This is a genomic window from Microvirga sp. GN3, from assembly GCF_055792825.1.
Genome location: NZ_JBVVAK010000009.1, coordinates 1 through 57040 on the forward strand (window position 1 = coordinate 1; position 57040 = coordinate 57040).

Consider the following 57040-nt stretch of genomic DNA (forward strand, 5'->3'; position numbering starts at 1 on the left):
ATGCTGTATTGCTCGACGGACTGCCTCTGTCGTTGTGGCGCTCCCATGGAGAACCTGGCCCATAGCGCATCCCTCCATTCCGGCGATAAGAATGCACCATCAAACCCCGGGATCAAACATCTCTCTCTCTAGTGCATCGTGCGGACCCAGAGGGTCGCGCCCAACCATGCTCTAACCGCCGACACTCCGCGGTTGTCAGACCGGGCTTCGCACCTATTTAATGATCGAATTGGCTTGAGCCCTCCACCGGTTTCCTCCCTCGACCCAACCCCATGGCAAGTTTGCAGATCATAGTGTTCGACGTGTGCGGCACCGCCTGTGCCCTGCACAGAAGCGCCGCACGCGAGTTTCTGCCGCTGCCGCGCCTGTGGCACCCTCCCGTCCTGCCTCGTCCGGTGGCAGGGTTCTTCAACCTCAGCGGCCACGCTGTTCCAGTTCTTCGGCTCGATGTGCTGTTCGGCCTTCTGCGTGTCGAGGATGATGCCGAGGCGGATCTCTATCGGCATCTGATCCTCATCGATCGGTTCAGCGCATCGGGACTATCTGCGCTCCTTGTCGACCGGGTACTGGACGTTGCGAGCGTGGACACGTCCCAGCTTTCGTCCGTCAGCGCAGCAGGCACTTTGAACGGCTGCGTCGAGGCGGAGGTTACATGGGATGGACGTCTCGTCCACCTGCTCTCAGCCGAGCGCATCCTCCTTGCTGAGGAGCAGCAGACTCTGGCAGAGCTTGGACGCCAGGCACAGGATCGGCTCCGCGAATGGGCGGTCCCGGCCTGATGGCCGCATGCGCCGCCGCCGTTCCGCTGATCGATGCCGGCTTTCCAGAACTGAAAAGCCGCATCATCGAGCGCACGGGACATTTCTACTACCAGGACAAGGACGACCTGCTCTGGGAGCGCGTGCGCAAGCGCCTGCGCGCTACGGCCCTTTCCGATTCGACGCAGTATCTGAACTTTCTGGACGACGCGATTTCGGGTCCTGCCGAATGGGGCAAGCTGGAAACCGAGATCACCATCGGCGAGACGTTCTTCTTCCGCTATGCGGAGCAGTTCGCGGCGCTGCGCGATACGATCCTGCCCGAGATCATCGAGAGAAAGACATCCACGCGGCGGCTGCGGATCTGGAGCGCAGGATGCTCGACGGGAGCCGAGCCTTATTCGGTTGCCATCCTCGTCAACGAGATCCTCGGCGAGGATCTCGGGACGTGGCGCGTGAACATTATCGGTACCGACATCAACGACAGCTTTCTCAACGTCGCCAAGCAGGCAAGATTCGGAAAATGGGCGCTCCGGTCCATGCTGCCGGCAGAATGGGAACGCTATTTCCTGAGCGCGGGAAAGGATCAGTGGCAGGTGCGTCCGGAATTCCGCTCGCTGGTCCGTTTCGAGAGGCATAACCTTCTGAGCCTTCTCGATGGCACGTCGCCGCTCGAATTCACCGATTTCGACCTGATCCTCTGCCGCAACGTCCTGATCTATTTTCATCCGGACACGGTGATCCGGATCGTCGAGGTGCTGCATGACCGCCTCGCGGAGGATGGGTGGATGCTGCTGGGCCATGCCGAGCCCAATCCTGCCTTCTCCGCCATGATGCAGACCCTGAATCTACCGGGAACGGTGGCCTATCGGTCAGGCCCGGGGGAGGCACCGCCTTTCGCACGGCCTGCGCTGCCTCTGAAGGATCTTGCCCCGTTACCGCCTATTCCGAAGCGCGTGGAACCGGCCAAGCGGCATGCGCTCCCACGTCCTGCGAAGGCGCCATCCAACGCTCCTGCCTCGCCCGCTGTCCCGCAGGCTCTGGACGTCTTGCTGGACGCGGTCAGGGCGCAAGCCAATATAGGCGACTTCGCCGCCGCCGATGTTCTCTGCCGGAAAGCCCTCGTCGATCAGCCGCTGAGCGCGGCCCTTCACTTTTACCATGGCCTCATCCTGCAGGCCCTCGGACAGGGTGATGGCGCTGAGAAAAGCTTCCTTAAAAGCATCTATCTCGATAAAAGCTTTGCCATGGCTCACTACCACCTTGGACTGCTGCTGCTCGCGGAAAGGCGATCCGGTCCTGGCCGGCGCGCGCTGACCAATGCGGCCCGCATTGCGGCGGCGATGCCTGACGACCGCCTCCTCGAGGAGGCGGACGGGCTCACCGCTGTGGATCTGCGCAATCTCGTCCGCATCCATCTCGAAGCGGCAACGTCGTCCAAGCGCAGGAGATGAGTGTGGCGAAATCGGTGCGCCGTAAGCTGAGACTGATGGAATGGACCCGCGTTCGCTCGGCCGAGGAGCGCGTGCAGCAGATCCTCGACGAGCGCACGGAACTTCTAGCAACCCGCAAGGATGCAGCGGCAGCGTCCGTAGAGGCCCTGCCTCGCGCCCTGGTCTGCGGCGCAGGCCGTGAGCGCTTCGGTCTTCCCATCAACGGGGTGGCGGAAGTTCTGCCGTCTCAGAAATGCATGCCCGTCCCGGATGGTCCGCCAGCTCTGATCGGCCTGTTCGGCCGGAGCGGACGACTGGTGAGCGTCATCGATCTCGCCCTCGCGCTGGGCCTTGAGCCATCCTCCACGGATAGCGAGGACCAGCACTTCGTCCTGCTGCGACGCGAGCAGCCGCAGGTAGCGCTGAGGGTCGAGCGCGCCTACAGCGTCGCGGACATCCTGCCTGTGTCTGGCGACGAAGCGGCCGGCTTCCGCAATGACGCCGTCACCGGATACGGCAAGGTTCAGGCGGGATCTGCCGACCAAGACGAAACGCTCTCTCTTCTCGATACCGAGCGCCTTCTGCGCCCCCTTTTATCCTCTTCATCTGTTCCTGGAGCCTGACGTGACGATCTCGATCGCCAACCGCATCCTTCTCGGCTTCGCCGTCATCGTCGCACTGATGGTCGGCCTTGGCGTCTATACCCTTAACCAGCTCGACGATGTCCGCCAATCGACGGAAACGATCGTCACGCGCGATCTGGCTCTGATGCGTCAGATCGAGGATGTCGGCGAGCAGCAGAATGCCATGCGCAGCGTGCGGGAGGAGGTCCTCTCCCGGTTCTTCCTGCGCTCGCTTGGCCAGCAGCAGGTGGCCAACGACGACCTGGCCCGGTCATGGCAACAGCAGGCCGATGCGACTGAAGCGTCCCTCGCGCAGGCGGTCGCAACGGTGAATGACTTTGCCACACGGTCGGTCACGTCACAGCGAGCGGATGCATGGCGGCGCATCATCGAGACACTCAACCGGGCCGGCGCGGACCTGCGTCAACTGCGCTCCACCACAGAACGGCAGTTTGCGGCTCTGCAGAACAATGACCTCGCGGCGGTTATCGGCACTCAAAGCGCCCTGAACACCAGCCGGGAATCCTGGAACAGGAATCTCACGCAGTCCCGCAGCATTCTGAGCGAAGCGATCACGATCGGGCAGCAGCGGGTCGCCGAGGTCTATGAGCAGAGCCGCATGTCGATCATCCTCGCGGTGGCCGGCGCGGGTCTCCTGAGCATCCTGATCACCTATGCTCTGCGATCTTCCATCACAGGTCCACTCAGCGCTTTCATGGGCTTCGTCGAGCGGGTCGGACGTGGCGAGCTCGGCGGTCAGATGGCCATGACGGGAAAGGACGAGATCGGCCATCTCGGTTCCACACTCAACACCATGGTCGACGGCCTGCGACAGCTCGCGCAGCAGAGCCGGGAGGCGACCGAGAACCTGCATGCAGCAGCCGCGGAAATCCGTGCTTCGACCCAGGAACAGGCGGCCTCTGTCGAAGAGCAATTGGCCGCCGTGCAGGAAACGGCCGCGACCGTGGACGAGATCACGCATTCAGGCACACAAATCGGCAAGCGCGCGCAGGAGGTCATCGCATCGGCACAGGCGGCGGCGCAAACCAGCATGTCGGGATTGCAGGCCGTCGAGGAAACCGCTCGTGCCATGGATGCCATTCGTGAACAGGCGGAAGCGGTGGCGGAAAACATCGTCGCCTTGAGCGAGAAGACGCAAGCCGTCGGCGAGATCATCGCATCGGTCAACGACATATCGGAGCGCACACATCTTCTCGCCCTCAACGCCGCCATCGAAGCTGCCGCAGCCGGCGAAAACGGGCGCAGCTTCGCGGTGGTGGCGTCAGAGATGAAGACGCTGGCCGATCAGGCAAAGGATGCGACGCTGCAGGTGCGCTCGATCCTCGGCGACATCCAGCGCGGCATCAATTCATCCGTGATGCTCACAGAGGAAGCCGTGAAGCGCGTCTCTGCCGGCAAGGAGCGCACGGACATCACGCAGCAGACCATCACGGGCATTTCGGGACAGATCCAGGAGAGCGTGCAGACCTTCCAGCAGATCATCGCTTCGACCAATCAGCAGCAGCTCGGCATCGAGCAAGTGATGGGAGCGCTTCAGAACATCCGCCAGGCAAGCCAGCAGACTGCCGCCGGCACGCGCCAGCTCGATACGGCGGCCGCCAACCTGTCCACTCTTGCGCAGCAATTGCTCGGCCTTGCCGAGCGCTATCGCCTGTAAGCGGTCGATGATGAGGACGCGCACATCGTGACGGATATCCGCAAGCAGCTTCTCGCGGCCTTCGACGCGGAGCACCGGGAACATCTCCAGGCGATCCGCTCCGCGCTCGATCATGCGGGTGCGGGCGAGATCGATCTGACGGATGTCTTTCGTCGTGCGCATAGCCTCAAAGGCGCCGCCCGCGCCGTCGATCTGCCGGCGGTCGAAGAGGTCGCGCACCAGCTCGAAGCGCTCTTCTCGCAAGTGCTCGAAGGGCAACAATCGCTGGACGAGCCCGCCATCGCAACGGTGCGGCACAATCTCGACCTCATCGAGGATCTCGTCGCGGATGTTCTGAGGCGGCCGGAACCGCAGACGTCTCCGGCGCCGGTGCCGAAACCTGCAGCGCTTGAACCTGAACCGGTTGCGCCGAAGACAGATGCACCTGCCGATACCGGCACGGGATCCTATCTCCGCGTTGCCGCCGAGCAGATGGAAGAACTGTCCGATTCCATGCACCAGCTTCTGGCAGAGCTGCAGGCGGATGAGGGAATTGACGACACGTTGCGGCAAATCGAACTGGAGGTTCGCGGCTTGAGGCGAAGCTGGGATCAGCTCCATGCGCAGGTCAATGCCTTGAATTCCACAGCGCCGCAGGGCCGCAGCAACGCATCCTTTTCCCCGCGCCTGCGCGATTTCGATCAAGGCCTGAAGGCGCTGTTTCGCAGATTGTCCGCCCTGTCCCGTGACAGGCGGCAGGCGAGCTGGACCATCGAGCAGGCGGCACGACAGGTCCGCGAGAACATCGACCGCGTCTCCCTCGTCTCGGCGGAGACAGTATTCGGCGGCTTCGGCCACATGGTGCGCGAGATCGCCCGCAAGGCGGGGCGGGACATAAACGTGCGCAGCATCGGCCTCGATATCCAGGTCGACCGGCAGGTGCTTCAGGCGCTCAAGGACCCTGTCATGCATCTCCTCCGCAACGCGGTGAGCCACGGTGTCGAGTCATCGGAGGAACGCGTCGCCAAAGGCAAGCCCGAACGGGCCGAGATAACCCTGGAATTGGCCTCTCGCGGCGGGCGTCTCGCCATCAGTGTTCGCGACGACGGACGCGGGCCCGATCTGGCGCGCATCGAGCAGGTCGCCATCGAACGCGGGCTGTTGCAGCCGCGGAGTACAGGCCATCCGCCACCGATGATGGATCAGTTGCTGTCCCTCGTCTTCGCACCCGGCTTCTCGACGGCGGGCGAGGTCGATCGCCTTGCGGGCCGGGGCATGGGCCTATCCGTCGTGGCGGAGGCCGTCCGCAAGCTGCAGGGCTCGGTTCTGCTACGGCCGCGCTATCCTCACGGGACTGAGGTCCTGCTGAATGTGCCCTTCACGGCGGCGCGCCAGCCGCTGCTGCTTCTGGAAGCGGAAGAGCGAATGTTCGGCCTGCCCTCCCATGCGGTGGAGCGGCTTCTGCGACTGCCGGCCCAAACGCTGGAAAGTGTGGAAGGCCGTCCCACGGCACGGATCGAGATCGGGGGGCAGGACGTTATCGTGCCAGTCGTCGCCCTTGCAGCCCTGACAGGATCCCCGAATGCCCCCCTCCCCACCGAGGCAGGACACGTGAAGGCCGTGATCGTCCGCCACGGTTCCCGCACCTGTGCGCTTGCCGTCAACACCTTCCATGACGTCCGCACGATGCTGGTCAGCGATGTCCAGGCGATCGGGCTGAACGAGCTGGTGTCGGGCACCATCCTGCTGGAAAACGAGATGCCGGCCCTCGTGTTGAGCCCGGACAAGCTGGTCGAGCATTGGGTCAAGAACGAGAGCAGGCTCGCCGCCGGCGGCCTGGGCCTTGCGCAATGGGCTCCCGAGGAGGAGCGGCGGTCGCGGACTATCCTCGTGGTCGACGATTCCATCACCACCCGGACCCTTGAGAAGAGCATTCTGGAGGCGCAGGGCTATGAGGTTCTCCTCAGTGTCGACGGCATCGATGCTCTTCACGTCCTGCGTTCGGGCGAGGCCATCGTGGACCTCGTCATCGCTGACGTGGAGATGCCGCGCATGGACGGCTTCGGCCTGCTGCAGGCGATCAAGACCGATCCGCGGTTGTCCACCCTTCCCGTGATCCTCATGACCTCGCGCGCCGACCCAGAGGATGTGCGCAAGGGTCTCGATCTCGGCGCGAGCGCCTATATTACCAAGCAGAAGTTCGATCAGCGCGAGCTCCTGGCAACGATCGGGCAGGTGTTGTGAGTTTCAGGCGATGAGTATGGCGTCCCAGCCACGGGTCCGGGTGATGGTCGTCGAGGATTCCCTCGTCGTCCGTCAGCTGCTCGTCCATATCATCGCCAGCGATCCGCGCCTCGTGGTCGCGGCGGCCGTCAGCTCGGCAGAGGAGGCGCTTCAGGAAATCGGCCGCGTGCAGCCGGACGTGGTGTCCATGGACATCCGCTTGCCCGGCATGGACGGGCTGGAGGCAACGCGCCGGATCATGTCGGAACATCCGACGCCCATCGTGGTCATTGCCGACAGCATCGAGGATTCCTCTCTCAAGATCTCCATGAATGCGCTCCGCGCCGGCGCACTCACAGTGGTGGAAAAGCCCGTCGGCCTTTCCAGCGTCAATTACGCCGGAATCGCCAGCACCATCTGCACTCAGCTCTACATCATGAGCCAAGTGCCGGTGGTCCGGCAGCGCTCCTTCGCGCCATGGCGCGACAAGAGTGCCACCCCAGCCCCCAGGCGAGAGACCGAATGGAAGGCGACGCGCCCGAGCATCATGGGCATTGCCGCCTCCACGGGCGGGCCGCCGGCGCTCGCCAAGGTTCTGGGCACCCTCCCGGAGGACTTTCCGCTTCCGATTCTCCTCGTCCAGCACATGGGCGCTCCCTTCATGGAAGGCTTCGCCTCCTGGCTGAATGGGCTGATGCCTCTGGACGTCCGCATCGCGCAGGATCAGGAGATCCCAGCACCCGGCCGTGTCTATGTCGCGCCCGGCAACCGGCACCTGCTCCTGTCTCCTGCAGGAACCTTGAAGGTGAGCAGCGAACCTCCCCTAAGCAATCAGCGGCCGTCGGCCACCATGCTGTTCCAGTCGATTGCGCGGTCTGCGGGGCACAGGGGGCTCGGCGTCATCCTCACCGGCATGGGCGAGGATGGAGCGCAGGGCCTCGTCGAATTGCGTCGGGCCGGAGGCTACGGGCTCGCGGAGGATGAAAGCAGCGCCGTCGTCTATGGCATGCCAGCGGCGGCGGCCCGCATGGGCGGCGTCAATGTCAGCCTGCCCCTTGACCTGATCGCGCCCCAGATCCTGAGGCTGGTGCGGGGAGAGGGCGAATGAGCGCGGGCACTGTTGCCCAGACCGCCGAGATTCTCCTGGTCGAGGATTCTGAGACCCAGGCGCTGCAGCTGCGCCATATGCTCGAGACGAACGGCTTCAGCGTCTCCTGGCGCTCCACGGCGGAAGCCGCTCTCGATAGTCTGAACGAAAGGCTGCCCGACCTTGTCATCGCCGATTATCATCTGCCCGGGATGAACGGGGACGAATTGACCCGCCAGATGCGCCTCAACGTGCGGACGCGGGCGATCCCGGTGATCATGCTGACGGAGGCGCGGGAGCGCGCCGTCGAGCGTCAGGGCCTTGAGAGCGGCGCGGACGCCTACATCTCCAAATCAGCCGAGCAGGAGCTGATCGTTCTGCGGATCAAGGCGCTGCTGCGCCGGCGCTCGTCCCCGCTTGGCGATTCCAGGGAGGATCGGCAATCCCCCAGCTTCGGTGCCTTCCGCCGGGCCTGCCTCCTCATCGTGGACGACAGCCCGACACGCCGCACCTATTTGCAGAATCTGCTGGCCCATGAAGGCTATGCGGTGACGCCGGTCCCAGGATCAGTCGAGGCACTCAGGCAGGTTCGCTTGCCGGATGCCAATTGGGACTGCATCCTGGTCAACCTGCTCAGCCCTGGCTTCGACGGCATCGAGCTGTGCCGTCAGCTGAACCTTTATCGCGGGCTCGCGCCCCTGCCGGGCACGGATGCTCCAAGCTTTGCCATCGTCGGCCTCGGCAACGAGGAAGGGGGCGACCTGCTCGGACGTGCCTTTGCCGCAGGGGTGGATGACATCGTCCCCTCCACGGTCGAAGCCGACGTGATGCGCGTGCGCATCCGCGCGCTCATTCGGCGTAAGCTGATGCAGGACGAGAACTGGCGCATCGAGGCGGAACTGCGCGAGCGGGAACTGGCCCTCGCCAAGGCCCAGGCGGAGGCCGCCTCCGCAGAGGCCCTGGCCAAGGCGAACAGTGAGCTGGAGGAAGCCAACGATCTCCTGAAGGGCACTCAGGCCCAGCTCGTCCAGGCGGCCAAGATGGCGTCTCTCGGCGAACTGGTGGCGGGCATTGCCCATGAGATCAACAATCCCCTTGCCTTCATCCAGGCGCATCAGGGCACGGTGGAGAAGCTGCTCACCGAAATCGCCTCGAAACTCCCATCCGAGGCAGGGCTTGAGCGGCAGGTGCAGAAATCCCGAGATCGCGTCGGCGCCATGAAGCTGGGGCTTGCCCGGATTCAGGATCTAGTTCTCAACCTGAGACGATTTTCTCGCCTCGACGAAGGTGACTTTCAGACGGTCAACGTGCCGGAATCCATTGAGACCGTACTGGCTCTCTTAGGCCATAAGCTCGGCACCCGGATCGACGTGCGGCGACGCTACAATGCGGTTTCCGACCTTTATTGCTCACCCGCCCTTCTGAACCAGGTGGTCATGAACATCATCGGCAACGCCGCCGACGCGATCAAGGGCACCGGCGGCATAGACATTGAAACTGAGAGTAACGAGACAACCTATACCATCAAGATCAGCGATACAGGTCCGGGAATTCCAGGGGAATTGCGGGAGCGCGTCTTCGAACCGTTCTTCACCACCAAGCCCGTCGGGTCTGGAACTGGACTTGGCCTGGCTATCGCTTATAGCGTCGTCCAGGCCCACAAAGGATCGATTGCGGTGGATTCAGGCTCCCGGGGGGGCGCCGGTTTCACCATCACGATCCCGAGGCATATTGTTTCATGACCTTGTCGAGCGAGATGAATTCAACCAATGGCACGATCCTGGTCGTCGATGACGAGCCGGATATCCTTATCGCGATCGAGGACCTGTTCGAGAACGATTACCGGGTGCTGACGGCTTCGTCGCCGGTCCAGGCGCTCGACATCATCCGGCAGGAACCCGACATCGCTATCATCATCTCGGATCAGCGCATGCCCGAGATGCAGGGCGACGAGTTTCTGGCCAGGGCCCGCCACGAAACCGACGCCGATGCGATTCTTCTCACCGGCTATGCGGATCTCAAGGCAGTGATCGGTGCGGTCAACAAGGGCCGCATCATGGCCTATGTCCCAAAACCCTGGGATCCGGCCGCCCTCTCCAATATAGTGGCCGCCGCCTACCAGCGACGCATGCTGGCCCGCAAGCTCGATACCGAGCGTGCGCTTCTGAGCGGGCTGATGGAGAGTACGGACGACCTGATCTCCTTCAAGGATCTCGACGGCCGTTTCGTCCGCCTGAACGCCAGCAAGGCGCAAAGCCTCGGTTGCAATTCCGAAGACTGCCTCGGCCATAAGGAGCGGGATTTCGTCTCGTCGGACCGAGCCAGGATGATCGAGGAGGCAGAGCGCCGGGCGATTGCAGCGCGTGCCCCCGACGAGATCGTCGAGCAGCGGACCTCGACCGACGGCACGACCCAGTGGTTCCTGATCAACCATATCCCGATCCTCGACGAGGCTGGAGCCGTCAAGCACCTTGCCACCATCGAGCGCGACATCACCGAGCGCAAGCTGATGGAGATGCGCCTGCGGCAGGCGGACAAGATGCAGGCTCTCGGGACCCTTGCCGGCGGCATCGCGCACGACTTCAACAACCTGCTGATGGCGGTCCTTGGCAGCCTCGATCTTGCCTCGCGCCGGGCGCCCGACGACCCCCGCCTGACGCGGCTGTTGCAGAACGCCACCTATGCGGCGGAGCGCGGCGCCTCCCTGACCCAGCGACTCCTGAGCTTCAGCCGCCAGCGCGACCTGCGGCTTCAGGCCGTGGACGTCAATCAGGTCATCACCAGCATGAACGACCTGCTGACGCGCACGCTTGGCGGGGTCATCCGGATCGAGCGCCATCTCACCGACGGCCTGTGGACAGCCATGGTCGACCCGGATCAGCTCGAACTTGCGATCCTCAACCTGTGCATCAACGCCCGCGACGCCATGGTCGAGAACGGGACCCTCGCTCTCTCGACCCGCAATGAGGCGGTGGACGAGGGACGGATTACCGATTTGAGCGGTGGCGAGTACGTGGTGATCTCTGTCACGGATTCGGGTAGCGGCATTCCACCGGAGGTTCTGGCCAGGGTGCTCGAACCCTTCTTCACCACCAAGGAGGTGGGCAAGGGAACAGGGCTTGGCTTGCCCATGGTCTACGGGCTGGCGCAGCAATCCGGCGGTACCGTCACGATCCAAAGTACGGTCGGAGTGGGCACGACCGTCGAGCTTTACCTGTCCCGCGCAGCCGTCGAACAGGAAGACAGCCCTCATGAGAAGGAGGCGACCGCACCCGATGCGCCCAAGGTGCGCATTCTGCTCGTTGATGACGATGCGGAAGTGAGAACCGTGACTGCCGCCTATCTTACCGAGATGGGGCATCGGGTCGTGGAGGCTGCAGATGGATCGTCAGCCCTCGATATCCTGAGGACCGATGATCAGCTCGATCTCCTCATTGCCGATTTTGCGATGCCCGGCATGACGGGAACCGACTTGGCCGACAAGGCACGAGAGATACGAACCGATCTCGGTATCCTGCTCGTCACCGGGTATGCCGATCCAAAGCGACTGCCGGACGGTTATCTGATGCTCCACAAGCCCTTCAGCCGCGACGATCTGGCCGCGAAGGTCACGGAAGCGGCTGAGCAGGATCGACGCTCGCCCCTCTGAAAAGTGTCGCCCCGCTTGGCCAATTGTGAACAAGGGCATTTTGAGCGACTTTGGCCGAAAACCGTCCAGAATCGCGGAGAATTGACCCCTCGAACCGCCGATTCCGACTGTCGCATGGGCAGAAAATGGTAAATTTCCCTTAAAAATTATCCATTGTTGCATGGACAGATTGACATTATCGGGGCTTCGCACCTTAACTCCGTCACAGAACGGCCACGAGTAGAGCCGTCTCAGAGGACCAAGGTAATGAAAAAATCAGCCCTTTTCGCAGCCATCTGCGTTCCGGCCTTCCTGGCCGCCGCTCCGTTGGCCGCTAAAACCCTCGTCTATTGCTCCGAGGGCAGCCCGGAGAACTTCTATCCCGGCGTCAACACCACCGGCACGTCCTTCGACGCGACCGAGCAGATCTATGACAACATCGTCGATTTCGAGCGCGGCGGCACGAAGGTCGTCCCCGGCCTCGCCGAGAAGTGGGACATCTCGGCTGACGGCACGGTCTACACCTTCCACCTGCGCAAGAACGCCAAGTGGCACTCCAACAAGAACTTCAAGCCCACCCGCAACCTGAATGCCGACGACGTCGTGTTCATGTTCGAGCGTCAGTGGAAGGAAGCGAACCCCTATTTCAAGGTGACGAGCCCGAACCACTCCTACTTCAACGACATGGGCATGCCCGCCCTGCTGAAGTCGGTCGAGAAGGTCGATGACTACACTGTCCGTGTCACCCTGAATAAGCCGGAAGCTCCGTTCCTGGCCAATCTCGCCATGCAGTGGGCAGGCGTCCAGTCGAAGGAATATGCCGACGCCATGCTGAAGGCCGGCACCCCGGAGAAGATTGACCAAGAGCCGGTCGGCACGGGCCCGTTCTATCTGGTCCAGTACCAGAAGGATGCGATCATCCGCTACAAGGCCTTCCCCGATTACTGGGACGGCAAGGCGAAGCTCGACGACCTCGTCTTCTCGATCACCCCGGACGCCTCCGTGCGTTGGGCCAAGGTCCAGAAGGGCGAATGCCACGTCATGCCGTATCCGAACCCGGCTGACCTCGACGCCATGAAGAAGGATCCGAACATCACGGTCATGGAGCAGGCCGGCCTGAACGTCGGCTACCTCGCCTACCAGACCACGAAGAAGCCCTTCGACGACGTGCGCGTCCGTAAGGCCTTCAACATGGCCATGAACAAGAAGGCGATCGTCGATGCCGTGTTCCTCGGCTCCGGCGTCCCTGCCATCAATCCGATCCCGCCGTCCATGTGGTCGTACAACAGCTCGATCAAGGACGACGAGTACAATCCGGAAGCGGCCAAGAAGCTGCTCGCGGAAGCCGGCTACCCGAACGGCCTCGAGACCGACCTGTGGGCGATGCCGGTTCAGCGTCCCTACAACCCGAATGCACGCCGCATCGCCGAGCTGATGCAGGCCGACCTCGCCAAGATCGGCGTGAAGGCCGAGATCAAGAGCTTCGAGTGGGGCGAGTACCGCAAGCGGGCCCAGGCCGGTGAGCACCAGATGGCTCAGCTCGGCTGGACGGGCGACAACGGCGACCCGGACAACTTCCTGCATACCCTGCTCGGCTGCGCCTCGGCTCAGTCCGCGTCGGGCTCGAACATCGCGAAGTTCTGCTACAAGCCCTTCGACGATCTCGTGACGAAGGCCAAGGTCACGACCAATCAGGCCGAGCGCACCAAGCTCTACGAAGAAGCTCAGAAGATCTTCAAGGAGCAGGCTCCGTGGTTCACGGTGGCTCACGCCGTGCAGCTGAAGCCGGTCCGCAAGGAAGTCGTGGATTTCAAGCTCTCGCCGTTCGGTCGCCACACGTTCTACGGCGTGGACATCAAGGGCAAGTAAGCTAATCCCTTCAACCTACGGCGGAGCGGCTCAAAAAAGCCGCTCCGCCTTTTTATGTTCAGACGATGCTCAGATTCATTTTGACCCGCGTCAGCCTGATCATCCCGACCTTCATCGGGATCACATTGCTGGCCTTCTTCCTGATCCGCCTCGTACCGGGCGATCCCATCGAAACGCTTGCCGGCGAGCGCGGCATTGATCCCGCCCGCCACGAACAGCTGCGCAAGGAATACGGCTTCGACCAGCCGATCTTCGTCCAATACGGGATTTACCTGTCGCGCGTGCTGCAGGGCGATCTCGGCAAGTCGATGATCACCCAGGAGCCGGTTCTCAACGAATTCTCGGCCCTGTTCCCGGCCACTATCGAGCTGGCGCTCTGCGCGATCATCTTCGCTCTCGTGCTCGGTCTTCCGGCAGGCATCATCGCGGCCATCCGACGAAATTCGATCTTCGACCACGGCGTGATGGGCATCTCGCTCACCGGCTATTCCATGCCGATCTTCTGGTGGGGCCTCATTCTCATCCTGCTCTTTTCGGTGCAGTTCGATCTCACGCCCGTGTCAGGCCGCATCGATGTGCTCTATTATATCGAGCCGATCACCGGCTTCCTCCTGATCGACACGCTTCTCTCCGACGAGCCGGGGGCGTTCTGGTCTGCCGTCAGACACCTGATCCTGCCCACCATCGTCCTCGGCACGGTGCCGCTCGCCGTCATCGCCCGCATGACCCGTTCGGCCATGCTGGAAGTGCTCGGCGAGGACTACATCCGCACGGCCAAGGCCAAGGGCCTGACCCGATTCCGGATCGTCGCCCTGCATGCCCTGCGCAATGCGCTCATCCCCGTCGTGACGGTGATCGGCCTGCAGGTGGGCGTGCTGTTCACCGGCGCGATCCTTACGGAAACCATCTTTTCCTGGCCGGGCGTCGGCAAATGGCTCATCGATGCCATCTTCCGCCGCGATTATCCGGTGCTGCAGGGCGGTGCCCTGCTGCTCGGCGTTGTCGTGATGAGCGTGAATCTTCTCGTCGACCTTGCCTACGGCCTCATCAATCCTCGCATCAGGCATACGCGATGACCACTGAAACCATGGAAGCTCCGGCCGTCGCAGCGCCGACGGCCACCCCGCCCCACCCCCTACGCGAGTTCTGGAGCTATTTCAGCGCCAACCACGGCGCCGTCGCCGGTCTCGTCGTGATCGTTGCCGTTGTGATCGTGGCGTTGCTGGCGGATGTGATCGCGCCTCATGATCCCAATGTCACAAACACCGCCATCGCGCTCAAGCCGCCGTTCTGGCAGGAGGGCGGCTTGCTGTCCTACCCGCTCGGCACCGATCCCATCGGGCGCGATATCCTGTCCCGTCTGATCTACGGTGCCCGACTGTCGCTCCTCATCGGCATCGTGGTGGTGACGATCTCGATCATCCTCGGCACCGTGCTCGGCCTCGTCGCAGGCTTCTTCCGCGGCCTGACCGAGATCTTCATCATGCGCCTGATGGACATCATCCTCACCCTGCCGAGCCTCCTGCTCGCCATCGTGATCGTAGCGGTGCTCGGCCCAGGTCTGATGAACGCCATGCTGGCGGTGGCCCTGGTGATCCTGCCGCATTACGTACGCCTTGCTCGCGCCGCGGTGATCACGGAAACCTCGAAGGACTACGTGACGGCTGCCCGCGTGAGCGGCGCCAGCACGATGCGCCTGATGTTCAAGGAAGTGCTGCCGAACTGCACCGCTCCCTTGATCGTGCAGGCCTCTCTCGGTATCTCGACCGCGATCCTGGATGCGGCTGCGCTCGGCTTCCTTGGCCTCGGCGCACAGCCTCCGTCGCCTGAATGGGGCACGATGCTGGCCGATGCCCGCGAGTTCGTGCTTCGCGCCTGGTGGGTCGTCACCTTCCCCGGTCTCGCCATCCTCATCACGGTGCTCGCGTTCAATCTTCTGGGTGACGGCCTTCGCGATGCCTTCGATCCGAAGCTGAAGAGGTCCTGATCATGGCGCTTCTTGAAATCGAGAATCTCGTCGTCGAGTTTCAGACCTCTGCCGGCATGTTCCGGGCAGTCGATGGCGTGTCGCTCAAGGTCGACGAGCGCGAGGTTCTGGCTATCGTCGGGGAATCCGGCTCGGGCAAGTCCGTGTCGATGCTCGCCGTGATGGGCCTTCTGCCGTGGACGGCAAAGGTGACGGCCGACAAGATGACGTTCAATGGCCGTGATCTTCTTAAGTTGTCCGATTCCGAGCGTCGCAAGATCGTCGGCAAGGACATTGCGATGATCTTCCAGGAGCCGGTGGCAAGCCTCAATCCGTGCTACACGGTCGGCTTCCAGATCGAGGAAGTGCTGCGCTTCCATCTCGGCCTTGGGCGGAAGGAGCGGCGCGCCCGCGCCATCGAGCTTCTGACTGCAGTCGGTATCCCCAGCCCCGCCGAGCGTCTGAACTCGTTCCCGCATCAGATGTCCGGCGGCCAGTGCCAGCGCGTGATGATCGCCATGGCCATCGCCTGCAATCCGAAGCTTCTGATCGCCGATGAGCCGACCACGGCACTCGACGTCACGATCCAGAAACAGATTCTCGACCTTCTCGTGAAGCTTCAGGCCGAGCACGGGATGGGCATGATCATGATCACCCACAATATGGGCGTGGTCGCAGAAACTGCCGATCGCGTCGTGGTTCAGTATAAGGGCCGCAAGATGGAAGAGGCGGACGTACTGACATTGTTCGAGAATCCGCGCAGCAACTACACGAAGGCTCTCCTGGCTGCGTTGCCTGACAACGCGACGGGCGACCGCCTGCCTACCATCGCGGATTATTTCAAGGACGGAAGCGAGATCGCCGGAGCGGCCGTATCATGAGTGTTGTTCTCGAAGCCCGGAATATCGTCCGGGATTATCATATGCCCGGAAGCCTTTTCTCCAAGGGCAGGACGGTCCATGCCGTGAAGGGCGTGAGCTTCACGGTCGAGAAAGGCAAGACCCTCGCCATCGTCGGCGAAAGCGGCTGCGGCAAGTCCACGCTTGCGCGCATCCTCACGCTGATCGACCCGGCAACGTCCGGCGATCTCCTCATTCAGGGAAAAAAGGTCGATATCGCGAAGGGAGACCTCACGAAGGATCTCCGGCGCGAAGTGCAGATCGTGTTCCAGAACCCCTATGGCTCGCTCAATCCGCGCCAGAAGATCGGCGACGTGCTGGGTGCGCCTCTGGTGATTCACGGCAACGTGCCGGCCGCCGAGCGGCGTGATCGCGCCATGGCGATGTTGAAGAAGGTCGGCCTCAGCGAAGAGCATTTCAACCGCTATCCGCACATGTTCTCCGGCGGTCAGCGGCAACGCATCGCGATTGCCCGTGCCCTGATGCTCAATCCGAGCCTGCTCGTTCTCGACGAGCCGGTTTCGGCGCTCGACCTCTCAGTGCAGGCGCAGGTGCTGAACCTGCTGGCCGATCTGCAGGACGAGTTCAACCTCACCTACGTCTTCATCAGTCACGATCTGTCGGTGGTTCGCTACATCGCCGACGAGGTGATGGTGATGTATTTCGGCGAGGCGGTCGAATACGGCACCCGTGACGAGGTGTTCTCCGATCCGAAGCACGATTACACCAAGACGCTTTTCGCGGCGACGCCACGCGCGGATCCTGCGAGCATCAAGGCGCGATTGGAACGGAAGAAGGCAGCCTGACGGAAGTCGCAGCTTAAAAGATCATCATGCAGGTAACGGCAGCCGCTTGGCTGCCGTTGTCTCTTCGACAGCCGGCGTATTGGCCGGCTCCGGCAGCTTCTCCTCGCCGGTCGCCACCTTCAGGCATTGCACCACCGCATCGCGCAGAGATGAAACGTAGTAGTTGGCGCCGAGCGTGGCGCGCATCGACTCATTCTTCAGAACGACATCCTCCGCAGGCCAGAGGCCGACGAGAGTCGGAGCCTTCGCCTTCTGCTTCAGCCGCCGCAGCAGATAGCGCAGATGCGCTGGTGTGCCGCTGATCTCCAGATAGCTGATGCACACCATCTGCACACCGGTCATGTCGAGATTGAAGATCTCACGGCGCGACACGGCGGAATGAGGAACGACACGGGTTCCGAATCCGTGTTTGCTCAGGAGTTGCGCCAGCATCTCCGATGCGGCTTCGTCCAGCGGGCCGCGACCAGCGATGCACAGGATCGCTCCTTCGGCTCGCCACGCCTCCGGAATATTGCGTTCCTGCGGCATCGGCTTGGTAACGGCAGGCTCCTTGTTGGCGGGCCTTTCGCTGACGGGAGAGGCAACGGGCTCGTCCTCGGTCTCGGTCGGGTGAGGTTCCACATCCTCATGACCGCCGAGATCCTGCACCAGAGCCCTGATCACGTCCTTGACCTGATCAAGCTGGCGCTGGGTGAGAACGCCGCGTGTCGCATCGTTGGCGGCGAGTTGCAGACCCTTTAGGGCAACCTCGTCATAATAGGATGTGAGTGAGCGCTCCTTCAGCAGAAGCTCCGCCGATTCCAAGGCCTCGTCCGGATCGCCTGCCAGCATGCGCTGATAGAGGTTCTCGGCCGGCGTCAGCGCGGGCCTGTCGCCGAGCAGCACATCCAAGAATTCGAGCCGCTCCACATGCCGGCCCAACACCACGAGGCAAAGTGTCAGGGGCGTGGCGATCAGAAGGCCGACGGGCCCCCAGAGCCAGGTCCAGAAGATAGCCGAAATGACGACCGAGAAGGGCGAGAGGCCAGTGCTCTGCCCATACACGACGGGTTCGACCACGTGGCCCATGAGGGGCTCGCCGACGAGGAACAAGGCCAGCGTCATGAGCGCCATGGACCAGCCGGGGTCGACAGCGGCCGCCAGCAGGATCGGCGGCACGGCGGCGAGGAACGAGCCGATATAGGGCACAAAGCGCATCAGCGCGGCGAACACGCCCCAGAGAACCGGGCTCGGTACGCCGATCAGCCAGAGACCGATGGCAGCAACAACCCCGAAAGAGGCATTCAATGCAAGCTGCATCAGAAAGTACCGGCTGAGGCGGCGTGCGGCATCGTCCATGGCCACCGTGGTGCGATGGAGATCGCTCGCCCCGAACAGGCGGATCATCCGGTCACGCAGATCTTCCCGCTGCATGAGGATGAAGACGAGCACTACGAAGACGATGCCCATGGTGGCCAGGGGCTCAAGCACGGGCAGCAAAACGTCCCGGACCATCTGCGCGGGAGTCGGCTCCGGCTCATGGACCTCGACCGGCAGCGGACCGGTCTCTTGCGGCGCCGGCGGGGCGGCGGGAGTGGGTGACGCAGGAGCCTGTTCCGGCGGAGGCTCCGCAACGGCCCGGTCGAAGCGGCGGCCGAAATCTTTCAGGAGGCTCGGCAGCTTTCCGAGCGTTCCCTCACGCAGGGAGCCGACCTTCGTCTCGATGGTGGTCTGATAGCGCGGCAGGTCGCTCGCCAGACCCGCCAGCTGGAAGCCGATGATGGCACCAAGAGACACGATGATCCCGAGAGCGACCAGGACGGCAATGATGACGGACGGCACCCGGCCGAGACGCCACCGGCGCAGCACTTCAACGAAGGGAGCCAACACGAAGGCCAGGAGAATCGCCAGCACCACCGGCAGGAAGACGTCCTGTCCCACATAGAGGGCGGCCAGCACCACGACCCCGACGGCCAGGGTCATGAGCCCTGAGAGACCCGGAACGCCGGGCGGCTCGATTTCCGTCTCCGAGGGAGGCATGGAAGGGGGACCAGGACGCATTCAACGGATCTCTTCTGGACCGCGAGACGCTCTCGCCGACCTGCAAACAACGTCCCTGGCGGTCAAACGATCCTTGAGCGTAGCAATAAGGTTTATCCGCCGAAGGGACGCTGGGACCTTTTGCCATCTGCAAGCGTGGGAATCCGCTTCTATTTCACAAAGATCTGGCCCTCAAAGTCTGACTCCATGTCCCTCACCAGACGCAATCTCCTGATCGGTGCAGCCCTTGCTGCTTCATCGACCGCTCATGGCCAACAGGATCAGCCGAACGCAATGCCCGTCACTGCCCAACGAAATAGCTTCAAGAGCGAGGGCAAGGCCATTGCCGTCGAGACTTTTCAGACGGCCGGATCCTCGGCTCGTCCCGCGGTTCTCATGCTGCATGGCGCCGATGGCTTGAGCACCAATACGCAATATCGACAGGGCGCCCGCAACGTGGCGGCCGCCGGCTATCAGGTTCACCTCGTCCACTATCTTGATCGCACCGGCGAGAAGCGGGCTTCCTTCAGCACCTTGTTCCAGAACTTCATGCCCTGGATGGGTACCGTACAGGATGCGCTCGCCTTCGCGTCGGATCATCCGGGTGTCGACCCGCACCGCATCGGCATTATCGGCATCTCGCTTGGCGCAGCGCTGGGGCTTGCCGTGGCGAGCACGGATCCTCGCGTAAAAGCACTGGTGAATTATTTCGGGCCGCTGCCGCAGGGCGCGATTGCCACGACCTCGAAACTGCCGCCGACCCTGGTCCTGCACGGCTCGGCTGACCCCATCGTGCCGGTGGCGAATGCCCATGCCGTCGAGGCTTTGCTGCGCCAGCAGAACGTGCCGTATGAGATCAAGGTCTATCCCGGCCAGGGCCATGGCTTCAGAGGCGAGGCCGAGGACGATGCATTGACCCGATCCCTGGCCTTCCTGCAGCGGCATCTTGCCGGCGTGGATGCCGCCACAGGCTCAAGGCCTCTTCCCGTGGACGGCTGACACGACTAAGACTTGCAGTCCCTCGATCAAAAGGCAGGAGCGACCATGACGGCTTCAGACGCGGCTCTCACAGGCAATCCCCTTCTCGCGCAGTGGAGCACGCCTTTCGGCCTTCCCCCCTTCGAGAGCATCGCGCCTGAGCATTACAAGCCCGCCTTCGACAAGGCGCTCGCCGAGCAGCAGGCGCAGATCGCCGCCATCGCGGACAATGCGGAGGCACCTACCTTCGCCAATACGATCGAGGCGCTGGAAACAAGCGGCCAGACGCTGAAGAAAGTCGGCGGCGTGTTCTTCAATCTCGCCGGATCGCATACCAACGATGCGATCCAGGCCGTTGAGCGCGAGATGGCGCCGATCCTTGCCAAGCACCGCAACAGCATCTTCATGAATGAGACGCTCTACAAGCGCGTGGCAGCGCTCTACGACAGGCGTGACAGCCTCGGGCTTTCTCCCGAGCAGGCCCGCGTTCTCGACCGTTACAACACCATTTTCGAGCGCGCCGGCGCGAAGCTCGGACCGGACGAGAAGAAGCGACTCGCCGCCATCACCGAGCGGTTGGCCAGCCTCGGCACGCAGTTCTCACAAAATGTGCTGGCGGACGAGAAGTCCTTTCAGCTCGTTCTCAACGGCGAGGCGGATCTCGAAGGCCTGCCGTCTTTCTTACGCGAAGCGGCGGCGCAGGCTGCCGAGGAGCGCGGATTGAAGGGCAAGCATATCATCACCCTCTCCCGCTCCAGCATCGAGCCTTTCCTGCAATTCTCAAAGCGGCGCGACCTGCGAGAGCAGGCCTTCAAGGCCTGGGCGGCGCGCGGCGATAACGGCAATGCGACCGACAACAAGGCGATCATCGCCGAGACGGCGGCTTTGCGTGCGGAGCGCGCGAAGCTTCTCGGCTACGAGACCTTCGCCGATTTCAAACTTGCCGACACCATGGCCAAGAATCCCGACAACGTGCAGAAGCTCCTGAACGACGTCTGGGCCCCGGCCATCACTCGGGCCAAGGATGAGCGCGACGACCTGCAGGCCCAGGCCCAGTCCATCGGCGACAACATCGTCATCGAGCCGTGGGACTGGCGCTATTATGCCGATCAGGTCCGCATGGCACGCCACAATCTCGACGAAGCGACGATCAAGCCCTACTTCCAGCTCGACCGGATCATCAAGGCTTCCTTCGAGACCGCGCAAAGACTCTTCGGTCTGAGCTTCGAGGAGCTGACGGACTTTCCACGCTATCACCCTGACATTCGCGCTTGGCAGGTGAAGGATGCGCAGGGCAACCCTGTCGGCACCTTCATCGGCGATTATTTCGCACGCCCGTCCAAACGCAGCGGTGCGTGGATGAGTGCCTTCCGGTCGCAGGAAAAGCTCACTGGCGACATCCGTCCGATCATCGTCAACGTGATGAATTTCTCGAAGGGCGCGGCGGGCGAGCCGTCGCTCCTGAGCTTCGACGATGCGCGCACGCTGTTCCACGAATTCGGTCATGGGCTGCACGGCCTACTTTCGAACGTGACCTATCCGCTGCTCGCAGGCACGGCTGTGTCGACGGATTTCGTGGAGTTGCCCTCGCAGCTCTACGAGCACTGGCTCTCGCAGCCGGATATCCTGCGCCGCTACGCGACCCATTACCAGACCGGAGAGCCGATTCCGGAAGCATTGCTCGAACGCCTGATGGCGGCGCGCAATTTCAACCAGGGCTTCGCAACCGTCGAATATCTATCCTCTGCCTTCGTCGATCTGGCTCTCCACCGCCGCAAGGATTTGAGCAGTCTAGACGTGTCGGCTTTCGAGAAGGAAACGCTGCAGGCAATCGGCATGCCGCGCGAGATCATCATGCGTCACCGCACGCCGCATTTCACGCATGTGTTCTCAGGCGACGGTTATTCGTCGGGCTATTACAGCTATCTCTGGTCGGAGGTGCTGGACGCTGATGCCTTCACGGCGTTCGAGGAGACGGGCGACGCGTTCAACAAGGACATGGCGGACAAGCTGAAGCGCTTCATCTACTCCGCCGGCAACCTGCGCGATCCGGCCGAAGCCTATACGGCTTTCCGCGGACGCCTGCCAACTGCGGACGCGCTTCTCGCCAAGCGTGGACTGATGGCCGTGGTCGAAGATGCGTGAGACAAGCTGGCGGGTCTGAAACGGCCCGTCACGCCGTGCCAGGCGTGAGCTCCCTCGACCGCTTCAGCGCATAGAAGCGGATCTTGACAATCCGGGACGTTTCCTTGGGAGGCGTCTGAGGCTCGGGAACGGGACGCAAAACGCTCTTCAGGAAAGCCGCTCCCTTCGGATCGATCTCCAGGGCTTTCGCATCGAGCACTGGCATGAGCGCCTTTTCCTTCTGGTTTTGTCTTTGTTCGGAAACGCAACGCCTACGAAAAAGAACACTTAACCCTCGGGCGAAGTTCCTCATCCTCGACGTGCGAACCGGAGTTCGCTGACCTGTCGGGAAACCCGTCCGGGCGCCACGATAGACTCCGGAAAATGGGCTTTATTGGGGCTGTCGGGGAAGCGTTGCGGTTCCAGGCAGAGTCCGCCATGGCGCTTATACTTGGCGCCTCCAAGGCCCTGGACCGGCATGTCGATCAGATGACCGTCATAGAACTGAACGCCAGGCTCGGTGGTCCAGAGTTCCATGGAAAGACCGTTCTGGCGTGACGCCAAAGTCGCGGCGTGGCGAAGCTCGCCATAGGGCCCGCGCAGCACATAGTTGATGTCGTAGAGGGTGTGCTGCGACCCATGGATCGGCCGTGACGTCGTAAAGTCGTAATCGGTGCCCGCGACTGCCGTGATTTCACCCGTGGGAATGAGATCCGCCCGGGTCGGCGTGATGAAGTCGCCTGCGATGGTCAACTCATGGGAAGAAATGTTGGGGCTGCCGTCGAGGTTGAAATAGCCGTGGGTGGTGAGATTGACCGGCGTCTGCTTGTCGCTCGTCGCCTCGAGCGCGATCCGAAGGCGCGACGATGGCAGGAGCGTGTAGGTACAGGTCGCAACGAGGCGGCCCGGATAACCCATGTCGCCGTCCTTGGACACAAGGCTCAGCGTCAGGCTGTCGGGCGTGTGATCGATGATGCTCCAGAGGCGCGAGCCGAAGCCTTTGCTGCCGCCATGAAGTTGGTTCTCGCCCTCATTGGCGTCGAGCCGGTAGGTCTCGCCGTTCAGGGTGAATTGTGCCTTCCCGATGCGGTTGCCATATCGCCCAACGATGGCGCCGAAATAGGGGGAATGGGCGACATAATCCTCGATGGAATTGAGTCCCAGCACCACCCGCTGCGGGCCTCCGGCCACCGGCACGGTCAGGTCCCGCACCACGGCGCCCCAGGTGAGAATCTGCATCGCCATGCCGTCAGGCCCCGTGAGCGAGACCTGCAGCACATCCTGCCCGTCGAGGGAGCCGAAACGCTCGATGGTCATGATTCCTACCCCTCGAAAATATGCGCCTGCAGGCCGCGGATGCCGCCGGTCTCAACCTTGAAGAGATGCCCCGCCATCACGTCGATATGCGGGTCGCGACTAATGGCGGCCGTGGTGATGTAGAGCGTGGTGAGATCCGGCCCGCCGAAGGCGCATTTCGTCACCTGAGCGGTCGGAACCGGCACGATGCGTTCGACCGAACCGTCCGGCGCGAAGCGGGTGATGCGCGAGGCGCCCCAATGGCAGACCCAGACGTAGCCCTCCGCATCGACTGCCATGCCGTCTGGATGAGCCCATCCCTCTCCGAAGCGCACAAACGGGCGCGGCTTGCCGATCTGGCTTCCTTGCGCGTCGAGAACATAGACTGTGCAGTCGACCGTATCGGTCGCATAAAGCCTCCGCCCGTCCGGGCTGAAGGCCGGCCCGTTGGTGACGATGATGCCGGCATGGAACTGGGTCAACTCCTTGCCGTCCCAGCGCCAGAAGGCGCCGGAGCCTTCCTTCTCCTCATCGTCCATGGTGCCGAAATAGATCGCACCATCCGGCCCCACATGGCCGTCGTTGATGCGGTTGTTCGGCTTGTCCTTGTCGGGCGACACAATAGGCTGCATCTCACCCGTCCTGAGATTGAAGCGGGCAAGGCCCGACTTGAAGCCCGCGACGACCACATCCTGGTCGGGCGTGAGCGCGACGAAGCCCACCTGTTCGGGCGCGTCGACGCGAAAATGCTCCTTCGTCTCCGGATGGTAGCGCCAGATGCCGGGATTCTTGATGTCGACCCAGAAGAGCGTGTTCGAGCGATGATCCCACACGGGACCCTCGCCCAGCACGCACGCACTCGCCACCGCCACGTGGGGCGTTTCCGGATGAACGGCTGGGTGTGTCATGTGTCTTCCCCTTGTGAGGCAGTTTGCGTGCTTCCTCGCTTTGGCGGTAACTCCCGCCGGGCGCGATGGGTCCCGTCAGGTCGATGCGCTGGCGGCGATTCGGCTCGCCAGGGTAACGAGGCTCATGTCAGATCCCGCCGGTCCCATGAGAGATAGCCCCAGCGGCGCGCCGGCACGGGAGGCGAGCGGAATCGAGACCTGCGGCAAGCCGAACAGGACCGACAGGCAGAGTAGATTCAGGGCGTTGTTGCGGTAATCGTTCAACGCTTCGTCGCTCTCGGAGAGCAGCGGCGCGATATCGGGCATGGTCGGCAGGATCAGCACCGCATCGTTCCCGAGGAGGGCGCCGAACCGCTCGCGGAACGCGGCCCGGATCACCTTGGCCTCCGCTACCTGGGCGTCGGTCACCGCCTTCGAGAACTCGAACCGGTCAGCCACACCTGGGCCGAGGGGTGGGCTGTAACGCTCGATCATCGGCCCATCGACAATCCAGGCTTCCCGACTCTGGATATAGCGCATGGCCCAATAGAGTGCGGTGAAGCCCTCTACAGCCACGTCGACCTCCTCGGGCTCGCCGAGAGCGGCTTCCGCACGAAGCAGCGCCGGTGCCAGGGCCTCCCGTACGTCCTTGTGAAGAAGAGCGAAGGCATCCCGCGCCAGCAGAACCCGAGGGGTCGACGGCAGGGGCTGATGATCCTTCCCGAGCAACACCTCGCCGACCCGAACGAAGGTGGCGTCATCGCGGGTGAAGTATCCACAGGTATCGAGGGATGGTGCAAGATCGTGGCAGAGTTCCAGACTGACACGCCCATGAGTGGGTCGGATACCGAAGAGACCGCAATGGTTGGCCGGCGCCCGTACGGAACCGCCCGTATCGGTGCCGAGCGCGAAATCGCATAAGCCATTCGAGACGGCGGCCGCCGAGCCGGAAGACGAGCCGCCTGGAATGCGATCCGGCGCGGCACCGTTCACCGGAGTGCCGAAATGGGCGTTCTTGCCGCTCATGGAAAAGGCCAGCTCGTCCGTGATCGTCTTGCCGACGAGGCGGGCGCCTGCATCGAGAAGCCTCTGCACCGTCGGGGCCGTCCGGGTCTTGATACCGGACATGGCGAGCATGTGAGGCGATCCTGCACTGGTTGGGTAACCTGCCACGTCGAACAGGTCCTTGGCCGCGAAAGTCAGGCCGGATAGCGGTCCGCTCGGAGCATGAGGGACTGGAACGGCCGGATAAGGCATGAAAGCATGGGCGGTATCGCGGTCGAGGAGCATGAGGCTTATCCGGTTCTAAGGAACGAAGGCGGCGAATGTGTCATTGCCTCCCAGGCGTAAGCAAGACAGGAATTCGCGAAGCTTGGCAGTTTAGGCTTTCTTCCGACCTGAAATGGCCCTAAATCCACGCAGGTTCTCGTTTGCAAGGAACACGCAATGGCGAAGGCATCGACCATCCGCTGGCTGGCCCTCGGAGTGGCGCTCGCGCTCGGTTCTCCGGCCGTCCAGGCTCAGCAATCCCCGATCAAGCTCGGCGAGCTGAATTCCTATGCCAGACAGGCTGCCTTCACCGTGCCCTATCGCAATGGTTGGCAGCTCGCGCTCGACGAGATCAATGCCAAGGGCGGGGTTCTCGGCCGCAAGCTCGAGATCGTCTCCCGCGAGGACGGCGCGACCACGGGTGATGCCACCCGCGTGGCGGACGAATTGGTGACCCGCGAAGGCGCAATTCTGCTCTTCGGCTCGTTCCTGTCGAATGTGGGCGTCGCCATGGCGGATTTCGCCAATCAGAAGAAGATCGTCTACATCGCCGCCGAGCCCCTGACCGATGCCATCACCATGGCGCAGGGCAACCGCTACACATTCCGCATCCGGCCCAACAACACCATGCAGGTGGGCATGCTGGTCGATCAGGCAAAGGCTTCGGGTGCGAGGCGCTGGGCCATCGTCGCGCCCAACTACGAATACGGTCAGTCAGCCGCACAGGCGTTCAAGCGCCTCATCCAGGAGCGCGTGCCCGGGGCCCAGATTGTCGCCGAACAGTATCCAGCACTCGGCAAGATCGAGGCTGGCGCCACCGTATCAGCCCTGGAGCAAGCCAAGCCCGACGGCATCTTCAACGTGCTCTTTGGCCCCGACCTCACGCAGTTCGTGCGCGAAGGCAATACCCGCGGCCTCTTCGAGGACACGACAGTCCTCTCGCTCCTCACCGGCGAGCCCGAATGGCTGCTGCCCCTGAAGGACGAGGTGCCCGAGGGTTGGATCGTGACCGGCTACCCTTGGGACGAGATCACCGAGCCGAAGCATAAGGCCTTCGTCGACGCCTACCGTGCCAAGTACAATGAGACGCCGCGCCTCGGCTCGCTTCTCGGCTACATGGTCGTCTACATGATCCGCGACGCCATGGAACGTGCAGGCTCTACCGAGACCGAAGCCATCATCAAGGCGCTCGAGGATGCGAAGTTCGACACGGTCATCGGTCCCGTCACCATGCGCGGTATCGACAACCAGTCTTCCATGGGCGCCTGGGTTGGCAAGCTCGTGCGCCAGGGAGCAGCAGGCGGCATGGCGGATTGGAGCTACAAGGACGGAACCTCGTTCATGCCGACCGAAGCCGAAGTAAAGGCGGTGCGGAAGGATTAGCGGATTGCTGGCGATGGATCCCTCCTTCCTCGCCGTTCAGGCTCTCAGCGGTCTCTCCAGCGCTTCATCGCTTTTCATCACCGCCTGCGGACTGACCATCGTTTTCGGCGTCACGCGGATCGTGAATTTCGCGCACGGTTCGCTCTACATGATCGGCGCCTACACGGCCGCAACCCTGGTGCCGCGCCTGCTCGAGTTCTCGTTCGGCCCCACAACCTTCTGGGCCGGTATTCTGGCCTCGGCGCTCATCGTCGGCATCATCGGTGTCATCATCGAGGTTGTGCTCCTGCGGCGCATTTACGGCACGCCGGAACTCTTCCAACTGCTCGCCACCTTCGGTGTCGTGCTGGTGGTACAGGATCTCGTGGTGCAGGTCTTCGGGCCGGAAGACATTCTCGGGCCACGCGCACCGGGATTGCGCGCACCGGTCGAAATTCTTGGACGGCGCTTTCCGTCCTACGAACTCGTGTTGATCGTGGCCGGTCCCATCGTGCTGGGGCTCGTATGGCTTCTCCTGCGCAAGACGCGCTTCGGTGTGCTGGTGCGCGCGGCGACGCAGGATCGCGACATGGTGGCGTCGCTCGGCGTCAATCAGGCGATGCTGTTCACAGGTACGCTGTTTCTCGGCGCATTCCTCGCAGGACTCGGCGGTGCACTGCAGATCCCGCGTGTCTCGGCGCATACCGGCATGGATCTCTCTATCATAGCGGAAGCCTTCGTCGTGACCGTCGTCGGTGGCATGGGCAGCGTGCCGGGCGCGTTTCTCGCGGCGCTCATCATCGGGCAATTGCAGGCCTTCGGCATCCTGATCTTTCCCAAAAGCACCCTCGTCGTGGTGTTCCTGCTCATGGCCGTGGTGCTGGCGATCCGGCCTTACGGTCTCTTCGGACGCGCTGAAATCGTCGGCGGCACGCATGCGGTGGGCATTGGGAGCCACAAGCCTATTCCCGGCAGGACCTATATCCTGCTTGCCGTCATCGCGGTGCTCGCCTGTTTCCCGCTGGTCGCGGATGCTTACTTGCTCAAGGTCGCGACCGAGATCCTGATCTTCGCACTCTTCGCCTTCAGCTTGCAGCTTCTCATCGGCGTCGGCGGGCTCGTGAGTTTCGGCCATGCCGCCTTCTTCGGCCTCGGCGCCTATGGAGCAGCACTCGCCGTCAAATGGTTCGGCACATCGATGGAAGCGGCACTTCCTCTCGGGCTTGCGCTTGCAACTCTCGGCGCAGCGCTGATCGGCGCCTTCGTGGTGCGTCTGTCCGGCATCTATCTCGCCATGATGACGCTCGCCGCCGCGCAGATCATCTATGCGGTCGCCTTCCAGTGGGTCGACGTGACCGGCGGCGACAACGGCATCGTTGGCGTGTGGCCCTCCCCCTGGGTCGGTGGGCCGGTGCCCTATTACCTTCTGACTGCCGCCCTCACGCTCATCGCGGTGCTGCTGTTGAAACGGATCATCGATGCGCCCTTCGGCTATGCCTTGCGCGCCGCCCGCGACTCGGAAGCCCGCGCGGAAGCCATCGGCCTGAAGATCCGCCAGCATCGCTGGCTTGCCTTCATGATGTCCGGCGCGGCCGCAGGGCTCGCAGGCGGACTCTATGCATTCTCCCGCGGCTCCGTCGATCCGAGCCTGCTCGGCATCTCGACTTCCGTCGACGCGCTCACCATGCTGCTTCTCGGCGGCATCCAAACCGTGATGGGTCCGCTCGTCGGTGCCGGAGTCCTGCACTTCCTGCGTGATCTCATCATGCCGCTCACCTCGCTTTGGCGCCTGATGCTGGGCTTGAGCATCATCGCCATGGTGCTGATCTTTCCCCGTGGCCTTGTCGGCACTGTGCAATACTGGCGGGAGGAGCGCGCATGACGCTTCTTGCCGTGAACGGCCTGCACAAATCCTTCGGTGGCGTAGTGGCGGCCCGCGACGTGGAGTTCACCGTCGAGCGTGGCGAGATGCTCGCGATCATCGGCCCGAATGGTGCCGGCAAGTCCACTGTGTTCAACATGGTCGGTGGCCAGCTGCGCCCCGATCGCGGCCGGGTCCTGCTCGACGATCAGGACATCACCCATGCCTCGCCGCAGAAGCGCTTCCGCCGCGGTGTCGGACGCACCTTCCAGGTGGCGCAGACCTTCCTGTCGATGAGTGCCGCCGAGAATGTCCAGATGGCGCTGATCAGTCGCCATCGCCAATGCAATCGGCTCTGGTCTCCGGCGCGCGAACGTCACCGCGAGAAAGCGGTCGAGTTGCTCGCGCGGGTCGGCATGGCGGAGGCGGCCGATATTCCCTGTTCTGCACTGGCCTATGGCGATGTGAAACGGGTGGAGCTTGCCATTGCGCTGGCCGGAGAGCCCAAGCTCCTCCTCATGGACGAGCCTACTGCGGGGATGGCTCCGCGCGAGCGGGCCGCGCTGATGGATCTCACCGAGTCCATCGCGGCCTCACAGGGGATCGGCGTTCTCTTCACCGAGCACGACATGGATGTGGTCTTCGGCCATGCGGCCCGGGTGCTCGTGCTCCTGCGCGGTCAGATCATAGCTGCCGGAACTCCGGACGAGATCCGCCAGGATCCTCAGGTGCGGCGGGCCTATCTGGGCGACGAGCATGCCCTGGAGCGGCCGAAAGGAGTGAGCCCTGCATGAGACGCGATGTGCTGCTCGACGTCCGGAACCTCAACGCCTTCTACGGTCGGGCGCAGGTGCTGTTCGGCCTGTCGATCCATCTCTATGCGGGCGAGGTGGTGGCGCTCGTGGGCCGCAACGGGGCCGGAAAGACCACTACCCTGAAGGCCATCATGGGTCTGATTTCGGCCACCGCCACCCACGCCACCTTCAGGGGACACACCCTCGGCCGGCTTCCGACCTACAAGATTGCCCGCTTGGGGCTGGGTTATGTGCCCGAGGACCGGCGCATCTTCACCGATCTCACCGTCGAGGAAAATCTGGAAACGGGCCGCCGCCCGGCTGTCGCCGGCCGCTCGCCCTGGACCCCGGAACGACTCTTCCGGCTCTTTCCCAACCTCGCCGAGATGCGGGGGCGACGCGGCAACCAGATGTCCGGCGGCGAGCAGCAGATGCTCTCCATCGCCCGCACCCTCATGGGCAACCCGGACGCGATCCTACTCGACGAGCCCTCGGAGGGCATCGCCCCGGTGATCGTCCAGATGATGGCCGAGGCGATCCGCGCCATGAAGGCCGAAGGCGTGGCCGTGCTCCTGTCCGAGCAGAACTGGGCCTTCGCCGCCGGGATCAGCGACCGGGCCTATGTCGTCGAGCGCGGCGAGATCCGCTTTCAGGGCCCCATGGCCGAGCTGATGGCCGACGAGGCTTTGCGGGCGGAAACCCTCGGGATTTGAGGGCACCGAGACCTTTAACCCCAGGCTAAAGCGTTGACGGAACGGGCTGAAAGGACGATATGCAGCCATCCGGCGCCCCGTCCGCGCCATATCCCAGAACGCACGAAAGAGGAATTCCCGCTTCATGGGCGTCATCCATGTGACCGACCGGGCCGGCCAGCGCCATACTCTCGAGGCCATCGAGGGCTGGCGGGTGATGGAGATCATCCGCGACTGGGGCCTGCCGATCGAGGGCCTGTGCGGCGGCGCCTGCGAATGTGCGACCTGCCACGTCTTCGTCGCCGAGGAGTGGCTTGACAGGCTCTATCCTCCCACCGACGAGGAGGAAGACCAGCTCGACACCGTGGTGACGAAGCCGAATTCCCGCCTGTCCTGCCAGATCCTCTGGACCCCCGAACTCGACGGCCTGGAGGTCACCCTGGCTCCCACCGGGGCCTGACCGTCAGCCTGTCACATTGCTAAAGCTGAAGAGACCGTGCTTTCGAAAGGGTCTCTCGAAGGAGCCTGTTCATGACCGACCATATCGAAACGGACGTCGTCATCATCGGTGCCGGGCCCGTGGGCCTGTTCGCCGTATTCGAACTGGGCCTCCTCGACATCAAATGCCATCTCATCGACATCCTGCCGAAAGTGGGCGGCCAATGCGCCGAACTCTATCCTGAGAAGCCCATCTACGACATTCCGGGCTTCCCAATGGTGACGGGCCAAGGCCTCGTCGACAACCTGATGGCGCAGATCGAGCCGTTTCACCCGACCTTCCACCTCAACGAGATGGTGGAGAGCCTGGAATCCATCGGTACGCCCGAGGCGCCTTTGTTCCGGGTCAAGACCTCCGAGAACGGAACCACCTTCACCTGCAAGGCAGTGATCATCGCGGCCGGCGGCGGATCGTTCCTGCCCAAGAAGCCGCCGATCGACAACATCGAGGCCTATGAGGGCACGGGTGTGTACTATGCCGTGCGCAAGATGGAGATGTTCCGCAACAAGAATGTCCTCATCGTCGGCGGCGGCGATTCCGCCCTCGACTGGACGGTGAACCTGCAGCCCATCGCCAAGCGCTTGACCCTGCTCCACCGCCGCGACGCTTTCCGCGCCGCACCCCACACGGTGGAGAAGATGCGTTCTCTCGTGGCCTCCGGCGAGATGGATCTGCACCTCGGCCAAGTGAGCTCCCTCAAGGGTGAGTCTCCCGTTCTCGAGGGTGCCGTGATCCGCAAGGACGACGGCTCGGAGTTCACCGTCGATTGCGACGTGATGCTGCCGTTCTTCGGCCTCACCATGAAACTCGGCCCGATCGCCGATTGGGGCCTGAACCTGCACGAGAACCTGATCCCGGTCGATACGGAGAAGTTCGAGACGAACGTCCCCGGCATCTTCGCCATCGGCGACATCAATACCTATCCGGGCAAGCTGAAGCTCATCCTCTCCGGCTTCCACGAGGGGGCGCTGGCGGCTCAGAAGGTGCACCGCTACGTGTACCCTGAGAAGAAGCTCCTGTTCCAATACACGACGTCGTCGACGAGCCTGCAGAAGAAGCTCGGCGTGGCGGCCTAAGGGCTGAAAAGGGTTTGGGAACTGGCCCGTCTTCCTCTTGCGAAGCAGGCCGGTTCCTGAAACTCTCGCGGCCATGACAAACGCGACAGATCTCACCCTCGGCCGCCGCGTGATGGCGATGATCGAGGAACTCGCCAAGCACACGGACGAACCCGGCCGCATCACCCGCCTCTATCTTTCCGACGCGCACCGCAGGGCCGCGGACGCCACGCTCCGGCTGATGCAGGATGCGGGCCTGAACGCGCATATCGATGCGCTCGGCTCTGTGATCGGCCGCGTTGAGGGCGCCAATCCCGAGGCTCCCGCTCTCCTCATCGGATCCCATATCGATTCCGTCGTCGATGCCGGACGTTATGACGGCAATCTCGGCGTGGTGCTCGGCATCGCCGTGGTCGAAGCGCTGAAGCGGCAGGGCATCGTGCCGTCCTGTCCCATCGAGATCGTGGCCTTCGGGGACGAGGAGAATGTCCGCTTCCCCACGAACCTCTCCACGTCGCAGGCCCTGGCCGGCCGCTTCAACCCGGCCTGGCTCGACGGCAAGGATCAGGACGGGATCACTTTCCGTGATGCGCTGGTCCGCTTCGGCGGCGACCCGGAGGGCGCAGCGGCCCTCGCCCGCGATCCGGCGCGCTATCGCGGCTATCTCGAGGTGCATATCGAGCAAGGTCCGCTCCTGGAAGCGAAGGACCTGCCCGTCGGCATCGTCTCCGCCATCAACGGCATCACCCGGGCCCGTGCCAACGTGACCGGCGAAGCGGGCCATGCCGGCACCGTGCCGATGACCATGCGCCGCGATGCGCTCGCGGCCGTTGCCGAGATGATCGGCATCGTGGAGCGTGCAGGCTCCACGCGCACCGACACGGTGGCGACGGTGGGCGTCGCTCAGGTGCAGCCCGGCGCGATCAACGTCATTCCAGCGCGCGTCGATTTCACTCTCGATGCCCGCTCGCCGGACGATGCTGTACGTCTCGCCATGGTCGAGGACATCGTGACCGAGTGCCACGTTGCCGCTCAGAAGCGCGGCGTCGAATTCACCATCGAGCCGTTCATGGAATCGCCCGCCACGCCGATGGACAAAGGGCTGATCGGGCAGCTTGTGAATGCCGTGAAGAGCCTCGGCATCCAGCCGCTGCATCTTTCTTCCGGTGCAGGCCACGATGCGGTCGCGATGGCCAATCTCTGTCCCTCCGCCATGCTCTTCGTGCGCTGCAAGGGCGGCATCAGCCACAACCCGGCGGAGTCGATCACGACCGAGGATGCTGATGTGGCAGCGCGTGTGCTGATCGAGGCGGTCAAGCGGATCGCGGCTTGAGGTTCGCCTGATGATACATGCGCCGACAATCGCGTTCGTCGACGACGGGCAAACGCTCCACGAGGTGGTTCTCAACGGCGTCCGGAGTTTCAACAGAACCCTCTTCGCCAACTATCCGCCAGGTCAGGATGTCACCATCGCCATTCGCGATCCCGACAGCAGCGCACCTGTCGGAGGGCTCTGCGGCCGCATGAATGGCGGCTGGCTTGCCATCGAGCTCCTCTTCGTGCCCGAGGCCTTTCGCGGGATGGGCCTCGCCACGCAGCTCATCGCGATGGCCGAGGAGGAAGCGCGCAACAGAGGCTGCCACTCGGCCTGGATCGATACGCTCAATCCCAAAGCGCTCAAACTTTACCAGCGCTTAGGATATGAGATCTTCGGCGAGCTCAAGGATTATCCTGTCGGCGGCAGCCGCTTCTTCCTGCAGAAGAAGCTCGGGCCGTTGCCTGAGACGGATTAGCCGCGCCACTCATCCGCCAGCACGGCCCACCGTTCGTGATCGCGCCATTCGCCGTTGATCTTGAGATAACGCGGAGAGTAGCCTTCCTGACGAAAGCCGAGACGCTTGACGAGAGCACGGGAAGGCCGGTTACCCGGCTGAATATTGGCTTCGAGCCGATGCAGACCGAGTTCGCCGAAGGCATGTGAGGCCACGAGGCTCACGGCCTCGCTCATCAACCCGCGCCCGTTCATGCCGGCCATGCCGTAATAGCCCATATAGGCGCTCTGGAAGAAGCCGCGCACGATCTCGCTCAGGTTCACGATGCCGACGATCCCGCCGCTCTCCCGCTCACGGGCAATGAAGCCGATGGAGCGGTCCCCGTCGCAGCGGGTGAGATAACCGAGAAAGCTCGCGTGATCGCGGCAGGGCGACACCCAGGGCTCATGCAGGTCGATGCTCGCGAGGTTGGCGGCAACCAACTCGGCAGCATCCGAAGCCTGAACGGGGCGAATGACAACGCGTGACAACATGGGATTCATTCCGGCTTCAGGAACCATGACATAGACACATCGTTGTCGTCAGCCCCTTCTCAAAACATAAGGAATGCTCCATGCGAGCCATCATCCTCCCCGCCTTCGCTCTTGCTCTCGGCGCCGGTTTCCTTGCGGCACCGCAGGAAGCTCAAGCCCGCTTCGGCGCCGAGCAGCTGCAAGCGCCCACACTTGTCGACAACGTGCAATGCGTCACCCGCCGGATCCGTACCGTGGATCGGTTCGGACGTGTTTACTACCGCACGGTTCGCAATTGCGGCGCGCGGCCGGGATGGGTTGGTCCGAATCGCTGCCGCTGGGTCCGCGAACGTGTGGTGCGTCCCAACGGGCGCGTCGTGTACCGCGAGGTCCGGCGCTGCCGCTGATCGAACTCCATATTAAGAACTCAGGGCCCGGAAACACCGGGCCCTTTTTGTTTCACTCCAGTTCGCCGATGGCGCTCTCGACCACCTCGACCACGGCGCCCGAACGCACAAGGTCGAGCGCCTGGCGCATCTCGGTGGCGTACCAGCGATCCCCCTCGAGCGCCGGCGGAATGACCGCGCGGATTGCTTCCATGGCCGCGCGCGATCCCTTGCCCAGCGGATAATCCTTTGCGAGCGGCTCGACGAGGGTCAGCGCCTGCGCGGCCATCAGCAATTCGCCGGCTACGATCTGTTCCACGTTCTCGACGATGGTGCGGGCCTTGCGTCCGCACCAGGTCGAGTTGGAAACGTGATCCTCGGCATTGGACTTGCCCGGAATGGAATCAACCGAGCCCGGCGTCGCCAACCCGCGGTTTTCCATCACCAACGCCGACATCGAGCACTGCACCGTGGCAAAGCCCGTGTTGAGCCCGCGCTTGCCCGCAAGGAGGTTGCGCGGCAATCCATAGGACATGGTGGGATCGATCAGGCGCGCGAGGCGCCGCTCGGAAATCGCTCCGAGATCGGCCATGGCGATGGCGAGCAGGTCCATGGCCTGCGCCACATATTGCCCATGGAAATGGCCGCCGGAGATCGACACGTAACCGCCCTGCCCATCGTCGAAGATCAGCGGGTTGTCGGTGGCGGAGTTCATCTCCGTGCCGATGATGCGCTCTACATATTCCACCGCCTCGACGGCGGGTCCGTGAACCTGCGGCGTGCAGCGCAGGGAATAGACGTCCTGCACGCGAGGGCTAGCAGGCGTTCCAGGCTGGCGCGGCTCGTCGGGAAAGACGATGTCGCGCGCGGCTTGCGAGCAGCGCTTCGTGCCGTCCAGGATCCGAAGCAGGTTGCGCGCCACGCGGGCCTGGCCCGGATGCGGACGCGCCTTGTGCACGCGCGGATCGAAGGCCGCGAGCTCGCCGCGCATGGCTTCGAGCGACAGGCTCATGGCGATGTCGGCCTGCTTGAGCAGACGCCGTGCATCGTTCGTGGCGAGCGCGCCGAGCGCGAGCGACGTGGTCGAGCCGTTGATGAGAGCCGAGGCGTCCTTCGCGCCTAGATCGAAATCGGGATCGAAGCCGGCCGCCTTTATCGCCTCGCGCGCCGGCATCCGGCGGCCGCGATAGATCATCTCGGCTTCCTCGAAACCGCAGACCGCACCGGCCATATGCGCGAGCGGCGCAAGATCGCCCGAGGCGCCGACGGAGCCCTTTTGCGGGATGACCGGATGCAGTCCGGCATTGAGGAAGGCGATGAGGCGCTCGACCAGCTCGACGCGCGGGCCGGAATAGTTCGACGCGAAGGCATTGGCGCGCAGCAGCATCATGGCGCGCGTCACGTCCTCGGCGAAGGGCTCGCCAACGCCCGTGGCGTGGGCATAGACCGTCTTGCGCTGATAGGCCGCCATGTCGGCGATCAGCACGCGCTGATCCTTGAACAGCCCGACACCGGTGTTGAAGGCATACATCAGCGGGGCGTCGTCATGCATCCAGGTGCGGTCGATATAGTCGCGCGTCGCGGCAATGCGCTCGCGCGCCTCCGGAGCCAGGGCGGCTTGGACAAATGCTCCCTGAGCGTCGGGGCGCGCCACGCGCACCACGTCCTGAATGCCGAGAGTGGCCCCGTCGAGCTTGACCGTCATCGCTGTTCCTCACGTTGAAGAAAAAGGGATACCGGGGCTTCAGACGCGGTGCAACCATCGCTGCAAGATGACGTATCTCTCCCCGTCATCCCCCGGGCTTGATCCGGGGATCAGTCCCGGGGATCCACGTCTTCTTCGGCTCGTGGATCAAGACGTGGATGGCCGGATCAGGTCCGGCCATGACGGCTGTGGGCGGGGATGGGTCTGTGTCAATAAACCAGTACCTGCAGGCCCGCAGCTTGCGCTGCGAGCCTGAATGGTGATCGAGGGTGGCGCGACAGGCAGCCCGGCTCGATGTCTGATGGTGAAGGGAAGAGCCGAACTGTCTCTTCGCGCACGGCTTGTTGAGGCGGACAGGCGAGGCCGGCTCAGTCAACCGCCGCAGGCGGTGACCGTCTGCGCGACGGCGGCCTGCGACCGATCCCGACCACCCGCCCACATCCTGGGCCTCCCGCACCTGCGTTCAGTGCGTGCACAGGACCGTGCCTGCTCCCACACTGCGACGCCTCGCGAGCGCGCCCCTCGCAGGAGCAGTTCTAAGGCAATGATATAGCCGATGTTAGGATCATTGTCAAGAACAAAATGAGAACAAATGCATCATCCCGGGCATGCGCCTCCCCGCGTCATGGCCGGCCTCGTGCCGGCCATCCACGTCTTCGGAACCGCAGCGTTGCAAAGACGTGGATCCCCGGGACAGGCCCGGGGATGACGGCGGAGGATGTCATGATGGACAGAACATAACGAAAAGGGCCCCGGGAATGCCCGGGGCCCTGAATGCTTCCTGCCGAAACGGCCGCAGCCGACTGATCAGGCCTTGCCGAGGCGCTTCGTGGTCTGGGGGTCGAAGAGGTGGACGTTGGCGGGATCGACCGAGAGGGTCAGCTTGCGGGTATCCGCCGGGATCTGGCCGGTGGAGGCCTGCACGACGAATTCAGAGCCGGCGACCTTGCCGTGGAAGAGCTGGGTGGCGCCGAGCTCTTCGACAAAGTCCACGTCCATGGTGAGCGCGCTGGCTGCGCCGCCGCCTGCCTGCACGTCCTCAGGCCGCAGGCCCACCTCGACGGCAGATCCGGGAGTGAGGCCGTCACGCATGTCGGTGACATTGATCACCTGACCGCCGACCGACACGCGGCCGGGGCCTTCCACCTTGCCGGGCAGGATGTTCATGGGCGGCGAGCCGATGAAGGTGGCCACGAACCGCGTCTCAGGACGGCGGTAGACTTCGGACGGGCTGCCGACCTGCTCGATCTGACCGCCCGACATCACCACGAGCTTGTCGGAAAGCGTCATCGCCTCGACCTGGTCGTGGGTCACGTAGATCGACGTCACGCCCAGCGCCCGTTGTAGGCGCTTGATCTCGACGCGCATCTGGACGCGCAGCTTGGCGTCGAGGTTCGAGAGCGGCTCGTCGAAGAGGAAGACCTGGGGCTTGCGCACGATGGCGCGACCCATGGCGACGCGCTGGCGCTGGCCGCCGGAGAGCTGGCGCGGCTTGCGGGCGAGGAAGGATTCGATGGCGAGGATGCGGGCTGCTTCCTTCACGCGCTTCTCAATCTCGTCCTTCGGCGTGCCGCGGTTCTTCAGGCCGTAGGCCATGTTGTCGTAGACGCTCATATGCGGATAGAGCGCGTAGTTCTGGAACACCATCGCGATGTCGCGATCGGCCGGCTCGACCTGATTCACCACGCGATCGCCGATCTTCACCTCGCCGGCGGAAATCGTCTCGAGGCCCGCGATCATGCGCAGCAGCGTGGACTTGCCGCAACCGGACGGGCCGACCAGCACGCAGAAGGAGCCGTCCTCGATGCCGAGGGAAACGCCCTTCACGGCCTCCACATTGCCCGTATAGATCTTCCTGACGGTATCGAGTGTTACCCCTGCCATCGTTTCGTTCCTTTTAATCGCTGCCCGCGCTGCAATCGGCACCGGGCGAAAATTTCAATGATGAGAGAAAGACCCTTCCGCTCTGGCGGAAGGGTCTTGCGCGATTGTCCGCGTCACTTCTCCGTTTCGACGAGGCCCTTCACGAAGAGCCTCTGCATGAAGATCACCACGAGCACCGGCGGCAGCATGGCGAGCACGGCCGTGGTCATCGCGATCTGCCACTCGGTGAGCGCGTCCGTCGTCGTGATCATCTTCTTGATGCCGATGACGATGGTCTGCATCGAGCTCTTGGTCGTGATCAGCAGCGGCCAGAGATACTGGTTCCAGCCGTAGATGAACTGGATCACGAAAAGCGCCGCGATGGTCGTCATCGAGAGCGGCAGGAGCGTATCCTTGAAGAACCGGAAGGCGCCCGCACCGTCGATCTTGGAAGCCTCCAGCAGCTCGTCCGGGATCGTCATGAAGAACTGACGGAAGAGCAGCGTGCCGGTGGCCGACGCGATGAGCGGCAGGATGAGGCCCGTATAGGTGTCGAGCATCCCGATATCGGCGACGATCTTGTAGGTCGGGTAGATACGCACTTCGACCGGCAGCATCAGCGTGATGAAGATGACCCAGAATGCCGTCTTGCGGAACGGGAACTTGAAGTACACCACCGCATAGGCGGACAGGATCGAGATCAGGATTTTCCCGATGGCGATGCCCAATGCCATGATCATGGAGTTGAACATCATGGCGCCGACGGGTTCGCGCGCATGCACGCCGCCATAGAACAGCGCGCGCGAATAGTTCTCGCCCGCCTGATCGCCCGGTGTGAGCGGCATGTTGCCGTTGATGATCGTGGCAGCGTCGAAGGTCGATGCCATGATCGCGAGATAGACCGGGAAGACCACGATGACGATGCCCACGGCCAGCGTCAGGTAGGCCATGAAATCGCGGAAAGGACGATTCTCAACCATCAGTACTGCACCTTGCGCTCGACATAACGGAACTGGATGGCGGTCAACGCGATCACGATGATCATCAGGATCACCGATTGCGCCGCAGAGCCGCCGAGATCGCCGCCGAGGCGGCCGTCCGCATAGACCTTGTAGACGAGTGTCGTCGTCGTTCCGGCAGGGCCGCCGCCCGTCACCGCATCGATGATGCCGAAGGTATCAAAGAACACGTAGACGATGTTGACCACGAGAAGGAAGAACGTCGTCGGCGACAGGAGCGGGAAGATCACGGTCCAGAAGCGCCGTAAGGGGCCCGCGCCGTCGATGGCGGCAGCCTCGATCACGCTCTTCGGGATGGCCTGGAGTCCGGCGAGGAAGAACAGGAAGTTATAGCTGATCTGCTTCCAGGTGGCGGAAAGTACGAGCAGCGTCATGGCGTGGTTGCCGTTGAGCATCGGGTTCCAGTCGATGCCGACCGCCTTGATCGGCTTCGACAATGTGCCGAGCGTCGGATGGAACATGAAGATCCACAGCACGCCCGCGATGGCAGGAGCCACCGCATAGGGCCAGATCAGCAGGGTCTTATAGGCCTGTCCGCCGCGCAGGCTCTTGTCGGCCTGGGTCGCCAGCAGTAGCGCGCAGGCGAGCGAGAAGAAGGCAACGAGGGATGAGAAGATTACCGTCGTGACCATGGCCCGGTAATATTCGGGCTGCTCGAACAGCGCGATGTAGTTTTCGAATCCGACGAATTCCGAGGAGAGCCCGAAGGCGTCTTCGCGCAGGAAGGATTGCCAGATGGCCTGGGAGGCCGGCCAGTAGAAGAAGACGACGGTGATCGCCATCTGCGGAATGATCAGCAGGAGCGGCAGCGTCCAACCTGAAAAGTGAGCTCGTTTTTCCATCGCGTTTACGGCTGTCCGAATGATGGTGGCAGATACGGCAGCAACCGGTCTGCGAAGGTTGTCTTATAAGATCATCCCGGACCGCTTCTTAAAAGCCGCCCGGGATGACAGGTCGCACAGATCGTTTCAGTTTAGCGGACGGTGCGCTCGAACTGGCGCAGGATCTGGTTCGAGCGGGTCACAGCGGAATCGAGCGCGTCCTTGGCCGGCTTCTGACCGGCGAGAGCAGCCTCGATCTCTTCCGACACCACATCGCGGATCTGGACCATGTTGCCGAAGCGCAGACCGCGGGAATTCTCGGTCGGCTCCTTGTTGGTCAGCTCCAGCAGCGGAGTCTGGAGGACGGGGTTCTTCTCATAGAAGCCCGAAGCCTTGGTTTTCTCGTAGGCTGCCTTGGTGATCGGGAGATAGCCCGATTCCTGGTGCAGCTTGGCCTGACGGTCGGTGTCCGACAGGAAGGCGAAGAACTTGGCCACGCCCTTGTACTCTTCCGCCTTCTTGCCGCCCATAACCCACAGCGAAGCGCCGCCGATGATGGAGTTCTGCGGAGCGCCCTGGACGTCCGGGTAGTACGGCATCGGAACCGAAGTGAAGTCGAACTTCGCATTGGCCTTCACGTTGCCGTAGAAGCCCGACGAGGTCAGGAAGATCGCGCATTCGCCGGAGGTGAAGCGGCCCTCGGAGCGGCTGTCGCGGCCGGAATAGTCGTAAGTCTTGTCCTTCTGCAGGTCGACGAGGTTCTGCAGGTGCTTCACATGCGCCGGAGAGTTGAACTTCATCTCCGTGTCGAAGCCGTCGAGACCGTTGGCCTTGGTGGCCATCGGAAGGTTATGCCAAGCGGAGAACTGCTCGATATTGGCCCACGGAGCCCAGGCGTTCGAGAAGCCGCAGGTGTCATGGCCGGCAGCCTTGAGCTTCTTGCCTGCTTCGAACACCTGAGGCCAGGTCTTCGGAATCTCGTTGACGCCGGCCTTCTTCAGCTCGTCCTTGTTGATCCACATGACCATCGAGGAGGAGTTGAACGGGAAGGAGAGCATCTCGCCCTTCGCCGTGGAGTAGTAGCCGGTGATCGCGGGCAGGTAAGCCTTGGGATCGAACTTCTCGCCGGCCTCGGCCATCATCTGGTAGACAGGCTTGATCGCGCCGCGGGCGCCCATCATGGTCGCCGTGCCGACTTCGAACACCTGCAGGATGTGGGGGGCGTTGCCCGCGCGGAACGCGGCGATGCCGGCGTTCAGCGTATCGGCATACTGGCCCTTGTAGCTGACGACGACCTTGTATTCGTTCTGGGACTTGTTGAACTCGTCCGCCAGGCGGTTCACGACCTCGTTATTGGCGCCGGTCATGGCGTGCCACCACTGGATCTCGGTCTGGGCGAAGGCGGAGGTGCTCGTCGCCAGGCCGAGGGCCAGAGCGCCGAGGATGGACTTCTTCATCATAGTGATCTCTCCCATGTCATCCCGTCGGGATGTTCTTGTCGTTCATCACCCCTGCATTAAGGCCGGATGACGTTTCTATGACGAAAACATGACAATCATAGCCGGCTTCAAAATGGAAGCCCTTTCATCCAAAAGGCTTAATGGCACCCGGGGAGAATTAACCTGGGCGCCCCTTCGTTGAGAGGGTGTCCGAGCGGAAGAAGCGCCGGGATGTCCACAAAAGCAGCGACGATACACTGGAAATCCGGCCTTCGACCGGGCTTGGGCATGCCTTGAAACGACGAATCGCCCGCGCCGAGGCGCGGGCGTCGTCTGGTGCTCTGGGGCCGATGCGGTGTCCCCGAACAGGGACCGCCTGCGTTAGATCACGTTGCGCTCAAGCAGGGGACGATTGGCGAGGACGCGCTCATAGCCGAGTTCGGACAGATCGAGCGTGCGGTAGCCGCCATGGGCGATCAGCTCGGCCAGGCCGCGGCCCACAGCTGGGGCTTGCTGCAGGCCGTGGCCGGAGAAGCCGTTGCAGAGATAGAAGTTCTTGAACTCGCCCGCCTGTCCGACGATGGCGTTATGGTCGAGCAGGCACATGTCATAGGGCCCGGACCAGGCACGACCGGGCTTGATCGCCTCGAAGGCCGGCACGCGATGGGCGAGCGAGGGCCAGATGAATTCCTCGAAGAAGGAATGATCGATCTCCTGGCTTGCCGGATCCTCGTCGAACCAGTCGGGATCGAGATCCGCTTCCGGCGAGGCGCCGCAGATGAAATGCCCCTCCCCTTCAGGCCGTACGTAGGCGCCCGAGGTATCGATGAGCAGTGGGCAGTTCTCGACCGTCTCCTTGCACGAAAACGTGAAGACGTAGCGCCGCTTGGCCTGGACCGGAATGTCGAGCCCGGCCATGGCGGCAATCGCCCGTCCGCCGGAGCCGGCGCAGTTGATGAGCGTGCTGCAGGCGATCCGCGTGCCATCCTTCAGACGCACCGCGACGATGGTGCCGCCGTCACGCTCGATCTCAGCCACTTCGCCTTTCACGTATTCCGCGCCGAGCGAACGCGCCTTCTTGCGGAAGGCCTGGAGCAGGCCCCAGCCGTCGAACCAGCCCTCGCCCGAGCGGCCCCAGGTGCCAGCGGCAAGATCCTCCACGTTGAGCCAGGGGAAGCGCTCCTTGAGCGCTGCCGGGTCCATGTAAAGAATGTCGGCTCCCTCGGCGGCCTGGAGCGCGTGGTTCTCCGCCAGGATCGGCGCACCGGCCTCCGAGGCACAATAGAGATAGCCGCCCTCCCTCAGCCCGATCTCCGGCCGCTCGCCATCGACGGCGAGACGATCGCCGATGCTGCGCAGGAACTCGATGCCATAAAGCGAGATGCGGATGTTCACCGCGCTCGAATATTGCTGCCGGATCGAAGCCGCCGACAGGGCCGAGGCGGAGAGCTGATAGGTCGGATCCTTCTCAATAACGATGACACGCCCCTTGAAGCCGGAATCGGCGAGCAGGTGATAGGCGGCTGAAGAGCCCATGACGGCGCCGCCCACGATCAAAACATCGGCTGAAGAGGAAGCTGCAGAGGTCATCGTTCGAATTTCGTTGAGAGGATGATGGAGGATTGCGTGCGCTCCACGCCTTCGAGCGCGCCGATCTTGTCGATGGCGGCATCGAGGGAGGGAACGTCCTCAGCCTCTACCACCGCCAGAAGATCGAAGACACCCGCGACCGAATGAAGCGCGCGCATTTCTGGCATGCGCTGCAGCGCGGAGACAACGCCGCCCGACGCCTTGGGTGCGACGACGATGGTCACATGCGCCCGCACCATGCGGCTCGTGACCTCCTCGGCGAGGCGCAAGGTATAGCCGGCAATCACGCCCCGGCGTTCCAGGCTCTCGACCCGCGCCTGGACTGTGGTGCGGGAGAGTTTTAATCGCCGCGCGGCCTCCGCATGTCCGATCCGGGCATTCTCCCGCAGGAGCCCAATCAGGGCACGATCCGTGGCATCCAACATCACTATGACCAGTTATTTCGGCAATCTGCCGAAAACTACTCGGCCTTTCGTCAAGTTGTCTATGGCGTCTTGCAGGGCTTTGCCCTTTTCTTAGAGGATCATAGGGAGATTTTTATGCATTCGATCCTCGTCATCGGCGCCGGCAAGATCGGTTCCACCATTGTCGACATGCTTCACGAGACCGGCGATTACGCCGTCACCGTCGCGGATTCCTCCGCCGAGGCGCTCGAAGCGGTCGCCAAGGATGGCGTCAGGACGATCCAGCTCGACTTCAGTGACGCGGTCGCCCTGCAGAATGCTCTCAAGGGCCATTATGCCGTGCTCAGCGCCGCGCCCTATCATCTGACCGGCCATGTGGCGAAGGCCGCGCGCCTGACGGACGTCAACTATTTCGACCTGACCGAGGATGTGGCCACCACCCGCATGGTGAAGGAACTGTCCGAGGGCGCCACCGCCGCCTTCATCCCGCAATGCGGCCTCGCGCCGGGATTCATCTCCATTGTCGCCCATGACATCGCGAGCCGCTTCGACAAGCTCGATACGGTGCGGCTGCGCGTCGGCGCCCTGCCGCAATATCCGTCGAACGCCCTGTCCTACAACCTCACCTGGAGCACGGACGGTGTCATCAACGAATATATCGAGCGCTGCGAGGCGGTGGTCGACGGCACCCTGCGCGAGGTTCCGGCCATGGAAGAGCTGGAAGAATTCTCCCTCGATGGCACGCGCTACGAGGCCTTCAACACCTCCGGCGGCCTTGGCACCCTGTGCGAGACGCTGGAAGGCAAGGTGCGCAACCTGAACTACAAGACCATCCGCTATCCCGGCCATTGCGCCCTGATGCGTGTGCTCCTCAACGATCTGCAGCTGCGCAACCGCCGCGAGGTTCTCAAGGACATCCTGGAGAACGCCGTTCCCGCTACCATGCAGGACATGGTCATCGTCTTTGTCACCGTGACCGGCGAGCGCGGCGGCCGCTACGTACAGGAAACCTATGCCCGCAGCGTCTACGGCCAGAATGTCGCCGGCGTTCAGCGCACCGCGATTCAGGTCACTACCGCCGCCGGCATCTGCGCCATGCTCGACCTGTTGGTCGCCGGCAAGCTGCCGAAACAGGGTTTCGTACGCCAGGAGGAGATCGACCTCGACACCTTCCTCGCCAACCGCTTCGGCCGCGTCTATGCCGGCGAGCGCCTGGACGAGGGCCACGAACCGGCCGTGAAGAACATCCGCCTCGACGCGGTGGCATGACAGGCGCATTGTGCGGAAAAGTGGCCCCGGTTTTCCGCACCGAACAATGCGCCCACCAAAAAATGAGCATCGGGTAAATCCCAAAAGTGGCGCCCACTTTTGGGATTTACCCGATGCTCGGGGACTAATGCCCCCGCTTCCGATCAAGCGGGGGCATTCCAGGTTCTTGACGAATTGGCATGACCCTATTCGGGAAAAGCAGTTCCCAGGCTTCCCGGTCATGCATTAAGACGGTGGCATGAAAGCCGCCGTCGTTTCGTTTCAACGACAAGCGAGGGTGGTGGGGTTCTATGAGCCTCGAGCCCGCATCCAGGGAGAACTACCATGACCGCGAGCCTGAAACCCGTATCCTCCGCGCCCGCCTCCGTTGCGGATGAGGCCCGCGCCATTCTCGCGCGCCTCGGCGTGCCGGAGAGCGCCTTCGTCTCTACCGGCCGCCCGGCCCGCTCGCCGATCACCGGTGAAGTGATCGCCCATGTGCGTGAGACCACGCCGGACGAGGCCAAGGCTGCCATCGGCCGGGCGGATGCCGCCTTCAAGGCCTGGCGCAAGGTCCCGGCGCCGAAGCGCGGCGAATTCATCCGCCTGCTCGGCGAGGAGCTGCGCGCCGCCAAGGACGATCTCGGCCGTCTCGTGACGTTAGAGGCCGGCAAGATCGTCTCCGAAGGCCTCGGCGAGGTGCAGGAGATGATCGACATCTGCGATTTCGCCGTCGGTCTGTCCCGTCAGCTCTACGGCCTGACGATCGCCACCGAGCGCGCCGATCACCGCATGATGGAAACCTGGCATCCGCTCGGCGTCTGCGGCGTAATCTCCGCCTTCAACTTTCCGGTGGCCGTGTGGTCCTGGAATGCGGCGCTCGCCCTCGTGTGCGGTGATTCCGTGGTTTGGAAGCCCTCCGAGAAGACCCTGCTCACGGCGCTTGCCACGCATGCCATCGTCGAGCGTGCCGCCAAGCGCTTCGGCGGCGTGCCGGAAGGTCTCTGCGAGGTGCTGCTTGGCGGCCGCGAGGTCGGCGAGATTCTCGTCGAGGATCACCGCGTGCCGGTCCTCTCCGCCACCGGCTCCACCGCGATGGGCCGTCAGGTCGGGCCGAAGCTCGCCGAGCGCTTTGCTCGCGCGATCCTGGAGCTCGGTGGCAACAACGCCGCCATCGTGGCGCCCTCGGCCGATCTCGATCTCGCGCTTCGCGGCATCGCCTTCGCGGCCATGGGCACGGCCGGCCAGCGCTGCACGACTTTGCGCCGCCTCTTCGTGCATGAGAGCGTCTACGACCAGCTCGTGCCGCGCCTCGTGAAGGTCTATGGCAGCGTGAAGATCGGCGATCCGCGTAGCGAGGGCACGCTCGTCGGCCCGCTGATCGACAAGGTGGCGTTCGACGGCATGGAGCGCGCTCTCGATGAAGCCCGTGCGGCCGGCGGCAAGGTGCATGGCGGCGGACGTCACACGGATGTGGCGAATGACGGAATCTATGCGCGTCCCGCTCTCGTCGAAATGCCGAGCCAGACCGGCCCGGTCACCCGCGAGACCTTCGCGCCGATCCTCTACGTGATGCGCTATTCGGATTTCGACGAGGTGATCGCGCTGCACAATGCCGTCGGCGCCGGTCTCTCCTCCTCAATCTTCACGCTCAACCTGCGCGAGGCCGAAGCCTTCGTGTCGGCGGCGGGTTCGGATTGCGGCATCGCCAACGTCAATATCGGCCCCTCGGGCGCCGAGATCGGCGGAGCCTTCGGTGGCGAGAAGGAAACCGGTGGCGGACGCGAGTCCGGCTCGGATGCCTGGAAGGCCTATATGCGCCGCGCCACCAACACGATCAATTACGGCAATACGCTTCCGCTCGCCCAGGGCGTGAAGTTCGACGTCGACGCCTGATCGTCGTAAAAACACAACGGAGGGCAGAAATGCCCTCCGTTTTGCTATCGACCCTCTTGAACATCGCGAGCCTTCCATGACAGCGCCCTCCCGCACCGGCGGACAGATTCTTGTCGATCAGCTGACTCTGCACGGGGTCGATCACATCTTCTGCGTTCCGGGCGAGAGTTATCTGGCCGCTTTGGATGCGCTGCATGACGCCAACATCAACATCACGGTCTGCCGCCAGGAAGGCGGCGCGGCCATGATGGCGGAGGCCTATGGCAAGCTCACCGGCCGTCCCGGCATCTGCTTCGTCACCCGCGGCCCCGGCGCGACCAACGCTTCGCCCGGCATTCACATCGCCAAGCAGGATTCGACGCCGATGATCCTCTTCGTCGGACAGATCGAGCGCGGCATGCGCGAGCGCGAAGCGTTTCAGGAGCTCGACTATCGCGCCGCCTTCGGCCCGCTCGCCAAATGGGCGACGGAGGTGGACGATCCGGCGCGCTTCCCCGAGATTGTCTCACGCGCTTTTCATGTGGCGACATCGGGTCGTCCCGGCCCCGTCGTGATCGCGCTGCCGGAAGATGTGCTCACCGAAATGGCGGAGGTCGCCGACGCGCCGCGCTATCAGATCATCGAGACGCATCCGGGTCTCGCGCAGATGGCGGAGCTGCAGAAGCTTCTGCACGGTGCAAAGAAACCCATCGCGCTTCTCGGCGGCAGCCGCTGGTCGGAAACGGCCGTGCAGCGCTTCGTGCGCTTCGCCGAGCGCTTCGAGCTGCCGGTCGCCTGCACCTTCCGCCGCCAGATGCTGTTCCCCGCCGATCACGCCTCCTACATTGGCGATCTCGGTCTCGGCGTGAACCCGAAGCTTTTGGCGCGCATCAAGGAAGCCGATCTCGTCCTGCTCGTCGGCGGGCGTCTCTCCGAAGTGCCAAGCCAGGCCTATACGCTGCTCGACATTCCCGCTCCCAAGCAGACGCTGGTGCATATCCATCCCGATCCGAGCGAACTCGGCCGGGTCTATTCCCCGCATCTCGCCATCAACGCTTCGCCGGTCGCCTTCACGGCGGCATTGGAGGCCGTGCATCCGCCGGCGACTCTGCCCTGGAGCGAGAGTACGAAGACCGCACATGCGGATTATCTGGCCTGGAGCGATCCGAGCGCCATCCGCACCGCCGGCGGCCTGCAGATGGGCGAGGTGATGGCGCATCTGCGCAAGGTGATGCCATCCGACACGATCTTCTGCAACGGCGCCGGCAATTTCGCCACCTGGATTCACCGCTTCTGGCCCTTCCGCGAATACGGCACGCAGTTGGCGCCGACCTCCGGCTCCATGGGCTATGGTGTGCCGGCTGCCGTCGGTGCCAAGCGCATCCGGCCTGACAGCCCGGTGGTGGTGTTTGCCGGCGACGGCGACTTCCTCATGAACGGGCAGGAATTCGCCACCGCCGTGCAATACGACCTGCCGATCCTCGTGATCCTGCTCGACAACGGCATGTACGGCACGATCCGCATGCACCAGGAGCGCGAATATCCCGGGCGCGTTTCCGCGACGATGCTGAAGAACCCGGACTTCGCCGCCTATGCCAAGGCCTTCGGCGGCTATGGTGAGCGGGTAACGAACACGGAAGAATTCGCGCCTGCCCTGCAGCGGGCGCTCACCTCCAGCAAGCCCGCGATCCTGCATTGCATCATCGATCCGGAAGTCATCACGCCGACCATGTCACTGACACAGATCCGCGAGAAGGCGCTGGCGGGGAAGAAGTGATACTGCGCTGACAGCGTGTCATCCCGGACGAGCAAAGCGAGATCCGGGATCGTTCTCAGAATAAGGCACTGTCATTCCGGGGCCGCGCAGCGGAGCCCGGAATCCATAAACACGCTGTGTCCAGGAAGAGCACTGTCGTATCCGCTCGCCACATTCTGCACTGTCAGCGGATATGGATTCCCGCCTTCGCGGGAATGACAGTGGAGGTTCAAGCGACTTATTCTGCACGCGATCCCGGATCGGCTGACGCCGTCCGGGATGACAATGCGGCTGATTTACGCCGCAGCGAATGCCTCATTCGCGGGTTTGAGCTTGATCAGAGCCGTACCTGCATCGAACCCATCGAGCAGGCCGTTGTGGTGCTCCACGATCTGCTCGACCGTGAACGTCTCCGTATCCGCCGTCGTGTGAGCATCCGCGACAAGCGTCACGTCGTAGCCAAGGCTCACCGCACGCCGGCAGGTCGTGTCGACGCAATACTGCGTCATCAGCCCGGCGACCACGAGATGGCTGATTCCACGCACGGACAATACGGATTGCAGATCCGTCTCATAGAACGAATCGCAGGCCGTCTTGTGAACGACGATGTCGTCCGCCCTACGCCCCAGATCGTGACAGATTTCCCAACCGGACGTGCCCGTCTCGAGGCGGTGTCCGGGATCGCCGTCGTGCTGAACGAAGATGATCGGCAGCTTCTGGTCTCTCGCGTCGCGCACGAGACCGGCGATCCTGCCGCGCACCTCGTCGAAGCGCTGCCTCACGGCAGGGCGCTTCGCACCGTTGGCGGGAAGAATTCCCGCCTGCACGTCGATAATAACGAGAGCCTTCGACATATCGATCAGGCCGCCTTCGCCTCGTCCAGCCGCTGCGCCACGAGCGTGCGGAGCGAGCGCAGATCCTTCACGAAGGAGCGGATGCCCTCGGCGAGCTTTTCGGTCGCCATCGCGTCCTCATTCAACGCGAAGCGGAAGGTCTTCTCGTCGAGGCGCGGCAGAGGCTGGATCTTCTCCACATTGTCGGGCGAGAGCTTGCGCGGCAGCTCGCCTTCGGCCTTCGCCAGCTCGTCGATGAGTGCCGGCGAAATGGTGAGGCGGTCACAGCCTGCGAGCGCTTCGATCTCGCCGATGTTGCGGAAGGAGGCGCCCATCACGACGGTCTTGATGCCTTGTGCCTTGTAGGACGCGTAGATGTTGCGCACCGAGATCACGCCGGGATCGGTCTCGCCCGTGTAGGGCCCGCCGCCTGCCTTCACGTGCCAGTCGAGGATGCGGCCGACGAACGGCGAGATCAGGAACGCGCCCGCCTCCGCACAAGCCTGGGCCTGCACCTGGCTGAACAGGAGCGTGAGATTGCAGTCGATGCCTTCCTTCTGGAGAATCTCCGCCGCGCGGATGCCCTCCCAGGTCGAGGCGATCTTGATCAGGACCTTCTCGCGCCCGACGCCGCGCTCCTCATAGTCCCCGATAATCGTCCGCGCGGTCTTCACCGTCGCTTCCGTGTCGAAGGAGAGATCGGCGTCGACCTCCGTCGAGACGCGTCCCGGTACGATGCCGGCAAGCTCGGTGCCGAAGGCGACCGCGAGCCGGTCGGAGATCGCCGCCACCACACCCTCGCGGGAGCCACCCTGCTTGCGGCCCCAGGCCAGAGCCTCCTCGAGGAGGTGTCCATAGGCCGGAATCTCGACCGCCTTCAAGAGCAGGGTCGGGTTGGTGGTGCAATCCTGAGGCTTCAGGCGCCGCACCGCGTCGAGGTCGCCGGTATCGGCAACGACGACCGTCATGGCGCGCAATTGGTCGAGCTTGGAGGGCATCGGGGATCTCCGTGGGTTTCCTTTGATGTTTGACTTAGTCCCATCGGGCGCCCGCGTGAAGGGCAAAGCGTCGAATGCGGCTTTGTTGTCATTCCCGGCCGGAGCGCAGCGGAGGGGAAGGGAATCCATAGCGCCGCGCATGTGAATGGATCCCCTTCCCGCACTTCGTGCGCCGGGGATAACACGGGCATCAAACAAAAAGGCCCCGATTGGCCCGCACCCGGCTCAGGATGAAGGAATAGACCTCCTCCACCCGGCGCAAGGAGCGCACGTCGGCATGGGTGACGAGCCAGTAGGTGCGCAAGTAAGAAACGTCGGGCAGCACGACCTGAAGCTCCGGGAACTGGCGCACGGCGTAATCGTGCAGGATGCCGATGCCGACACCCGCCCGCACGGCTTCCGCCTGAGCCATCACGCTGGCGCATTCGAACCGGCGGGCCGTGTATTTCTCAAGGCCCGAGAAATAATCGAGCACCGGGCTGTAGAGCAGGTCCGCCACATAGGTCACGAGAGTCTTGCCGGAGAGGTCCGACAGCTCGCTCACCGGGCCGTGCCGCTTGAGATAATCCTGCGAAGCATAGAGCCGGAGACGGTAATCCGTGAGCTTGCGCGAGACGAGCCGCCCTTCGGTCGGCTGCTCCAGGGTCACGGCGATGTCGGCCTCGCGCTTGGAGAGCGAGAAGGTGCGCGGTAACGCCACGAGCTGCAGAGTCAATCCAGGATGCCGCTCGGCGAGCGCGCCGAGTTCGGGTGCGAGGAAGTAGGTGCCGATTCCGTCCGGCGCGCCGATGCGCACGGTACCCGAGAGTGCGAGATCCGCTCCGCCGAGTTCGCTGGCCACCGCGAGCGCCTGGGTTTCCATGCTCTCGGCGTGTTTCAGCAGCCGCTCGCCCTGTTCCGTTAGGGTGTAGCCCTGCGGGCTGCGCTCGAAGAGCTTGGCCTTGAGCGCCGCCTCCAGGGCCGAGATGCGGCGGGAGACGGTGGTGTGGTCCGCCTCCAGCTGGCGCGCGGCGGCGGTGAGGCGGCCGGCGCGGGCGACGGCCAGGAAAAAGCGGAGATCGTCCCAGTCGAATGCGCTCATCTACGCCTCAGGTCATATTGGTATTTTCGCACAACGGTGCTTTAGTTTCACCCATAGTCGTGCGATTTCAACAATGATAGAAGAGGACCACGAAAAACACTCTTGAGGAGGAGACAGACGCCATGCGCGAGGTCGGACATTTCATCGGCGGCAAACAGGTTCCCGGCAAATCGGGCCGCACCACCGAATTCTTCCAGCCCATGACCGGCGAGGTCCTCGGCCGGGTGGCGCTCGCCTCCAAGGACGAACTGCGTCAGGCAGTCGAGAACGCCAAGGCCGCGCAGCCGGCCTGGGCGGCCACCAACCCGCAGCGCCGCGCCCGCGTGATGATGAAGTTCCTCGAGCTCATCGCCAAGGAAACCGATACCCTCGCCGACATGCTCGCCCGCGAGCACGGCAAGACCATCCCTGACGCCAAGGGCGATATCCAGCGCGGCGTCGAGGTGGCCGAGTTCTGCACCGGCATTCCGCACCTCCTGAAGGGCGAGTTCACGGAAGGTGCCGGCCCCGGCATCGACATGTATTCGATCCGCCAGCCTCTCGGTGTGGTCGCCGGCATCACGCCGTTCAACTTCCCGGCCATGATCCCGCTGTGGAAGCTGTCGCCGGCCATCGCCTGCGGCAATGCCTTCATCCTGAAGCCCTCCGAGCGCGATCCGGGCGTGCCGATGCGCCTCGCCGAGATCATGATGGAGGCAGGTCTTCCGGCCGGCATCCTCAACGTGGTCAACGGCGACAAGGAAGTGGTGGACGCGATCCTCGACGATCCGGACATCAAGGCGGTGGGCTTCGTCGGCTCCTCGCCGATCGCGCAATACGTCTATTCCCGCGCCACCGCGCACGGAAAGCGCGCGCAGTGCTTCGGCGGCGCGAAGAACCACATGATCATCATGCCCGACGCCGATCTCGATCAGGCGGCCGATGCGCTCATCGGCGCCGGCTACGGCTCGGCGGGCGAGCGCTGCATGGCGGTCTCGGTCGCGGTGCCGGTCGGCAAGGCGACGGCCGATGCGCTCATGGACAAGCTGATCCCGCGCGTCGAGAGCCTTAAAGTGGGCCCCTCCACCGATCCTTCCGCCGATTTCGGCCCTATGATCACCAGGGCGCACATGGAGAAGGTGCGTTCCTATGTCGATCTCGGCGTCCAGGAAGGCGCCAAGCTCGTGGTCGATGGCCGTAACTTCAGGATGCAGGGCTACGAGAACGGCTTCTACATGGGCGGCTGCCTCTTCGACGAGGTCACGTCCGACATGCGCATCTACAAGGAAGAAATTTTTGGGCCCGTCCTCTCGGTCGTGCGCGCCAAGAACTATGACGAAGCGTTGCGCCTGCCCTCCGAGCACGAATACGGCAACGGCGTTGCGATCTATACCCGCGACGGCGACGCCGCCCGCGATTTCGCCTCGCGCGTGAATGTGGGCATGGTCGGCATTAACGTGCCGATTCCGGTGCCGCTCGCCTATTACACCTTCGGCGGCTGGAAGGCCTCCGGCTTCGGCGACCTCAACCAGCACGGCCCGGACGCGGTCCGCTTCTACACCAAGACGAAAACCGTCACCTCCCGCTGGCCGTCCGGCATCAAGGAAGGCGCGGAATTCTCCATTCCGACGATGAAGTAAGCGAAGGTAATGATGGCCGGGGGCTCGCTCCCGGCCATTTTGTTTTTCGGAGCCGCATCTTTTTGAGGGCGACCTGAGACCACTTCGCCGAAAGATGCTCTAGATCCAAAGTCGGGGTGCACAATCGCCCCTGCCGTGACGATTTAGGCCCATGACCCAATTCTCCCTCACAGACGATCAAATCGCCGTCCGCGACATGGCGCTGGCCTTCGCGGCGGACAATCTCGCCCCTTACGCTCTTGAATGGGACGAGAAGAAGCATTTTCCCGTGGATGTGATGCGCGAGGCGGCAGCCTTGGGCATGGCGGCGATCTACACCCGCGACGATGTCGGCGGATCGGGCATGACGCGGCTCGACGCGGCGCTGATCTTCGAGGCGCTCGCCACCGGCTGCCCCGCCGTCTCGGCCTATCTCTCGATCCACAACATGGCGACCTGGATGATCGACCGCTACGGCTCGGAGGAGCAGCGGCAGCGCTATATCCCGCGTCTCGTCACCATGGAGTTGATTGCGAGCTACTGCCTGACCGAGCCGGGCTCGGGCTCGGATGCGGCGGCGCTCAAGACGAAAGCCGTGCGCGACGGCGATCACTATATCGTCAACGGGGTGAAGCAGTTCATCTCGGGCGCAGGTACATCCGACATCTACGTGACCATGGTGCGCACCGGCGAGGATGGCCCCTCCGGCATCTCGACGCTTGTGATCGAGAAGGATATGCCCGGCGTGTCCTTCGGCGCGCAGGAGAAGAAGATGGGCTGGAATGCGCAGCCCACCGCCGCCGTAATCTTCGAGGACGTGCGCGTGCCCGTCGCCAACCGGCTCTCGGACGAGGGCCAGGGCTTCAAGATCGCCATGTCGGGGCTTGACGGCGGACGCATCAATATCGGCGCCTGCTCCCTCGGCGGCGCGCAATCCGCCCTCGACAAGGCGCTGGCTTATGCCAACGACCGCAAGGCCTTCGGCAAGCGCATCTCGGATTTCCAGGCGCTGCAGTTCAAGCTCGCCGATATGGCGACCGAACTCGAATGCGCGCGCACTTTCCTGTGGCGTGCGGCCTCAGCTCTCGATGCCAAGGCGCTCGATGCGACGAAGCTCTGCGCCATGGCGAAGCGCATGGCGACCGATGTGGGCTTCGAGGTGGCGAACGATGCCCTGCAGCTCCACGGCGGCTACGGCTATCTCGCCGATTACGGCGTGGAAAAGATCGTGCGGGATCTTCGCGTGCATCAGATCCTGGAAGGCACCAACGAGATCATGCGGCTGATCGTGGCGCGCGATCTGGTGGGACGCGGCAACCGATGATCTTGCGATCGCTCGGCCTAGGTTTTGGCCTGACGGCGGTCATCTTCGTGCTGTTCTGGCTGGCAGGGCCCTGGTTCTTTCTGGATGGACGTCGGCCGTTTCAGGTCAATTTCGCCGCCGGAGCCCTCCTCGGCCTGCTGCTGGGCCTGTGGATCGACCACATCCTGCGCGTGCCGAGGAAAGCGGCGGTTCACGTCATGGGGCTCGTCGCCATTCCCGGCATGCTGATCATGGCCGCCATCGGCTCGCATTTCGCGGTCTTCTTCCCGCGCCTCGATCCGGCCCTCGACAAGGTTTTCGGCTCGCTGATGCTCTGGTTCTACGGCTTTTCCCTGGCGGGATCGCTCTGGAAGGCGCGTAACGCGTGACGGCCGCTTTCATCGAACCATCAAACGACAACACGGGAGGATTCTCATGACCAACATCGCCTTTATCGGCCTCGGCAACATGGGTGGCCCGATGGCCGCCAACCTCGTGAAGGCCGGCCACAGCGTCACTGGCTTCGACCTGTCGCCCGCCTCCTGCGATCAGGCTCGCAGCGATGGTGCAAGCATCGCCGGATCCACGGTGGATGCTGTGCGGGACGCCGAGATCGTCGTCACCATGCTGCCGGCCGGAAAGCATGTGCTCTCGGTCTGGACCGACATCCTGCCCTCCGTGAAGGAAGGCACGCTTCTCATCGACTGTTCCACCATCGATGTGGAGAGCGCCCGCAAGGCGCATGGCATGGCGCGCGAGCAGGGCCGCAACCTCGCGAGCCTCGACGCGCCAGTCTCCGGCGGCGTCGGTGGGGCGAAGGGTGCGACGCTCACCTTCATGGCGGGCGGCGCCAAACCAGCCTTCGACAGGGCGGAGCCGATCCTGTCCAAGATGGGCAAGAAGGTCGTGCATTGCGGCGAGGCCGGCGCGGGCCAGGCGGCGAAGATCTGCAACAACATGATCCTCGGCATCTCGATGATCGGCGTGGCAGAGGCCTTCGTGCTCGGCGAGAAACTCGGGCTCTCGCATCAGGCGCTATTCGACGTCGCCTCCACCTCGTCGGGCCAGTGCTGGTCGCTCACCACCTATTGCCCGGTCCCCGGCCCCGTGCCGGCCTCGCCGGCCAATAACGGCTACAAGCCGGGCTTCGCGGCCGCCCTGATGCTGAAGGACTTGAAGCTTGCGCAGGAGGCCGCGCTCGCCTCGGGCGCCTCGACGCCTCTGGGCGCCGAGGCAGCTCAGCTCTATGCCCTGTTCGCCAATGCCGGGCATGACGGCGACGATTTCTCCGGCATCATCAACTTCATCCGCGGGCAGAAGGGCTGATAGAAACGGGCGGGAGGATGGCGCTCCAGCGAGTTCCGCTCTTCGCGCAGGCGCAAAGGATGGGGTGTGTTGCATCGCACCTACAGCTTTTCGCGCCTGCGTCCATTACGCTTTCTCCGTCTGAACGCTCAACCGCCGATTGCCCGCCTCCATGACCCGCTCCGTCTCCCAAACGGTCAATCCTTCAGCCGATGCCGCCGCCATGCTGCGGCGCCTCGGCTTCGCGATCCTGTTCTTCGCCGTGCCTCTGGCAGCCTTGTTCACGCGGCGCGCACTGGTGGTAATGGCGCCCCTTGCGGTCATTCTCCTCGTCCTCGCCTCGGTGCTCGACGGGAGCGCGCGGCATGCATGGGACAAGCTCACGGCGCTTGCCACCTCTCCCGGCGGGATCGCGGGACTGGTTCTGCTGTTCTGGGCCGGGCTGTCCCTGGTCTGGACGCCGTTTCTGCCCCAGGCCTCCGAGCGGCTTCTCAACATCACCGGCATGATCCTCATGGGCTTGGGCGGCTATCTCGCCGTGCCTGAGCGGATGCGCTCGGCCAATCTTTATCTCCTCCCCATAGGCGTCGGTCTCGCGGCCCTGATCGCCATTCCCCTGGCTCTCACCGGCGGCAGCCGCTTCGACCCGGAGGGCCTGAGCCTGGAGCGCGGCATGCTCATGCTCGTCCTGCTGCTCTGGCCGGCCATCGCCTGGCTCCATTCGCGCGGACGCAATCTCGAAGCTATCGGCCTAGCGCTCGCCGTTGCCGTCTGCTCCCTGCTCACGCGCGGCGGTCTGCCTCTCTACGGTTTGGCCGCAGGCGCCGTCGTCTTCGTCATCACGGCGTGGAATCCGGTCTTCGGCTCCCGCCTGACCGGCTTCGTGATGGCGGGCCTCCTGCTGTTTGCGCCGATCCTGCCCTTCATCCTGAAGCCGCTGGCGACCACCTTGCTCGGAGCCAAGGCACCGGCAACGGTCAGCCTCGACATCTGGCGTCAGATCATTCTCAACGAGCCGCTGCGGCTTCTGACCGGGCACGGCCTGGAAACCGCCCTCCGCGGCCGTTTCTACGGCCTGGTTCCACCAAACGCGCCCTCTACCCTGCTGTTCGAGGTCTGGTACGAGCTCGGGCTGGTGGGCGCCGTGGCGGGAAGCGTTCTGCTTTATCAGGTGGTGGTCGGTGCAAAGAGCCATCGCGCCACCGTGGCGCCAGGCATCATGGCCGCGTTCGCCTGCACCTATGCCCTGGGCTGCCTCGGCATCGGCACCGCGCAGGTCTGGTGGTTCACGGCCCTCGTGGTTCTGGTGCTGATCTTCGTCGCCATCGAGCGCGGACAGTTCCGCACGAAGCGACCGAAGGCCATTCTGCGCCGCACGATCTGACCACTCACGTGTCCTCCTGGAGAAGGATTGACGGGGAGGCCCTGCCTCTGCTTGGCTGGCACCTTCCGGATTCTTAAACCCGAGGAACGTTCATGCCGATCATCAACCGCGTCGCCGATCTTGCCGACGAAATCACCGCCTGGCGCCGCGACTTCCATGAAAACCCCGAGCTCCTGTTCGACGTGCATCGCACGGCCGGCATCGTGGCCGAGAAGCTGAAGAGCTTCGGCTGCGACGAGGTCGTGACCGGCCTCGGTCGGACCGGCGTTGTCGGCGTGATCAAGGGCCGCTCCAACAATTCCAGCAAGGTGATCGGCCTGCGCGCCGACATGGACGCTCTTCCCATCGAGGAAGCGACGAACG

The 57040-nt window shown here is 63.4% G+C and carries 49 protein-coding genes (1 of these 49 cut by a window edge); 33 read left to right on the top strand and 16 right to left on the bottom strand.

The window, feature by feature from the left end; all coding sequences use genetic code 11:
• Positions 1-272: 272 nt before the first annotated feature.
• The 13 genes from ACS5Q1_RS06695 (at position 273) to ACS5Q1_RS06755 (ending at position 16949) form a co-directional block, all read left to right on the top strand.
• Positions 273-779, top strand: coding sequence for a chemotaxis protein CheW (locus tag ACS5Q1_RS06695; RefSeq protein WP_473097439.1), 507 nt, complete (start codon positions 273-275; stop codon positions 777-779).
• Positions 761-2212, top strand: a complete 1452-nt coding sequence (locus tag ACS5Q1_RS06700) for a CheR family methyltransferase (protein ID WP_473097440.1) — start codon at positions 761-763, stop codon at positions 2210-2212. Before ACS5Q1_RS06695 ends, ACS5Q1_RS06700 begins: the two co-directional genes overlap by 19 nt.
• A 2-nt stretch (positions 2213-2214) precedes the next feature.
• Positions 2215-2814: a chemotaxis protein CheW gene (locus ACS5Q1_RS06705; RefSeq protein WP_473097441.1), complete on the top strand. Its 600-nt coding sequence runs from the start codon at positions 2215-2217 to the stop codon at positions 2812-2814.
• Between the two features lies 1 nt (position 2815).
• Positions 2816-4492 (top strand): methyl-accepting chemotaxis protein, encoded by a 1677-nt coding sequence (locus ACS5Q1_RS06710; RefSeq protein ID WP_473097442.1) that lies wholly within the window; start codon positions 2816-2818, stop codon positions 4490-4492.
• A gap of 27 nt (positions 4493-4519) precedes the next feature.
• Positions 4520-6715: a hybrid sensor histidine kinase/response regulator gene (locus ACS5Q1_RS06715; RefSeq protein WP_473097443.1), complete on the top strand. Its 2196-nt coding sequence runs from the start codon at positions 4520-4522 to the stop codon at positions 6713-6715.
• Between the two features lie 10 nt (positions 6716-6725).
• Complete coding sequence (cheB, locus tag ACS5Q1_RS06720; RefSeq protein ID WP_473097444.1) at positions 6726-7802, top strand: chemotaxis-specific protein-glutamate methyltransferase CheB; 1077 nt, start codon at positions 6726-6728, stop codon at positions 7800-7802.
• Complete coding sequence (locus ACS5Q1_RS06725; protein WP_473097445.1) at positions 7799-9523, top strand: response regulator; 1725 nt, start codon at positions 7799-7801, stop codon at positions 9521-9523. The genes cheB and ACS5Q1_RS06725 overlap by 4 nt, the downstream gene beginning before the upstream one ends.
• Positions 9520-11430 carry a response regulator gene (locus ACS5Q1_RS06730; RefSeq protein ID WP_473097446.1) on the top strand — a complete coding sequence of 637 codons (1911 nt, stop codon included), beginning with the start codon at positions 9520-9522 and terminating at the stop codon, positions 11428-11430. The genes ACS5Q1_RS06725 and ACS5Q1_RS06730 overlap by 4 nt, the downstream gene beginning before the upstream one ends.
• A gap of 246 nt (positions 11431-11676) precedes the next feature.
• The gene (locus ACS5Q1_RS06735) at positions 11677-13278 is read left to right on the top strand and encodes an ABC transporter substrate-binding protein (RefSeq protein WP_203441531.1); all 1602 of its coding nucleotides are present in this window, start codon (positions 11677-11679) and stop codon (positions 13276-13278) included.
• Positions 13279-13343: 65 nt separating this feature from the next.
• The gene (locus tag ACS5Q1_RS06740; RefSeq protein WP_203441532.1) at positions 13344-14354 is read left to right on the top strand and encodes an ABC transporter permease subunit; all 1011 of its coding nucleotides are present in this window, start codon (positions 13344-13346) and stop codon (positions 14352-14354) included.
• Positions 14351-15265 carry an ABC transporter permease subunit gene (locus tag ACS5Q1_RS06745; protein WP_203441533.1) on the top strand — a complete coding sequence of 305 codons (915 nt, stop codon included), beginning with the start codon at positions 14351-14353 and terminating at the stop codon, positions 15263-15265. Before ACS5Q1_RS06740 ends, ACS5Q1_RS06745 begins: the two co-directional genes overlap by 4 nt.
• Positions 15266-15267: 2 nt before the next feature.
• Positions 15268-16125, top strand: a complete 858-nt coding sequence (locus ACS5Q1_RS06750; protein WP_473097447.1) for an ABC transporter ATP-binding protein — start codon at positions 15268-15270, stop codon at positions 16123-16125.
• The gene (locus tag ACS5Q1_RS06755; protein ID WP_473097448.1) at positions 16122-16949 is read left to right on the top strand and encodes an ABC transporter ATP-binding protein; all 828 of its coding nucleotides are present in this window, start codon (positions 16122-16124) and stop codon (positions 16947-16949) included. The genes ACS5Q1_RS06750 and ACS5Q1_RS06755 overlap by 4 nt, the downstream gene beginning before the upstream one ends.
• A gap of 24 nt (positions 16950-16973) precedes the next feature.
• Here the strand turns inward: ACS5Q1_RS06755 and ACS5Q1_RS06760 are convergent, their stop codons facing one another.
• A complete protein-coding gene (locus ACS5Q1_RS06760; protein ID WP_473097449.1) occupies positions 16974-18989 on the bottom strand; it encodes an AI-2E family transporter in 2016 nt (671 codons plus the stop codon).
• 186 nt (positions 18990-19175) lie between these two features.
• On the opposite strand from ACS5Q1_RS06760, the gene ACS5Q1_RS06765 reads away from it, so the two are divergent.
• Both ACS5Q1_RS06765 and ACS5Q1_RS06770 read left to right on the top strand, forming a co-directional pair.
• Positions 19176-19967, top strand: coding sequence for a dienelactone hydrolase family protein (locus ACS5Q1_RS06765; RefSeq protein ID WP_473097450.1), 792 nt, complete (start codon positions 19176-19178; stop codon positions 19965-19967).
• 45 nt (positions 19968-20012) lie between these two features.
• Entirely contained in the window at positions 20013-22091 is a 2079-nt protein-coding gene (locus ACS5Q1_RS06770) for a M3 family metallopeptidase (protein ID WP_473097451.1), read from the top strand.
• Positions 22092-22119: 28 nt separating this feature from the next.
• Here ACS5Q1_RS06770 and ACS5Q1_RS06775 read toward each other — a convergent pair whose 3' ends face one another.
• From ACS5Q1_RS06775 to ACS5Q1_RS06790, 4 genes are all read right to left on the bottom strand, one after another.
• Positions 22120-22296, bottom strand: a complete 177-nt coding sequence (locus tag ACS5Q1_RS06775; RefSeq protein ID WP_203441538.1) for a hypothetical protein — start codon at positions 22294-22296, stop codon at positions 22120-22122.
• An 83-nt stretch (positions 22297-22379) separates the two neighbouring features.
• The gene (locus tag ACS5Q1_RS06780; RefSeq protein ID WP_473097452.1) at positions 22380-23387 is read right to left on the bottom strand and encodes an aldose epimerase family protein; all 1008 of its coding nucleotides are present in this window, start codon (positions 23385-23387) and stop codon (positions 22380-22382) included.
• A gap of 5 nt (positions 23388-23392) precedes the next feature.
• The gene (locus ACS5Q1_RS06785) at positions 23393-24274 is read right to left on the bottom strand and encodes an SMP-30/gluconolactonase/LRE family protein (protein WP_473097453.1); all 882 of its coding nucleotides are present in this window, start codon (positions 24272-24274) and stop codon (positions 23393-23395) included.
• Between the two features lie 75 nt (positions 24275-24349).
• Positions 24350-25543 (bottom strand): amidase, encoded by a 1194-nt coding sequence (locus ACS5Q1_RS06790; protein WP_473097454.1) that lies wholly within the window; start codon positions 25541-25543, stop codon positions 24350-24352.
• A gap of 156 nt (positions 25544-25699) precedes the next feature.
• On the opposite strand from ACS5Q1_RS06790, the gene ACS5Q1_RS06795 reads away from it, so the two are divergent.
• From ACS5Q1_RS06795 to ACS5Q1_RS06830, 8 genes are all read left to right on the top strand, one after another.
• The gene (locus ACS5Q1_RS06795; protein WP_473097455.1) at positions 25700-26905 is read left to right on the top strand and encodes an ABC transporter substrate-binding protein; all 1206 of its coding nucleotides are present in this window, start codon (positions 25700-25702) and stop codon (positions 26903-26905) included.
• A gap of 13 nt (positions 26906-26918) precedes the next feature.
• Entirely contained in the window at positions 26919-28766 is a 1848-nt protein-coding gene (locus ACS5Q1_RS06800) for an ABC transporter permease (RefSeq protein ID WP_473097456.1), read from the top strand.
• Complete coding sequence (locus ACS5Q1_RS06805; RefSeq protein WP_473097457.1) at positions 28763-29539, top strand: ABC transporter ATP-binding protein; 777 nt, start codon at positions 28763-28765, stop codon at positions 29537-29539. The genes ACS5Q1_RS06800 and ACS5Q1_RS06805 overlap by 4 nt, the downstream gene beginning before the upstream one ends.
• The gene (locus ACS5Q1_RS06810; protein WP_473097458.1) at positions 29536-30252 is read left to right on the top strand and encodes an ABC transporter ATP-binding protein; all 717 of its coding nucleotides are present in this window, start codon (positions 29536-29538) and stop codon (positions 30250-30252) included. The genes ACS5Q1_RS06805 and ACS5Q1_RS06810 overlap by 4 nt, the downstream gene beginning before the upstream one ends.
• A gap of 124 nt (positions 30253-30376) precedes the next feature.
• Complete coding sequence (locus tag ACS5Q1_RS06815; RefSeq protein ID WP_203441545.1) at positions 30377-30691, top strand: 2Fe-2S iron-sulfur cluster-binding protein; 315 nt, start codon at positions 30377-30379, stop codon at positions 30689-30691.
• Positions 30692-30762: 71 nt separating this feature from the next.
• Positions 30763-31806 carry an NAD(P)/FAD-dependent oxidoreductase gene (locus ACS5Q1_RS06820; protein ID WP_203441546.1) on the top strand — a complete coding sequence of 348 codons (1044 nt, stop codon included), beginning with the start codon at positions 30763-30765 and terminating at the stop codon, positions 31804-31806.
• 73 nt (positions 31807-31879) lie between these two features.
• Entirely contained in the window at positions 31880-33118 is a 1239-nt protein-coding gene (locus ACS5Q1_RS06825) for an allantoate amidohydrolase (protein WP_473097459.1), read from the top strand.
• Between the two features lie 10 nt (positions 33119-33128).
• Positions 33129-33578 carry a GNAT family N-acetyltransferase gene (locus tag ACS5Q1_RS06830; RefSeq protein WP_473097460.1) on the top strand — a complete coding sequence of 150 codons (450 nt, stop codon included), beginning with the start codon at positions 33129-33131 and terminating at the stop codon, positions 33576-33578.
• Here ACS5Q1_RS06830 and ACS5Q1_RS06835 read toward each other — a convergent pair.
• The gene (locus ACS5Q1_RS06835; RefSeq protein ID WP_473097461.1) at positions 33575-34090 is read right to left on the bottom strand and encodes a GNAT family N-acetyltransferase; all 516 of its coding nucleotides are present in this window, start codon (positions 34088-34090) and stop codon (positions 33575-33577) included. The two genes, ACS5Q1_RS06830 and ACS5Q1_RS06835, sit on opposite strands and share 4 nt — an antisense overlap.
• A gap of 80 nt (positions 34091-34170) precedes the next feature.
• Between ACS5Q1_RS06835 and ACS5Q1_RS06840 the strand changes: the two genes are divergently transcribed.
• A complete protein-coding gene (locus tag ACS5Q1_RS06840) occupies positions 34171-34476 on the top strand; it encodes a hypothetical protein (protein ID WP_473097462.1) in 306 nt (101 codons plus the stop codon).
• 52 nt (positions 34477-34528) lie between these two features.
• Here the strand turns inward: ACS5Q1_RS06840 and ACS5Q1_RS06845 are convergent, their stop codons facing one another.
• From ACS5Q1_RS06845 to ACS5Q1_RS06875, 7 genes are all read right to left on the bottom strand, one after another.
• Entirely contained in the window at positions 34529-36160 is a 1632-nt protein-coding gene (locus tag ACS5Q1_RS06845; RefSeq protein WP_473097463.1) for an HAL/PAL/TAL family ammonia-lyase, read from the bottom strand.
• A gap of 807 nt (positions 36161-36967) precedes the next feature.
• Complete coding sequence (locus ACS5Q1_RS06850) at positions 36968-38044, bottom strand: sn-glycerol-3-phosphate import ATP-binding protein UgpC (protein ID WP_473097464.1); 1077 nt, start codon at positions 38042-38044, stop codon at positions 36968-36970.
• A 113-nt stretch (positions 38045-38157) separates the two neighbouring features.
• Positions 38158-39003 carry a sn-glycerol-3-phosphate ABC transporter permease UgpE gene (ugpE, locus tag ACS5Q1_RS06855; RefSeq protein WP_203441553.1) on the bottom strand — a complete coding sequence of 282 codons (846 nt, stop codon included), beginning with the start codon at positions 39001-39003 and terminating at the stop codon, positions 38158-38160.
• Positions 39003-39884: a sn-glycerol-3-phosphate ABC transporter permease UgpA gene (gene ugpA, locus ACS5Q1_RS06860; protein WP_203441554.1), complete on the bottom strand. Its 882-nt coding sequence runs from the start codon at positions 39882-39884 to the stop codon at positions 39003-39005. The genes ugpE and ugpA overlap by 1 nt, the downstream gene beginning before the upstream one ends.
• 131 nt (positions 39885-40015) lie before the next feature.
• A complete protein-coding gene (gene ugpB / locus ACS5Q1_RS06865; RefSeq protein ID WP_473097465.1) occupies positions 40016-41323 on the bottom strand; it encodes a sn-glycerol-3-phosphate ABC transporter substrate-binding protein UgpB in 1308 nt (435 codons plus the stop codon).
• Between the two features lie 360 nt (positions 41324-41683).
• Positions 41684-42892 (bottom strand): NAD(P)/FAD-dependent oxidoreductase, encoded by a 1209-nt coding sequence (locus ACS5Q1_RS06870; protein WP_473097466.1) that lies wholly within the window; start codon positions 42890-42892, stop codon positions 41684-41686.
• Positions 42889-43317 carry an Lrp/AsnC family transcriptional regulator gene (locus tag ACS5Q1_RS06875; RefSeq protein ID WP_203441557.1) on the bottom strand — a complete coding sequence of 143 codons (429 nt, stop codon included), beginning with the start codon at positions 43315-43317 and terminating at the stop codon, positions 42889-42891. Before ACS5Q1_RS06875 ends, ACS5Q1_RS06870 begins: the two co-directional genes overlap by 4 nt.
• Before the next feature lie 114 nt (positions 43318-43431).
• On the opposite strand from ACS5Q1_RS06875, the gene ACS5Q1_RS06880 reads away from it, so the two are divergent.
• The 3 genes from ACS5Q1_RS06880 (at position 43432) to ACS5Q1_RS06890 (ending at position 48196) form a co-directional block, all read left to right on the top strand.
• Entirely contained in the window at positions 43432-44565 is a 1134-nt protein-coding gene (locus ACS5Q1_RS06880) for a saccharopine dehydrogenase family protein (protein ID WP_473097467.1), read from the top strand.
• 324 nt (positions 44566-44889) lie between these two features.
• Positions 44890-46440 (top strand): L-piperidine-6-carboxylate dehydrogenase, encoded by a 1551-nt coding sequence (gene amaB / locus ACS5Q1_RS06885; RefSeq protein WP_473097468.1) that lies wholly within the window; start codon positions 44890-44892, stop codon positions 46438-46440.
• A gap of 76 nt (positions 46441-46516) precedes the next feature.
• Positions 46517-48196 carry a thiamine pyrophosphate-binding protein gene (locus tag ACS5Q1_RS06890; RefSeq protein ID WP_473097469.1) on the top strand — a complete coding sequence of 560 codons (1680 nt, stop codon included), beginning with the start codon at positions 46517-46519 and terminating at the stop codon, positions 48194-48196.
• Between the two features lie 275 nt (positions 48197-48471).
• Here ACS5Q1_RS06890 and ACS5Q1_RS06895 read toward each other — a convergent pair whose 3' ends face one another.
• The 3 genes from ACS5Q1_RS06895 to ACS5Q1_RS06905 form a co-directional block, all read right to left on the bottom strand.
• Positions 48472-49029, bottom strand: a complete 558-nt coding sequence (locus tag ACS5Q1_RS06895) for a cysteine hydrolase family protein (RefSeq protein ID WP_473097470.1) — start codon at positions 49027-49029, stop codon at positions 48472-48474.
• Positions 49030-49034: 5 nt separating this feature from the next.
• Positions 49035-50006 carry a transaldolase gene (tal, locus tag ACS5Q1_RS06900; RefSeq protein WP_473097471.1) on the bottom strand — a complete coding sequence of 324 codons (972 nt, stop codon included), beginning with the start codon at positions 50004-50006 and terminating at the stop codon, positions 49035-49037.
• A gap of 190 nt (positions 50007-50196) precedes the next feature.
• Positions 50197-51087, bottom strand: a complete 891-nt coding sequence (locus ACS5Q1_RS06905) for a LysR family transcriptional regulator (protein WP_203441563.1) — start codon at positions 51085-51087, stop codon at positions 50197-50199.
• Between the two features lie 122 nt (positions 51088-51209).
• Here ACS5Q1_RS06905 and ACS5Q1_RS06910 point away from each other — a divergent pair, with 122 nt between their 5' ends.
• From ACS5Q1_RS06910 to ACS5Q1_RS06935, 6 genes are all read left to right on the top strand, one after another.
• Complete coding sequence (locus ACS5Q1_RS06910; protein WP_473097472.1) at positions 51210-52706, top strand: CoA-acylating methylmalonate-semialdehyde dehydrogenase; 1497 nt, start codon at positions 51210-51212, stop codon at positions 52704-52706.
• A gap of 151 nt (positions 52707-52857) precedes the next feature.
• A complete protein-coding gene (locus tag ACS5Q1_RS06915) occupies positions 52858-54009 on the top strand; it encodes an isobutyryl-CoA dehydrogenase (protein ID WP_473097473.1) in 1152 nt (383 codons plus the stop codon).
• Positions 54006-54377: a DUF5367 family protein gene (locus ACS5Q1_RS06920; protein ID WP_203441566.1), complete on the top strand. Its 372-nt coding sequence runs from the start codon at positions 54006-54008 to the stop codon at positions 54375-54377. The genes ACS5Q1_RS06915 and ACS5Q1_RS06920 overlap by 4 nt, the downstream gene beginning before the upstream one ends.
• A 46-nt stretch (positions 54378-54423) precedes the next feature.
• Positions 54424-55314, top strand: a complete 891-nt coding sequence (gene mmsB / locus ACS5Q1_RS06925) for a 3-hydroxyisobutyrate dehydrogenase (protein WP_473097474.1) — start codon at positions 54424-54426, stop codon at positions 55312-55314.
• A 151-nt stretch (positions 55315-55465) separates the two neighbouring features.
• The gene (locus tag ACS5Q1_RS06930) at positions 55466-56677 is read left to right on the top strand and encodes a peptide ABC transporter permease (protein ID WP_473097475.1); all 1212 of its coding nucleotides are present in this window, start codon (positions 55466-55468) and stop codon (positions 56675-56677) included.
• A 92-nt stretch (positions 56678-56769) separates the two neighbouring features.
• A protein-coding gene (locus ACS5Q1_RS06935) for a M20 aminoacylase family protein (protein WP_473097476.1) crosses the window boundary here: on the top strand, positions 56770-57040 show its beginning. 899 nt of this gene lie beyond the right edge of the window; only the first 271 of its 1170 coding nucleotides appear in the window; it begins with the start codon at positions 56770-56772; the stop codon falls past the right edge of the window.

What these genes read in the sequence shown, in the direction of transcription:
- ugpA (WP_203441554.1), bottom strand. Translation starts at nt 39,884, where the DNA reads ATGGAAAAACGAGCTCACTTTTCAGGTTGGACGCTGCCGCTCCTGCTG.
- ACS5Q1_RS06770 (WP_473097451.1), top strand. Translation starts at nt 20,013, where the DNA reads ATGACGGCTTCAGACGCGGCTCTCACAGGCAATCCCCTTCTCGCGCAG.
- ACS5Q1_RS06915 (WP_473097473.1), top strand. Translation starts at nt 52,858, where the DNA reads ATGACCCAATTCTCCCTCACAGACGATCAAATCGCCGTCCGCGACATG.
- ACS5Q1_RS06750 (WP_473097447.1), top strand. Translation starts at nt 15,268, where the DNA reads ATGGCGCTTCTTGAAATCGAGAATCTCGTCGTCGAGTTTCAGACCTCT.
- ACS5Q1_RS06815 (WP_203441545.1), top strand. Translation starts at nt 30,377, where the DNA reads ATGGGCGTCATCCATGTGACCGACCGGGCCGGCCAGCGCCATACTCTC.
- ACS5Q1_RS06740 (WP_203441532.1), top strand. Translation starts at nt 13,344, where the DNA reads ATGCTCAGATTCATTTTGACCCGCGTCAGCCTGATCATCCCGACCTTC.
- ACS5Q1_RS06760 (WP_473097449.1), bottom strand. Translation starts at nt 18,989, where the DNA reads ATGCGTCCTGGTCCCCCTTCCATGCCTCCCTCGGAGACGGAAATCGAG.
- ACS5Q1_RS06735 (WP_203441531.1), top strand. Translation starts at nt 11,677, where the DNA reads ATGAAAAAATCAGCCCTTTTCGCAGCCATCTGCGTTCCGGCCTTCCTG.
- tal (WP_473097471.1), bottom strand. Translation starts at nt 50,006, where the DNA reads ATGCCCTCCAAGCTCGACCAATTGCGCGCCATGACGGTCGTCGTTGCC.
- ACS5Q1_RS06790 (WP_473097454.1), bottom strand. Translation starts at nt 25,543, where the DNA reads ATGCTCCTCGACCGCGATACCGCCCATGCTTTCATGCCTTATCCGGCC.
- ACS5Q1_RS06870 (WP_473097466.1), bottom strand. Translation starts at nt 42,892, where the DNA reads ATGACCTCTGCAGCTTCCTCTTCAGCCGATGTTTTGATCGTGGGCGGC.
- ACS5Q1_RS06755 (WP_473097448.1), top strand. Translation starts at nt 16,122, where the DNA reads ATGAGTGTTGTTCTCGAAGCCCGGAATATCGTCCGGGATTATCATATG.
- ACS5Q1_RS06880 (WP_473097467.1), top strand. Translation starts at nt 43,432, where the DNA reads ATGCATTCGATCCTCGTCATCGGCGCCGGCAAGATCGGTTCCACCATT.
- ACS5Q1_RS06895 (WP_473097470.1), bottom strand. Translation starts at nt 49,029, where the DNA reads ATGTCGAAGGCTCTCGTTATTATCGACGTGCAGGCGGGAATTCTTCCC.
- ACS5Q1_RS06905 (WP_203441563.1), bottom strand. Translation starts at nt 51,087, where the DNA reads ATGAGCGCATTCGACTGGGACGATCTCCGCTTTTTCCTGGCCGTCGCC.
- ACS5Q1_RS06700 (WP_473097440.1), top strand. Translation starts at nt 761, where the DNA reads ATGGGCGGTCCCGGCCTGATGGCCGCATGCGCCGCCGCCGTTCCGCTG.
- ACS5Q1_RS06775 (WP_203441538.1), bottom strand. Translation starts at nt 22,296, where the DNA reads ATGCCAGTGCTCGATGCGAAAGCCCTGGAGATCGATCCGAAGGGAGCG.
- ACS5Q1_RS06840 (WP_473097462.1), top strand. Translation starts at nt 34,171, where the DNA reads ATGCGAGCCATCATCCTCCCCGCCTTCGCTCTTGCTCTCGGCGCCGGT.
- ACS5Q1_RS06920 (WP_203441566.1), top strand. Translation starts at nt 54,006, where the DNA reads ATGATCTTGCGATCGCTCGGCCTAGGTTTTGGCCTGACGGCGGTCATC.
- ACS5Q1_RS06930 (WP_473097475.1), top strand. Translation starts at nt 55,466, where the DNA reads ATGACCCGCTCCGTCTCCCAAACGGTCAATCCTTCAGCCGATGCCGCC.
- ACS5Q1_RS06695 (WP_473097439.1), top strand. Translation starts at nt 273, where the DNA reads ATGGCAAGTTTGCAGATCATAGTGTTCGACGTGTGCGGCACCGCCTGT.
- ACS5Q1_RS06765 (WP_473097450.1), top strand. Translation starts at nt 19,176, where the DNA reads ATGTCCCTCACCAGACGCAATCTCCTGATCGGTGCAGCCCTTGCTGCT.
- cheB (WP_473097444.1), top strand. Translation starts at nt 6,726, where the DNA reads ATGAGTATGGCGTCCCAGCCACGGGTCCGGGTGATGGTCGTCGAGGAT.
- ACS5Q1_RS06810 (WP_473097458.1), top strand. Translation starts at nt 29,536, where the DNA reads ATGAGACGCGATGTGCTGCTCGACGTCCGGAACCTCAACGCCTTCTAC.
- ACS5Q1_RS06910 (WP_473097472.1), top strand. Translation starts at nt 51,210, where the DNA reads ATGCGCGAGGTCGGACATTTCATCGGCGGCAAACAGGTTCCCGGCAAA.
- ACS5Q1_RS06805 (WP_473097457.1), top strand. Translation starts at nt 28,763, where the DNA reads ATGACGCTTCTTGCCGTGAACGGCCTGCACAAATCCTTCGGTGGCGTA.
- ACS5Q1_RS06780 (WP_473097452.1), bottom strand. Translation starts at nt 23,387, where the DNA reads ATGACCATCGAGCGTTTCGGCTCCCTCGACGGGCAGGATGTGCTGCAG.
- ACS5Q1_RS06825 (WP_473097459.1), top strand. Translation starts at nt 31,880, where the DNA reads ATGACAAACGCGACAGATCTCACCCTCGGCCGCCGCGTGATGGCGATG.
- ACS5Q1_RS06745 (WP_203441533.1), top strand. Translation starts at nt 14,351, where the DNA reads ATGACCACTGAAACCATGGAAGCTCCGGCCGTCGCAGCGCCGACGGCC.
- amaB (WP_473097468.1), top strand. Translation starts at nt 44,890, where the DNA reads ATGACCGCGAGCCTGAAACCCGTATCCTCCGCGCCCGCCTCCGTTGCG.
- ugpB (WP_473097465.1), bottom strand. Translation starts at nt 41,323, where the DNA reads ATGATGAAGAAGTCCATCCTCGGCGCTCTGGCCCTCGGCCTGGCGACG.
- ugpE (WP_203441553.1), bottom strand. Translation starts at nt 39,003, where the DNA reads ATGGTTGAGAATCGTCCTTTCCGCGATTTCATGGCCTACCTGACGCTG.
- ACS5Q1_RS06850 (WP_473097464.1), bottom strand. Translation starts at nt 38,044, where the DNA reads ATGGCAGGGGTAACACTCGATACCGTCAGGAAGATCTATACGGGCAAT.
- ACS5Q1_RS06845 (WP_473097463.1), bottom strand. Translation starts at nt 36,160, where the DNA reads ATGACGGTCAAGCTCGACGGGGCCACTCTCGGCATTCAGGACGTGGTG.
- ACS5Q1_RS06730 (WP_473097446.1), top strand. Translation starts at nt 9,520, where the DNA reads ATGACCTTGTCGAGCGAGATGAATTCAACCAATGGCACGATCCTGGTC.
- ACS5Q1_RS06795 (WP_473097455.1), top strand. Translation starts at nt 25,700, where the DNA reads ATGGCGAAGGCATCGACCATCCGCTGGCTGGCCCTCGGAGTGGCGCTC.
- ACS5Q1_RS06725 (WP_473097445.1), top strand. Translation starts at nt 7,799, where the DNA reads ATGAGCGCGGGCACTGTTGCCCAGACCGCCGAGATTCTCCTGGTCGAG.
- ACS5Q1_RS06800 (WP_473097456.1), top strand. Translation starts at nt 26,919, where the DNA reads ATGGATCCCTCCTTCCTCGCCGTTCAGGCTCTCAGCGGTCTCTCCAGC.
- ACS5Q1_RS06835 (WP_473097461.1), bottom strand. Translation starts at nt 34,090, where the DNA reads ATGTTGTCACGCGTTGTCATTCGCCCCGTTCAGGCTTCGGATGCTGCC.
- ACS5Q1_RS06820 (WP_203441546.1), top strand. Translation starts at nt 30,763, where the DNA reads ATGACCGACCATATCGAAACGGACGTCGTCATCATCGGTGCCGGGCCC.
- ACS5Q1_RS06785 (WP_473097453.1), bottom strand. Translation starts at nt 24,274, where the DNA reads ATGACACACCCAGCCGTTCATCCGGAAACGCCCCACGTGGCGGTGGCG.
- mmsB (WP_473097474.1), top strand. Translation starts at nt 54,424, where the DNA reads ATGACCAACATCGCCTTTATCGGCCTCGGCAACATGGGTGGCCCGATG.
- ACS5Q1_RS06875 (WP_203441557.1), bottom strand. Translation starts at nt 43,317, where the DNA reads ATGTTGGATGCCACGGATCGTGCCCTGATTGGGCTCCTGCGGGAGAAT.
- ACS5Q1_RS06830 (WP_473097460.1), top strand. Translation starts at nt 33,129, where the DNA reads ATGATACATGCGCCGACAATCGCGTTCGTCGACGACGGGCAAACGCTC.
- ACS5Q1_RS06890 (WP_473097469.1), top strand. Translation starts at nt 46,517, where the DNA reads ATGACAGCGCCCTCCCGCACCGGCGGACAGATTCTTGTCGATCAGCTG.